Annotated in this window: 56 protein-coding genes and 2 pseudogenes (1 of these 58 only partly in view); 31 read left to right on the plus strand and 27 right to left on the minus strand. The window is 41.3% G+C overall.

Annotation, left to right across the window (positions count from 1 at the left end; genetic code table 11):
- Positions 1–263, minus strand: the 5' portion of a protein-coding gene (locus RMX98_RS04860) for an iron-sulfur cluster assembly accessory protein (RefSeq protein WP_322676755.1). The gene continues 94 nt to the left of window position 1, outside the view; 263 of the gene's 357 nt are visible here — the first part of the coding sequence; its start codon is at positions 261–263; its stop codon lies off the left edge, out of view.
- Positions 264–953: 690 nt separating this feature from the next.
- Between RMX98_RS04860 and RMX98_RS04865 the strand changes: the two genes are divergently transcribed.
- From RMX98_RS04865 to RMX98_RS04880, 4 genes are all read left to right on the plus strand, one after another.
- Positions 954–2,570 (plus strand): DUF6930 domain-containing protein, encoded by a 1,617-nt coding sequence (locus RMX98_RS04865; protein WP_322676756.1) that lies wholly within the window; start codon positions 954–956, stop codon positions 2,568–2,570.
- Between the two features lie 1,714 nt (positions 2,571–4,284).
- Positions 4,285–4,461, plus strand: a complete 177-nt coding sequence (locus RMX98_RS04870) for a CopG family transcriptional regulator (RefSeq protein ID WP_322676757.1) — start codon at positions 4,285–4,287, stop codon at positions 4,459–4,461.
- Positions 4,462–4,736: 275 nt separating this feature from the next.
- Positions 4,737–6,176 carry a 9,9'-di-cis-zeta-carotene desaturase gene (gene zds, locus RMX98_RS04875; RefSeq protein WP_322676758.1) on the plus strand — a complete coding sequence of 480 codons (1,440 nt, stop codon included), beginning with the start codon at positions 4,737–4,739 and terminating at the stop codon, positions 6,174–6,176.
- A 42-nt stretch (positions 6,177–6,218) separates the two neighbouring features.
- Entirely contained in the window at positions 6,219–6,662 is a 444-nt protein-coding gene (locus tag RMX98_RS04880) for an SRPBCC family protein (RefSeq protein WP_322676759.1), read from the plus strand.
- Positions 6,663–6,779: 117 nt separating this feature from the next.
- Here RMX98_RS04880 and RMX98_RS04885 read toward each other — a convergent pair whose 3' ends face one another.
- The 5 genes from RMX98_RS04885 to RMX98_RS04905 all read right to left on the minus strand — a co-directional run bounded on the left by RMX98_RS04885 (position 6,780) and on the right by RMX98_RS04905 (position 9,987).
- On the minus strand, positions 6,780–7,091 hold the full coding sequence (locus RMX98_RS04885; protein WP_322676760.1) for a HigA family addiction module antitoxin: 312 nt from the start codon (positions 7,089–7,091) through the stop codon (positions 6,780–6,782).
- An 11-nt stretch (positions 7,092–7,102) separates the two neighbouring features.
- The gene (locus RMX98_RS04890; protein ID WP_322676761.1) at positions 7,103–7,405 is read right to left on the minus strand and encodes a type II toxin-antitoxin system RelE/ParE family toxin; all 303 of its coding nucleotides are present in this window, start codon (positions 7,403–7,405) and stop codon (positions 7,103–7,105) included.
- Between the two features lie 112 nt (positions 7,406–7,517).
- Complete coding sequence (locus RMX98_RS04895; protein WP_069073076.1) at positions 7,518–7,754, minus strand: 2Fe-2S iron-sulfur cluster-binding protein; 237 nt, start codon at positions 7,752–7,754, stop codon at positions 7,518–7,520.
- Between the two features lie 82 nt (positions 7,755–7,836).
- On the minus strand, positions 7,837–9,321 hold the full coding sequence (gene cobQ / locus RMX98_RS04900; protein ID WP_322676762.1) for a cobyric acid synthase CobQ: 1,485 nt from the start codon (positions 9,319–9,321) through the stop codon (positions 7,837–7,839).
- A 261-nt stretch (positions 9,322–9,582) separates the two neighbouring features.
- Complete coding sequence (locus RMX98_RS04905; protein WP_322676763.1) at positions 9,583–9,987, minus strand: Npun_F0494 family protein; 405 nt, start codon at positions 9,985–9,987, stop codon at positions 9,583–9,585.
- A 194-nt stretch (positions 9,988–10,181) separates the two neighbouring features.
- Here RMX98_RS04905 and RMX98_RS04910 point away from each other — a divergent pair, with 194 nt between their 5' ends.
- Positions 10,182–10,619, plus strand: coding sequence for a peroxiredoxin (locus RMX98_RS04910; protein ID WP_322676764.1), 438 nt, complete (start codon positions 10,182–10,184; stop codon positions 10,617–10,619).
- A 79-nt stretch (positions 10,620–10,698) separates the two neighbouring features.
- On the opposite strand, the gene RMX98_RS04915 is transcribed toward RMX98_RS04910, so the two are convergent.
- The 5 genes from RMX98_RS04915 to RMX98_RS04935 form a co-directional block, all read right to left on the minus strand.
- Positions 10,699–11,100, minus strand: a complete 402-nt coding sequence (locus tag RMX98_RS04915; RefSeq protein ID WP_322676765.1) for a hypothetical protein — start codon at positions 11,098–11,100, stop codon at positions 10,699–10,701.
- Positions 11,101–11,140: 40 nt separating this feature from the next.
- Positions 11,141–12,028, minus strand: a complete 888-nt coding sequence (locus tag RMX98_RS04920) for an ABC transporter permease (RefSeq protein WP_322676766.1) — start codon at positions 12,026–12,028, stop codon at positions 11,141–11,143.
- 144 nt (positions 12,029–12,172) lie between these two features.
- Positions 12,173–13,192 (minus strand): ABC transporter ATP-binding protein, encoded by a 1,020-nt coding sequence (locus tag RMX98_RS04925; protein ID WP_322676767.1) that lies wholly within the window; start codon positions 13,190–13,192, stop codon positions 12,173–12,175.
- A gap of 344 nt (positions 13,193–13,536) precedes the next feature.
- Positions 13,537–14,034: a DUF2059 domain-containing protein gene (locus tag RMX98_RS04930; RefSeq protein WP_322676768.1), complete on the minus strand. Its 498-nt coding sequence runs from the start codon at positions 14,032–14,034 to the stop codon at positions 13,537–13,539.
- 330 nt (positions 14,035–14,364) lie between these two features.
- Positions 14,365–15,834, minus strand: coding sequence for an aminotransferase class I/II-fold pyridoxal phosphate-dependent enzyme (locus RMX98_RS04935; RefSeq protein ID WP_322676769.1), 1,470 nt, complete (start codon positions 15,832–15,834; stop codon positions 14,365–14,367).
- A gap of 148 nt (positions 15,835–15,982) precedes the next feature.
- Between RMX98_RS04935 and RMX98_RS04940 the strand changes: the two genes are divergently transcribed.
- Positions 15,983–16,690 carry a M15 family metallopeptidase gene (locus RMX98_RS04940; protein ID WP_322676770.1) on the plus strand — a complete coding sequence of 236 codons (708 nt, stop codon included), beginning with the start codon at positions 15,983–15,985 and terminating at the stop codon, positions 16,688–16,690.
- 612 nt (positions 16,691–17,302) lie between these two features.
- Here RMX98_RS04940 and RMX98_RS04945 read toward each other — a convergent pair.
- Positions 17,303–17,632, minus strand: coding sequence for a hypothetical protein (locus tag RMX98_RS04945; protein WP_322676771.1), 330 nt, complete (start codon positions 17,630–17,632; stop codon positions 17,303–17,305).
- Between the two features lie 559 nt (positions 17,633–18,191).
- Here RMX98_RS04945 and RMX98_RS04950 point away from each other — a divergent pair.
- Positions 18,192–18,455 (plus strand): hypothetical protein, encoded by a 264-nt coding sequence (locus RMX98_RS04950; RefSeq protein WP_322676772.1) that lies wholly within the window; start codon positions 18,192–18,194, stop codon positions 18,453–18,455.
- A 55-nt stretch (positions 18,456–18,510) separates the two neighbouring features.
- Here the strand turns inward: RMX98_RS04950 and ggt are convergent, their stop codons facing one another.
- On the minus strand, positions 18,511–20,322 hold the full coding sequence (gene ggt / locus RMX98_RS04955; protein WP_322676773.1) for a gamma-glutamyltransferase: 1,812 nt from the start codon (positions 20,320–20,322) through the stop codon (positions 18,511–18,513).
- A gap of 150 nt (positions 20,323–20,472) precedes the next feature.
- Between ggt and RMX98_RS04960 the strand changes: the two genes are divergently transcribed.
- The 3 genes from RMX98_RS04960 (at position 20,473) to RMX98_RS04970 (ending at position 22,055) form a co-directional block, all read left to right on the plus strand.
- Positions 20,473–20,838: a DUF1778 domain-containing protein gene (locus RMX98_RS04960; protein WP_322676774.1), complete on the plus strand. Its 366-nt coding sequence runs from the start codon at positions 20,473–20,475 to the stop codon at positions 20,836–20,838.
- Positions 20,839–21,354, plus strand: a complete 516-nt coding sequence (locus tag RMX98_RS04965; protein ID WP_322676775.1) for a GNAT family N-acetyltransferase — start codon at positions 20,839–20,841, stop codon at positions 21,352–21,354.
- Between the two features lie 71 nt (positions 21,355–21,425).
- Positions 21,426–22,055, plus strand: coding sequence for a Uma2 family endonuclease (locus tag RMX98_RS04970; RefSeq protein WP_322676776.1), 630 nt, complete (start codon positions 21,426–21,428; stop codon positions 22,053–22,055).
- A gap of 36 nt (positions 22,056–22,091) precedes the next feature.
- On the opposite strand, the gene RMX98_RS04975 is transcribed toward RMX98_RS04970, so the two are convergent.
- The 3 genes from RMX98_RS04975 to RMX98_RS04985 are packed head-to-tail and all read right to left on the minus strand — an operon-like array spanning position 22,092 to position 24,378.
- Positions 22,092–22,991 carry a glycine betaine ABC transporter substrate-binding protein gene (locus tag RMX98_RS04975; protein WP_322676777.1) on the minus strand — a complete coding sequence of 300 codons (900 nt, stop codon included), beginning with the start codon at positions 22,989–22,991 and terminating at the stop codon, positions 22,092–22,094.
- Positions 22,991–23,623, minus strand: a complete 633-nt coding sequence (locus tag RMX98_RS04980) for an ABC transporter permease (protein ID WP_322676778.1) — start codon at positions 23,621–23,623, stop codon at positions 22,991–22,993. Before RMX98_RS04980 ends, RMX98_RS04975 begins: the two co-directional genes overlap by 1 nt.
- Complete coding sequence (locus RMX98_RS04985) at positions 23,620–24,378, minus strand: ATP-binding cassette domain-containing protein (protein ID WP_322676779.1); 759 nt, start codon at positions 24,376–24,378, stop codon at positions 23,620–23,622. Before RMX98_RS04985 ends, RMX98_RS04980 begins: the two co-directional genes overlap by 4 nt.
- 550 nt (positions 24,379–24,928) lie before the next feature.
- Between RMX98_RS04985 and RMX98_RS04990 the strand changes: the two genes are divergently transcribed.
- Both RMX98_RS04990 and RMX98_RS04995 read left to right on the plus strand, forming a co-directional pair.
- Positions 24,929–25,096, plus strand: coding sequence for a CopG family transcriptional regulator (locus RMX98_RS04990; protein ID WP_409880773.1), 168 nt, complete (start codon positions 24,929–24,931; stop codon positions 25,094–25,096).
- Between the two features lie 363 nt (positions 25,097–25,459).
- Positions 25,460–27,262, plus strand: coding sequence for a ShlB/FhaC/HecB family hemolysin secretion/activation protein (locus RMX98_RS04995; protein ID WP_322676780.1), 1,803 nt, complete (start codon positions 25,460–25,462; stop codon positions 27,260–27,262).
- Positions 27,263–27,321: 59 nt separating this feature from the next.
- On the opposite strand, the gene RMX98_RS05000 is transcribed toward RMX98_RS04995, so the two are convergent.
- Positions 27,322–27,852, minus strand: a complete 531-nt coding sequence (locus RMX98_RS05000; protein WP_322676781.1) for a pentapeptide repeat-containing protein — start codon at positions 27,850–27,852, stop codon at positions 27,322–27,324.
- Positions 27,853–28,477: 625 nt separating this feature from the next.
- A complete protein-coding gene (locus RMX98_RS05005; RefSeq protein WP_322676782.1) occupies positions 28,478–28,972 on the minus strand; it encodes a DUF4363 domain-containing protein in 495 nt (164 codons plus the stop codon).
- Positions 28,973–29,400: 428 nt separating this feature from the next.
- Between RMX98_RS05005 and RMX98_RS05010 the strand changes: the two genes are divergently transcribed.
- On the plus strand, positions 29,401–29,685 hold the full coding sequence (locus RMX98_RS05010) for a peptidase (protein WP_174708855.1): 285 nt from the start codon (positions 29,401–29,403) through the stop codon (positions 29,683–29,685).
- 73 nt (positions 29,686–29,758) lie between these two features.
- Here RMX98_RS05010 and RMX98_RS05015 read toward each other — a convergent pair whose 3' ends face one another.
- The 3 genes from RMX98_RS05015 to RMX98_RS05025 form a co-directional block, all read right to left on the minus strand.
- The gene (locus RMX98_RS05015; RefSeq protein ID WP_322676783.1) at positions 29,759–31,687 is read right to left on the minus strand and encodes an ABC-F family ATP-binding cassette domain-containing protein; all 1,929 of its coding nucleotides are present in this window, start codon (positions 31,685–31,687) and stop codon (positions 29,759–29,761) included.
- A gap of 73 nt (positions 31,688–31,760) precedes the next feature.
- Complete coding sequence (locus tag RMX98_RS05020) at positions 31,761–32,177, minus strand: DUF1824 family protein (protein WP_322675311.1); 417 nt, start codon at positions 32,175–32,177, stop codon at positions 31,761–31,763.
- Between the two features lie 179 nt (positions 32,178–32,356).
- Positions 32,357–33,205, minus strand: coding sequence for a prohibitin family protein (locus RMX98_RS05025; protein ID WP_322676784.1), 849 nt, complete (start codon positions 33,203–33,205; stop codon positions 32,357–32,359).
- 226 nt (positions 33,206–33,431) lie between these two features.
- Here RMX98_RS05025 and RMX98_RS05030 point away from each other — a divergent pair, with 226 nt between their 5' ends.
- From RMX98_RS05030 to RMX98_RS05045, 4 genes are all read left to right on the plus strand, one after another.
- Positions 33,432–35,240, plus strand: a complete 1,809-nt coding sequence (locus RMX98_RS05030) for an ABC transporter ATP-binding protein (RefSeq protein WP_322676785.1) — start codon at positions 33,432–33,434, stop codon at positions 35,238–35,240.
- 38 nt (positions 35,241–35,278) lie between these two features.
- On the plus strand, positions 35,279–35,707 hold the full coding sequence (locus RMX98_RS05035; RefSeq protein ID WP_322676786.1) for a hypothetical protein: 429 nt from the start codon (positions 35,279–35,281) through the stop codon (positions 35,705–35,707).
- A gap of 122 nt (positions 35,708–35,829) precedes the next feature.
- Complete coding sequence (locus tag RMX98_RS05040; RefSeq protein ID WP_069069158.1) at positions 35,830–36,075, plus strand: AbrB/MazE/SpoVT family DNA-binding domain-containing protein; 246 nt, start codon at positions 35,830–35,832, stop codon at positions 36,073–36,075.
- Positions 36,062–36,451, plus strand: coding sequence for a type II toxin-antitoxin system VapC family toxin (locus tag RMX98_RS05045; RefSeq protein ID WP_322676787.1), 390 nt, complete (start codon positions 36,062–36,064; stop codon positions 36,449–36,451). Before RMX98_RS05040 ends, RMX98_RS05045 begins: the two co-directional genes overlap by 14 nt.
- Before the next feature lie 121 nt (positions 36,452–36,572).
- Here the strand turns inward: RMX98_RS05045 and RMX98_RS05050 are convergent, their stop codons facing one another.
- On the minus strand, positions 36,573–36,827 hold the full coding sequence (locus RMX98_RS05050) for a hypothetical protein (protein WP_322676788.1): 255 nt from the start codon (positions 36,825–36,827) through the stop codon (positions 36,573–36,575).
- 224 nt (positions 36,828–37,051) lie between these two features.
- Here RMX98_RS05050 and RMX98_RS05055 point away from each other — a divergent pair, with 224 nt between their 5' ends.
- Positions 37,052–37,222 carry a hypothetical protein gene (locus tag RMX98_RS05055; protein ID WP_322676789.1) on the plus strand — a complete coding sequence of 57 codons (171 nt, stop codon included), beginning with the start codon at positions 37,052–37,054 and terminating at the stop codon, positions 37,220–37,222.
- A gap of 35 nt (positions 37,223–37,257) precedes the next feature.
- Here RMX98_RS05055 and RMX98_RS05060 read toward each other — a convergent pair whose 3' ends face one another.
- Positions 37,258–39,903 (minus strand): tetratricopeptide repeat protein, encoded by a 2,646-nt coding sequence (locus tag RMX98_RS05060; protein WP_322676790.1) that lies wholly within the window; start codon positions 39,901–39,903, stop codon positions 37,258–37,260.
- 169 nt (positions 39,904–40,072) lie between these two features.
- Here RMX98_RS05060 and RMX98_RS05065 point away from each other — a divergent pair, with 169 nt between their 5' ends.
- The 3 genes from RMX98_RS05065 (at position 40,073) to RMX98_RS05075 (ending at position 41,598) form a co-directional block, all read left to right on the plus strand.
- Positions 40,073–40,246 carry a hypothetical protein gene (locus tag RMX98_RS05065; RefSeq protein WP_322676791.1) on the plus strand — a complete coding sequence of 58 codons (174 nt, stop codon included), beginning with the start codon at positions 40,073–40,075 and terminating at the stop codon, positions 40,244–40,246.
- A 152-nt stretch (positions 40,247–40,398) separates the two neighbouring features.
- Positions 40,399–40,602 carry a hypothetical protein gene (locus tag RMX98_RS05070; RefSeq protein WP_322676792.1) on the plus strand — a complete coding sequence of 68 codons (204 nt, stop codon included), beginning with the start codon at positions 40,399–40,401 and terminating at the stop codon, positions 40,600–40,602.
- A gap of 372 nt (positions 40,603–40,974) precedes the next feature.
- A complete protein-coding gene (locus tag RMX98_RS05075; RefSeq protein WP_322676793.1) occupies positions 40,975–41,598 on the plus strand; it encodes an acyltransferase in 624 nt (207 codons plus the stop codon).
- 92 nt (positions 41,599–41,690) lie between these two features.
- Here the strand turns inward: RMX98_RS05075 and RMX98_RS05080 are convergent, their stop codons facing one another.
- On the minus strand, positions 41,691–43,070 hold the full coding sequence (locus RMX98_RS05080; RefSeq protein ID WP_322676794.1) for a cytochrome P450: 1,380 nt from the start codon (positions 43,068–43,070) through the stop codon (positions 41,691–41,693).
- A gap of 263 nt (positions 43,071–43,333) precedes the next feature.
- On the opposite strand from RMX98_RS05080, the gene RMX98_RS05085 reads away from it, so the two are divergent.
- The 3 genes from RMX98_RS05085 to RMX98_RS05095 are packed head-to-tail and all read left to right on the plus strand — an operon-like array spanning position 43,334 to position 45,025.
- Positions 43,334–43,966, plus strand: coding sequence for a ParA family protein (locus tag RMX98_RS05085; RefSeq protein WP_099102086.1), 633 nt, complete (start codon positions 43,334–43,336; stop codon positions 43,964–43,966).
- A 2-nt stretch (positions 43,967–43,968) separates the two neighbouring features.
- Complete coding sequence (locus tag RMX98_RS05090; RefSeq protein WP_322676795.1) at positions 43,969–44,607, plus strand: hypothetical protein; 639 nt, start codon at positions 43,969–43,971, stop codon at positions 44,605–44,607.
- Positions 44,608–44,635: 28 nt separating this feature from the next.
- The gene (locus RMX98_RS05095) at positions 44,636–45,025 is read left to right on the plus strand and encodes a tautomerase family protein (RefSeq protein WP_322676796.1); all 390 of its coding nucleotides are present in this window, start codon (positions 44,636–44,638) and stop codon (positions 45,023–45,025) included.
- Positions 45,026–45,280: 255 nt separating this feature from the next.
- On the opposite strand, the gene RMX98_RS05100 is transcribed toward RMX98_RS05095, so the two are convergent.
- The gene (locus RMX98_RS05100) at positions 45,281–46,174 is read right to left on the minus strand and encodes an alpha/beta hydrolase (RefSeq protein ID WP_322676797.1); all 894 of its coding nucleotides are present in this window, start codon (positions 46,172–46,174) and stop codon (positions 45,281–45,283) included.
- 274 nt (positions 46,175–46,448) lie between these two features.
- On the opposite strand from RMX98_RS05100, the gene RMX98_RS05105 reads away from it, so the two are divergent.
- The 6 genes and pseudogenes from RMX98_RS05105 to RMX98_RS05130 all read left to right on the plus strand — a co-directional run bounded on the left by RMX98_RS05105 (position 46,449) and on the right by RMX98_RS05130 (position 53,592).
- Positions 46,449–46,760, plus strand: coding sequence for a BMC domain-containing protein (locus RMX98_RS05105; RefSeq protein ID WP_322676798.1), 312 nt, complete (start codon positions 46,449–46,451; stop codon positions 46,758–46,760).
- Positions 46,761–46,845: 85 nt separating this feature from the next.
- Positions 46,846–47,193, plus strand: coding sequence for a carbon dioxide-concentrating mechanism protein CcmK (locus tag RMX98_RS05110; protein WP_322676799.1), 348 nt, complete (start codon positions 46,846–46,848; stop codon positions 47,191–47,193).
- Between the two features lie 840 nt (positions 47,194–48,033).
- Positions 48,034–49,221, plus strand: coding sequence for a HetZ-related protein 2 (locus tag RMX98_RS05115; RefSeq protein ID WP_322676800.1), 1,188 nt, complete (start codon positions 48,034–48,036; stop codon positions 49,219–49,221).
- A 417-nt stretch (positions 49,222–49,638) separates the two neighbouring features.
- A pseudogene (locus tag RMX98_RS05120) lies at positions 49,639–49,740 on the plus strand (hypothetical protein); the annotation flags it as partial.
- 1,219 nt (positions 49,741–50,959) lie between these two features.
- Entirely contained in the window at positions 50,960–51,643 is a 684-nt protein-coding gene (locus tag RMX98_RS05125; RefSeq protein ID WP_322676802.1) for a Crp/Fnr family transcriptional regulator, read from the plus strand.
- A 167-nt stretch (positions 51,644–51,810) separates the two neighbouring features.
- Positions 51,811–53,592, plus strand: coding sequence for a M61 family metallopeptidase (locus RMX98_RS05130; protein ID WP_322676803.1), 1,782 nt, complete (start codon positions 51,811–51,813; stop codon positions 53,590–53,592).
- A gap of 108 nt (positions 53,593–53,700) precedes the next feature.
- Here the strand turns inward: RMX98_RS05130 and pyk are convergent, their stop codons facing one another.
- Positions 53,701–55,470 carry a pyruvate kinase gene (gene pyk / locus RMX98_RS05135; RefSeq protein ID WP_322676804.1) on the minus strand — a complete coding sequence of 590 codons (1,770 nt, stop codon included), beginning with the start codon at positions 55,468–55,470 and terminating at the stop codon, positions 53,701–53,703.
- 381 nt (positions 55,471–55,851) lie between these two features.
- Between pyk and crtR the strand changes: the two genes are divergently transcribed.
- A complete protein-coding gene (gene crtR / locus RMX98_RS05140; protein WP_322676860.1) occupies positions 55,852–56,742 on the plus strand; it encodes a beta-carotene hydroxylase in 891 nt (296 codons plus the stop codon).
- A gap of 79 nt (positions 56,743–56,821) precedes the next feature.
- Here crtR and RMX98_RS05145 read toward each other — a convergent pair.
- Positions 56,822–57,157, minus strand: a pseudogene (locus RMX98_RS05145) (Uma2 family endonuclease); the annotation flags it as partial.
- Between the last annotated feature and the right edge of the window lie 514 nt (positions 57,158–57,671).

Consider the following 57,671-nt stretch of genomic DNA (forward strand, 5'->3'; position numbering starts at 1 on the left):
AGCATTAAGCCGTAGAGATATAAAAGACTCTTGCGATCGCTGACAATTTTGAAGCCATCATAGTCAAAAACTTCATCATTAGGGGTGATCTTGCTAGTGTCTTCAAAATCCATCATGTAAGACATCCCCGAACAGCCACCCTGACGTACTCCTACGCGTAAGCATAAATCTGTACCTTGCTTATCCCGGAGGGCTTTTACCTGGTGCAGTGCGGCTTCGCTCAACAGAATTCCGCGTTGTTGAGCCTGAATTGCTTGTGTCATCTGCTTTTTCAACTCCTTAATTAGTTTCAGCCTTACCCTGTATCGGCCTGTTAATGCCTGTGGGTTGCTCTTGGTGTTTTTGTATTCATTCTAGCGGCTTAGATGTCGCTAGATGCCAAATTGTAAACACTCCGTCAAAAGCAGCCAAATATTTTTATTCTAGAATTGAGAGATTAAATGTGTTTATACAGAAGGCAGGAGGCAGGGGGCAGGAGGCAGAAGACTGGAGGCAGGAGGAAATAATTATGAATGAAAACTTTAGTTCTCGGTATAAAATCCAGTTTAAAAATATGAATTGTATCGAAGCCGCATAGTGCGAAGATACTTTCGTAGCCCGTGCAGTTTTCTCCATTGGCATCTTCCCTTTCTTCTACAGGGAAGCAAGCTAGCAAGAGCGTCTGGGATGCATCCCAAGTGGATCATTTGGCATCGTCGTCCACAGCCTAAATCTCACGCTTTGAAATAAGGGTTACTTCTGCCCCCTGCCTTCTGTCTTCTGCCTTCTGCTCCCTGCCCCCTGCTCCCTGCCCCCTGCCTTCTGCCCCCTACCTCCTACAACATTCGATATTTTTGAAGTTCAAGCCTTGCGGCAGCCTGATAAGCAACCATCCTTCAGGTGCAGCCATAAAAATTTAATTCGAGGCTAGCTATTCCCCAAAGTTTACTTCCAAATTGCTTCTTTTGATCGCTATGACAAGTTTTAATCGCTCTACCAGTCGTCGGTTGAAGAAATTAACTCAAATTCCTTCTGTATGGGAGGGCGATCGCCGTCCGTTGTCATCACCAAACCAACTCTCAGACTCAGAGGCAAAGGGAGAATGCATTCTTTGGGTAGATTACTCCCAAGGTATTGTTCGAGGAATGGATGTGGTAGCTTCAGATATCGGCCCCGAAGCAATAGTTCGCACCTTAATGCAAGCAATGGAGCATCCCCAGAGTCCGGCAAGACCTGCCAGACCCCAAAGAATTGTAGTCAAAGACCGCGAAATCCAATTTTACCTGCGGGGGGTGTTACAAGATTTAGATATTGCGATTGACTACGCGCCAGAACTGCCTTTAATTGACGAACTATTTCGTGGATTTGCCGACATCCTCGATAGTCAAACGCCCGATTTACCCCCACAGTATGCACAAATCTTGCGAGAGAAAGCCTTTACCATTTGGCAAGCTGCACCTTGGGAGTTTTTGGAAGAACAGCAAATTTTATCCATCGAGATTAATAAGTGGGATGTCGGTACACTCTACGCCTCAGTCATGGGAATGCTGGGAATGGAATATGGGATTTTGTTTTATCGCTCAGAAGAGTCTTTAAAACAATTTCGTGCCGCAGTTTTAACAGATGAAGAATCTACGGAGCATTTAGAAGAAGCTTTCCTTAAGCAAGATTGCCTGTTTCTCACTTTTGAGAGTGCTGACGAAACCGATGAAGATGATTTGGCGGATCTGGCATTATCAGAAATTGACCCTACTTTCGGTAATATCCACCCCTTAGAAGGACTACGGTCTGTTTTGTATGACGAAGAAGCACTGGTAATCTTGGTTGCGATCGAAAGCCTGAGCCGCTTTATTCGCGATCACCGTCGCCAACTTCATGAAGATATCTTTCCTACCCTTAGCCGTCGCTATCGCATTTCTCTACCGCAGCCTGAAGAATCAATTAAATCTCTGCCTGTGACAGTCTCTACTATGCCGCAGCTAGCAGCAGAATTAGAGGAAATGGCAGGCTTTGAGATTGACGATCAGGAAATTGACAACCTAGATTTCCCATCATTGCAAGATGACTTGATACCAGAAGATTCCTTCCTCAGCTTAGGTGTGGTGTCCTGGGAAATGTTGGAATTCCTGCGAAAGGGGGTCAGCTACCATCAAGCTGGTGAAATCAAACAAGTGGGTGATGGTTTGCCGGTGATTTTAATTCAAACTTCCCGGCCTAAGGCGAAGACTGTAATTGAGAGAATTGAAGCAGCAGGCGGACTGAGAGCAATTTGCTTTAACCCAGGTGCCGACCCCTTCGATGGCGATCGCTACGACCTGGGTTTATTACAAACTCAAAATGGCGAATTGTTCCTATTCGGTGAATTTTTAGATAAAGATCCGATTCATGTAGAAGCCCGAAAAAAATGGAATCAACGCTGTAAAAATACTAAGGGCTACTGTGGCTTAATCATTGCCAAAGGACTAACGGGAGCCTCCCGTGGCAATCCTCAGTTAAAAGATATGATGTCTTTGTTTGAAGCGCGATCGCTTTCCCCTAAAGATTTAGGCATTGGCACTCTCCAACTGATGCCCCAACTTAAATTTGAATAGTTGCACTAATTCCCATAATTTTCAATCTCAAATTGTGGGTATGAAAAATTAAGCCATCTGGATTTAATTTGCATATTGACTGAAATTGCATTTGGAAGGGGAAAAGGGGAAGACTTTACCTTTTCCCCTCTTTTCTTTACCAACTAAACGTTGAGCGAAGTAATCCATTCAGCCTTCTTCATCCGCGTACCTCTGATACCATTTCACGAAATTATTGATACAAATCATTTTTCCTGCTCTCCCTGCCTCCCCTGCAAGAATCTGTATCAACCTTAAGGTGAAACAGTATGAGGCGGGGAACAGGGTTGTCAAACTCACGTTAACTTTACCTCAATTTCATGAAGTACCTGTATTTTCATAGTTTTACAGTCATTTTATCGGAAAATATTTAGTATAAATAACGACAAAAGTACTGAAAGTTTGTCTGCAAAGTTTAGTTTAGTCAAACCTCGCTAACGCACTTAAATATCGGAATTTTTTGTGAACAATTTTTTGAGTTTAGCGTCTTGTTGTATATCAATATCATTAAGCAAAAGTTCAGATGTATATCTTTTCCTTTGTAATTTTTTTATAAAACATAAAGTTGAGCTTATTTAATGTGTAAATGAAGATTATTTAAAGTGCATAAATAATAGCTATAATGAATACACGAAATCTAAAATTGAAATATATAGTTATTTTTATAGGTATACTTACCAAGTAATAAATAGTTATAAATCAATTTTTTTCGTCAGGAATTTATTTCTTAGTTGAAATCTGAGAAGAAGATTTACGGACAATTTTATAGCAGCACAATTGGCTAAAAATGATTTAGATATCTAAATCTCTATAAATAGAGAAAATGTAAAAAAAATGCAGGCTTGAAAGCAAGCTATATCGCTAGAGAGAAGATAAAAAATATGCAAAATTCCATCATAATATTTACGGAAATTTAGTGTAAAACGTGTGAAGCAAAACTGAAATATTATGCTTGGCAACAGTCAACTGACATCACATATATTCTGGGTTAATTCATCTGTGTAAAATTACAGATAATGCTGTAAAAATTTACCAAATTAATTAGTTTTTTACACCTGTAGTGTCTACTCTGGCTAGTATATTAGCCCTGAAAAGCAATCACTTGATTAAGGTAAGCCAAAATTTATAACTGTTCAAGTAGCTATTAACTTTTTGGTTACAGTAATGGGTGCATCTGAGTGTTTGTTCTAAAGCGATCGCTTATTTGCCTACTTTCTAACTGACTATTGATGTTATATATATACCACTCTAACCCGCCTCTAAGTCAGCATTTCAGCATGATAATGATTCTGAAGCTTTACTTTTTGGTGTTTTAGCGGATGTTCTCTCCAAGCGGGTTTAGCGAACTTAGTTAAGAGAGAAGGTCAAATGCTTTCAATGGAGAATAACCTTGGAAATGTTCATAGAGTCAACAGGAGGTGTCTCGAATTCATTTATAAAATTTCATTGTCAGGCTTTACTCATGCTGTTAGTAGGGTTATTATCTTCAAAAGCAACTATGTGCGTTTTAGACTGTCACAATAGTAACAAATAAAGTGTAGTATTTTGATTTTTTTAGAAAATGATGAATCCTTTGACAAAACGAACATTTTTAATATTAATGGTATTACTTGTTTCCTGAGACAAACTCTGATAATCTTATCGGTTCCCTCTTTAATTTGGACTCTTTCGACCATCTAAATATACAGCAGATAGCATGATAATGACAAATAAAAAATGGGCCGTTAAACGCATAACAGTCAATCTCGCAACACAGGAAGCGGAAAAGCTAGAAAAATATTGCCAACAAACAGGTAGACCCGCAACTGACGTGATTCGTGAACTGATTAGAAGTTTGCCTGTCTCCGACGACAACAAAGATGCAAATAAGTAAGAAGTTACTTTCACAACTTATCCAGATACTGCTTTGCCACCAGAAAAATATCTATGATACTTTTGAGAGTTCGCTGCTATGGACAAGAGTTTGTCTAGATGATACAGACGCGTTTTTCTTGCGTCTGGTCATTTGTCGGGGCTAAAAGAAGTGATCAAAGAGGTTTTAGTATCGACATTGCCATACCTTAATATGTTGGTGGAGTTGATATTAAGTAGCAAATTCCGACACCAAGCCAGTTACAATCTGTAAAGAAACTGAAAAGGAACGACGGAATGCGCGTTGCAATCGTAGGTGCGGGACTGGCTGGGCTAGCAACCGCAGTAGATCTAGCTGATGCTGGTTGTGAAGTAGAGATTTTTGAATCTCGTCCGTTTGTGGGCGGTAAAGTTGGCAGTTGGGTTGATGGAGATGGCAACCATCTAGAAATGGGGTTGCATGTATTTTTTGGGTGCTACTACCAACTATTTGATTTGATGAAAAAAGTGGGGGTGTTAGAAAACTTACGCCTCAAGGAACATACCCACACTTTTATTAATAAAGGGGGGCGCACTGGTGCTTTGGATTTTCGCTTTCTTACAGGTGCGCCTTTCAATGGCTTAAAGGCATTTTTCACTACTTCCCAACTATCGTTGCAGGATAAATTGCAAAATGCGATCGCTTTGGGTACTAGTCCGATAGTTCGCGGATTGGTAGACTTTGATGGGGCGATGAAAACTATCCGCAATTTAGATAAAGTTAGCTTTGCCGATTGGTTTCGCAGTCATGGTGGAAGTAATGGCAGCATCAAGCGGATGTGGAACCCGATTGCTTACGCATTGGGATTTATTGATTGCGAAAATATGTCTGCCCGTTGTATGTTAACCATATTCCAGCTATTTGCTGTTAGAACTGAAGCTTCAGTTTTGCGAATGCTGGAAGGTTCTCCAGCTAAATATTTACACAAGCCGATTCTGGAATATCTGGAAGCTAGAGGCACCAAAGTTTACACGCGCCGACAAGTTCGGGAAATTCAGTTTACTGAGTCAGGCGAACAAACCCACGTTACTGGTATAGTAGTTGCCCAAGGTGATGCAGTAGAAACGATCGCTGCTGATGCTTACGTTTTTGCCTGTGATGTTCCAGGAATTCAACGCATCCTACCCCAGGAGTGGCGTAAGTGGTCAGAATTTGACAATATTTACAAACTGGATCCAGTACCAGTGGCTACAGTGCAGTTACGCTTTGATGGTTGGGTAACAGAACTGAAAGATGGAGAGCAACGTAAACAGCTAAACCATGCGGCTGGAATCGATAATTTACTTTACACAGCCGATGCTGACTTTTCTTGTTTTGCCGATTTAGCGTTGACTAGCCCTGCTGATTATTATCGCCCAGGACAGGGATCTTTGTTACAGCTAGTGCTGACACCAGGAGATCCGTTTATTGCCCAAAGTAATGAAGCGATCGCACAACATGTTCTCAAGCAAGTCCATGAACTGTTTCCCTCGTCGCGGGAGCTAAATATGACTTGGTACAGTGTTGTAAAGCTTGCTCAGTCTCTCTACCGAGAAGCGCCAGGGATGGATGCGTACCGTCCCAACCAAAAAACACCAGTAGATAATTTCTTCCTTGCCGGCAGTTATACTCAGCAAGACTACATCGACAGCATGGAAGGTGCTACTATTTCTGGACGACGTGCGGCAAAAGTGATTTTGGAAAGTTTGAAGAAATAACGAACCGCGAAGGGCGCAAAGGGCGCAAAGGAAGAGTAGAGAATGTCAGACTGGTTAGAGCATACTGTGCAGGTAGAAGTAGAGGCTCCCATAGATTTAGTATGGAGCCTCTGGTCTGATTTAGAGCAAATGCCCCGGTGGATGAAGTGGATTGATTCAGTGAAAATTCCGCCAGATAATCCAGATATATCTCTTTGGAAATTAAAAACTGGCAGTCTAGAATTTAATTGGCAATCCCGGATTCTCAAAGTTGTTCCTAACCAAATTATCCAATGGGAATCTGTTGATGGTTTGCCGAATCAGGGAGCGATTCGCTTTTACGATCGCCACAATAGTAGCATTGTGAAAATGACTATTTCCTACGCCATCCCCGGCATTCTTGGCAAAATTATGGATAACTTGTTTTTGGGACGGATAGTTGAATCAACGATTCAAGCTGATTTGGAAAGGTTTAAAGAATACGCGCTGAATGTTAAAGCTAATTGATATATTGATGAAGAACCCAGGTTCGAGTTTCTGGAATATTGAAGAAGCGTCTAGTTTTACTGTTAGTCAAGCAGTGGGAAGTTGCTATCTATCCAAAAAATTGAATCTTCGATTTTTTTATGCCTTGACTTGTTTTAACTCAGGTAAGATCCGGGGAGAAATAGTTGCCTGAATTTCTTCACCCATTTTTTCTTCAGCTAGTCTAAGCTCATAATTCTTCTGTAAATTCATCCATAACTCAGCACCAGTACCAAACCATTGCCCTAATCGTAATGCCGTGTCAGCAGTAATTGCCCGTTCACCATTAATTATTTCAGTAATCCGGTTTGTTGGTACATGAAGAATACGTGCTAACTCACTTGCGCTCATTTGCAATTCATGAAGCTCATCAGCAAGAATTTTTCCAGGATGGATAGGTGGCCGTGCCATTTTTCTCTCCTTTAAGAATGATAGTCTGTAATTTCTATGTTGAAAGGTTTAGATTCTTCATCTGCCCAATTGAAACAAATTCGCCATTGCTTATTTATCCGAATGCTATATTGACCTTTTCGATCGCCCTCTAAAGACTCAAAATGGTTGCTCGGTAGTTTCATAAGAGATTCTTTGCTAGTAGCGGCTTCTAATATATCAAGTCGTTTATATGCTTGATCTGTAAAAGCCTGAAACTCTTTTACCCTCTCACCTAAAGCAAACCGCTCCGTCCTTTTATCTTTAAACTTAGGATATTTGTCTGACGGAGACATAAATTACTAATGCTATATGTTATGCGTTACGTAACTCATAATTGAATATATTAACGATAGCACAATTAATATCCGCATAGCATATCAGTCCTTCTCAATAACAGGGGCGACACTACCAAGTAGGATCGCTAAATAAATTAATTGTCAATTCCTCACGTGGCGGTACTGCGGTGATACAAGCGCGGATGATCTCTCCATCCTCTAATTCGACGGTGCAAGCGTGACAAGACCCCATCAGACAACCGGTGGGAATAAATACCCCAGCCCGGTCTGCTACATCCAATAGGGCTTCTCCCACTTCGGCATCTACTGTGACATCATCTGGTAAAAAGCGGACACGAACAATCATTAGTGATTAGTTATTGGTCATTGGTCATTAGCGACTAATGACACTTTAATCTAAAAAATGTGCGATTTTTATGCATTTTAGTTTAAGACAAAAACGGATTTAAGTCTAAATGGCTTTCAACTTCGGTGGCTAGGGAGTCCAAAATCTGCTCTCGTTGTTCGCGATAGTTGGCAACACCTGTGGGCAAAGATTTTAAACCGCGTTGTTGACGGAGGCGATTTAACCAAGCGCGTCGCCAAGGGCCGTTGTCAAAAAGTCCGTGCAGGTAACTTCCCCATACCGATTGACAACTATCCACTAACCCTAAATTAATATCGTCAAATAAGGCGTGATAAGACTGAGGATCTATACCTTGCTGTTCAATGCGCGATCGCCCTTGGTGGATTTCAAAGCCATTTACTGGTAAGCCCTGTTGTGGATAATTTGAGCTAACTTGGCGCTGGCGGGCGATTTTTTGCCCTGTAATTACAGTTCTGATTGGTAAAAGATTTAACCCTTGAAATCTGCCAGCTTGTCCTTCTATCCCTTCTGGGTCGGCGATGATTTGACCAAGCATTTGATAGCCGCCGCAGATACCTAAAACCGTTCCACCAGAAGCAGCATAGTGTTGGATAGCTTCTGCCATACCGCTTTTTTGAAGCAGTAGCAAATCAGCAATTGTGGTCTTTGTACCGGGGATAATCACGGCATCAGGATGTCCTAAATCTTGCTTAGGACTTAAATATTTAACTGAAACTGTACTTTCTGATTCCAGTGGGTCAAAGTCGGTGAAATTGGCAATTCTTGGTAAGCGGATGACAGCAATATTGAGGTCAGTTTGGGGTTTATTCGACGAAGATTGACGTTCTAGTAAGTCTAGGGAATCCTCTGCGGAAAACACTTCTTGTAAGTAGGGTATAACACCGACAACGGGGATACCTGTGCGTTCTTCTAACCATTTTATCCCCGAATCTAAGAGCGATCGCTGCCCTCGAAACTTATTAATTACTATGCCTTTAATTAAGGCGCGTTCATCTGGTTCCAATAACTCTAAGGTTCCCACGACATGGGCAAAAGCACCACCCCGGTCAATGTCAACTACTAACATGGTTGGCGCATTTAAATATTTTGCCACTCGCATATTAGTTAAGTCACGGTGCTTGAGGTTAATTTCCGCAGGGCTACCGGCACCTTCACAAACCACCATGTCAAATTCTGTTCCTAAATGCTGTAGCGATTCTTCAATTGTCCGCCACCCCAGTTCAAAATATTGCTCGTAGTAATCTGAGGCACTCACTTTGCCTACAGACCTACCTTTAATAATTACTTGAGAAGTCATATCCCCTTGGGGTTTGAGTAAAATTGGGTTCATTTCTACCCAAGGTATGACTCCCGCAGCCCAAGCTTGCACTGCTTGGGCGTAGCCAATTTCTCCACCACTGGCAGTGACATAAGCATTTAAAGCCATATTTTGACCTTTAAAGGGAGCCACTCGCCAACCACGCCGCGACAGAATGCGACAAATAGCTGTAGTTAAAAGTGATTTCCCTGCATGGGATGTTGTCCCCACTACCATAATTGATTTCATAGTTGCTTATCACTTAGTTTTTCAAGATACAGGGTGAGTTTTTAGGAGCAAACAACAGGGAAGCAGGGAGAGATGAGGGAGATGAGGAAGCGGGCAAAGAAGAACTAATACATCATGCCCAGTGCCCCATGCCCCAATGCCTACTATAAGCATCACAAATTTCAATTAGATGGTTATGGTAAAGACTTCATGAATAGATGTGATGTTTCCGTATATATTGTTCCCTTTGATTCCCTAATCCTAACTCTTGAGTTTTTTATTCTAGAAAGGTATCCGCAACCAACGAATCACAGCATCGTATAAACGATCGCGCCATGAAGGAGTACGCCAATTTTTTCCTTGGTACTGTTCTACTAACTGACGACCCAAGGGAGTGAGACGAAAACTATCTGTAATTCCCTGGCCATCGACTTCTCGCCGTAATACACCCACTTTAATCAGCCAGCCCAAGGCGTTATCACAGGCTAATTCTGATAAAGGGCGTTTAGTATAGCCCTGCTTGAGTCCATTTTCCAGAGCGATCGCAGTTACTGATACACTTTGGTGCCCCATCACTTCAAATAAAGATACATTAAAGGGTGAACACACTAGCGATCGCTCGGCTCTTTCTACTGTGCTTTGAGGATAGACAAAAATATTTGGGTTTTGGGAATCAACAGCAGCCATTGTCTATGGGTATAAATTTTTCTTCTAATAAAGATTAATTGAATAATCTATTTTTTCTTGTACCAAATACCCCATTAAACCAAAATTAGTTATCTAAAATATACTTATGCGATTTTTTAATAATTATATTTAATCATTATAAATTAATGTAAAATTTCAAGTGCATCAACAATCTGAAACAGGAAAGGTTAATTATGCCTCTAGCAGTTGGTACGGATGCACCTGCATTTACCGCCAAAGATACAAACGGCAACACAGTTTCGTTATCTGATTTGAGGGGAAAGACAGTTGTTTTATACTTTTACCCCAAAGATGACACGCCAGGCTGCACCAAACAAGCCTGTAGTTTTCGGGATGCCCAGTCTGAATATCAAGGTAAAGATATTGTCATCTTGGGAGTCAGTGCAGATGATGAAGTCTCCCATCAAGCATTCACCCAAAAATATAATTTGAATTTTCCCCTACTGGCTGACACCGACAAATCCCTCATCAAAGCTTTCGATGTGGATGGCGGCGGTTATGCTAAACGCGTCACCTACGTAATTGACCCCAGCGGTAAAATTACCCATGTTGACGCTAATGTAAATACCAGCAACCATGCTAGCGATATTTTAGCTGCGCTTGGACTGTAGTTTTTTACCTGATAATTCAGGATTTTTTTTAAATAGTTTCAGCCCCAAGCCTCTAAGACTTGGGGTTCTTTGTTTGAATTCAGTTACCTGATGGTGATGTAACCGATGGCTGCGTAACTGAGGGTAGTGTAACCGTTGGCAAACTGGGGGTTGCTTGCTGTTGTTGACGACCTTGAATTAATTTTTGTTGTCTTGCTTTAAAAGCTGCTGCTGCTGAGTTTAATTCTTCGTTCTGTTGGTTAGAATCCCAGTTGAGAGTCCCGAAATTTGCCCGATGAATCAGATCAAACATATTGAAATTGTCTGAGTTTGAGCGGGAGAAAGGATCGGTATTTTGGTCTGTGGTACTATTACTGGGGAAAGCATCTGCTGGACTGCTGATTTGAGCGGAGCTCGGTTGAGCCATGAGCAAGGAAGCAAAGCTGATTCCTACCGCACTGGCTACAAAGAGTCTAGGAATTTGTAAAAATGGTTTTTTCATGGGATTTTTACCCTACCTAAAATTTATCTATTTTATCTCTTTAAGCAAGAGTCCGCCGCAGTTGGGGTTGAATGCTCAATAAGGCGACTAGGGCAAAGCCAAACAACACCACCAACGCTCCTCCAAAGGTAACATTACCCCAAGGAGCCTGCATCACTACACTACCTAATTCCCAATCACTATGGAAATAGAGATAGCGAATTGGTTCGATCGCATAGCTAAGAGGATTCAGGGTAGCCACAACCTGTAACCACTGAGGCATGAAAGATAGAGGTGCTAAAGCAGTACTAGCAAACAATAATGGTAGGTTAGTAACGAAAATCACTGCAATCAATTCAATGTGTCCGGGTAAAGCAAAAGCTAAACCGAGGGAGATGGCTGTTACACCCAAAGCTAAGAGTAAGACAATTAGAGCGATCGCACTTAAACCTGCTATATTTGGTAGTCCCGCGCCCAAGAACGCTGCTGCTGCAACAATTACGGCAGCTTGCAGCAAACTTTGGCTGATGATGAAAATTGCTGAGGCAAAGACAATAGAAAACCGCGATGCTAAGGGTGCTACCAGCAAACGATTCAAAAAGCCGAATTCGCGGTCAAACATTACCGGTAAACCAGCATTCAGCGCCCCAGCAAAAGCTGTAAACACAATGATGCCAGCAGCCAAAAATTGACCGTAATTTGTTGTATTGCCAAATATACCTTTGGGAGCATTTTGGAACAAAGCACCAAATAGCACTAACCACATTACTGGCTGAATAATTCCAGCAATTAAAGATGAGGGACGGCGTTGCAATTGAATAAACAAGCGACGAGTTAAAGCCAACGTCTCTTGTACCAATTCACCGAAAAAGTTAGGTGCAGTATTAACATCTGCTTGTGGCGATGCTAGCGGCTGCCAATTGATATCAGATTTAGGAGTAACACTCATAGCAATTTTGGATTTTAGATTTTGGATTTTAGATTGGGCACAAGAGGCAGAGGTACGGAGAGGAAAAACTTACTGCTACTTCTCCCCTGCTCCCGGTCACTGAGCGTAACCGAAGTGCTGCTCCTCTGCTCCCCTGCTCTCTAGCTATCTCATATTTTGCTTTTTCTCAGCTTTAGGATCGCGAGTGGCAACGGCTGCCAGTTCTGCATCCATCAGTGTGCGTCCTGTGGCGGCAAGATAAACGTCATCGAGGCTGGGGCGAGATTGGGCGATGCCAAATATGGGCAAGCCCGAAGTATTCAGCGCTTGCTGTATGTTAATCAAAACATCATTCTGAGGTGTCACCACCAAGTTGAGGGAATTCCCTTGAGCGCTGTTGATAATCACTTCTTGGACAAAGGGTAAAGATTTTAAGAGGTTTTTAGCTTTTTCAGCTTCCTCAGTGGGGGAAAACTCGCGGATTCGCAAGGTGATGCGATCGCCCCCTACTTGATCTTTTAATTGCGAGGGTGTACCACTGGCAATTACAACGCCGCGATCTATAATTGCCACGCGATCGGCTAAAGCGTCAATTTCTTCTAAGTAATGGCTGGTAATTACTACCGTTGTCCCAGAGGCGCGTAATTTTCGCAGGAAATCCCACACCACAAAACGGGTTTCTATGTCAAGTCCTACAGTTGGCTCATCCAATACCAAAACATCCGGTGCATGGAGCAATCCAGCAGCCAAGTCTAGGCGCTTGCGTAAACCGCCAGAGTAGGTTCCTGTCTTTTTATTGGCGTATTCTTGCAAACCGAGTAAATCTAATACCGTTTCAATACGCTGTTTGGCTACTGCGCCTGGGAGGTGATAAAGTGCTGCTTGCAATTGCAGCAGTTCTCTTCCAGTCAACACCTTATCTATAGCGACTTCTTGAGCTACATAGCCTAATCGTTGTCTTGCCACTCTGGGATGATCTAATACAGAGATGCCAGATACTTCGATAATGCCTGCATCCGGTGTGGTCAGCGTACACAAGGCACGCAAGGTAGTAGTTTTCCCAGCACCGTTGGGGCCTAGTAAACCAAAGATTTCTCCTGATTCTACCTGAAAGGAAACATCTTGGACGGCAACCACTGTGCCGTAGCGCTTTTGCAAATTTTGAATGAAAACGGCGGGAGCCATGACAGCCGATCCCCAACTATACAAATCTCAATAAAGTCTATCTTTATTGTAGAAGGTAGAGAGCAAAGTTGATCTCAATACTGCTCGGGTTTTGGATTTTTAACTCGGAGTTGGGTTTAGGGAAAAGGTTAAAGGTTTTTTCTTTCCCCTTTTCCCCAAAACCCGACAAGTATTGAAGTTGATCTAGGTTTCAAGTTGCTTTATCAAGCAAGTTAAAATAAGCACAACGGGAGTCGTAGAGCAAAAAGAATTTTTCTCCTTTGCTTCTTATTAACAGGATTAGTAATTGAGCAGAACCTAAAAATTACCCATTTATAAATTCAAGTTAACATCTATACAATGCTTTATTTAGTAGGGCGGATATATCCTTCTGCTTCTAATTTTTTTAAGGCTCTTTGAGCTGCTGCTATTCCATATCTTTTCCCAACATCATAAGATTCCTGATAAATTTGGGGAATAACGGTAATTGCTTTTTGCCCTAAAGGTGTCTGATAAAATGTAATAAGTTGTTTAATTTCTTCATTAGTAAAATATTTATTATAAATAGGAACAATCTCATCTACAACATCATCTGATTTGAATTCAGTAGCAAACTTATCCCAAAATTTTTGAGGTACTTGAGGGTAATTGGACTTGAAATCATTTAATAATTGAGTCAAAATCTGTCGAGAAATATTTTTTACACCAGTCAAATCGAACAATTTCTTGATATTATTAGCTTTTTCGATTTCTTGAGCGTTACTACTTGGTGAAATATTAGTTTGACTTTGAGCAAATGTAGCTCGATTATAGGTTGTTACCAGAGACAGTACAACTGCTACTACCCAAAAATTTATCTTCATTGATTTAAATTTATTCTTAATAAAGTATTATTTAGCTAAATTTGACAAATGGGCAAATAATACCAATTCAAAATTCAAAATTCAAAATTAGGGAAGCGAGACAGAACAAAAGTTTGGGAATATGTATCTGTCGCATTATTTTTTTAAATTGGTATAACTATAAAAGTCATATTTGATTTCTGAAAAAAATCAGTACAACTCAAAGAGGCTTCTTGATTGTTGCAAGAGTGCCTCTTGCCTCCTATGCCAATAACTTCAGAAATTAAATCGGATTGCGATATTGTGAAAAATGTATTCAAATTATTATCCTTAAATTTACCATGTAAGTCATTATTTTACTACCTTTATGGTGCGTAAACTAATATCACCACAACCGCTAATAAATCCCCCCATCGCCTGGATTTGTTGCAGATAGTCAAGAACGGGTTTGGTGATGATTTCTCCCGGCATTAACAAGGGAATTCCTGGGGGATAGGGACAGACGATTTCGGCACAGATGCGTTTACTAGCCTGTATCAAAGGTAATATTTCACTGACAGCAAAAAAGGCTTCACGAGGAGAAAAATGTAAAGCATGAGATTGTGTAGTGAAAATATCCTGCCAAAGATCGCTTTTAACAGTTAAGTTGGTTCGGCGATATTCTTTGGCAAGAGTAGTAAAACTTTGTACCAGTTGCTCAATATCGGTTGGGGTATTACCCAAACTAATGATGAAGGTGAGATGTTGCAGTGAGGCAAATTCAGCAGTGACAGCGAATTTTTCATCGAGAATTTCATCTGCTTCAAATCCGGTTAAACCTAAACCAGAAACAGTAACAGTTAGTCGCGTTTCGTCTAAAGTCACAAAGCCGGGAGATCCCTCTAACCGAGGCATTTTCAAAATTGATAATCCCGGAATTTGACTGATTCTCGTTCTAGCTTCCTCAGCAAGTTGCAAAGTGCGAGACATTAGCATTTTTCCGTGGAGTGCCATTTGCTGACGCGCTGCATCTAAAGAAGCTAAAAGTAAATAACTAGGACTGGTAGACTGTACGAGTTGCAATGCTTTACTGATGCGATCGCCATCTATCCTGTTACCTCGAACGTGCAGCATCGATGCTTGTGTCATTGCACCGAGTACCTTGTGGATGGATTGTACAGTTAAATCTGCACCTGCGGCTAAAGCTGGAGTGGGTAATTCGGGATGAAAACCAAAGTGTGCGCCGTGTGCCTCGTCTACGAGTAGAGGGATATTATATTGATGTGTGATGTTGGCGATCGCACTCAAATCTCCACAAACACCGTGATATGTTGGATAAACTATCAGTACTGCTTTAGCATCTGGATGTTGTTGGAGTACAGATTCTACAGCATTGGGTGTAATGCTATGGACAATATCTAAAACTAGATCATATTCAGGATTGAGAAAAATTGGTATTGCACCAGAGAGAATTAAACCTGCGATCGCAGATGAATGTACATTGCGAGGCAGAATAATTTTATCGCCTGTCCCACAGGTAGCGAGAATTGCCGCTTCAATCCCACAAGTAGAACCATTGACAAGGAACCATGTTTGCGAAGCACCAAACGCCTCAGCTGCCAGTTGTTGTGCTTCTTGAATAACGCCTTGGGGTGCAAAGAGATTATCTAAATCTGCTAATTCGGTTAAATCAGCGCGAAAGACGGCTTTACCCAGTAAGTCAGCCAAAGGTTGAGAAATTCCCTCACCTAGTTTATGTCCTGGAGTGTAAAAAGGCGCATGAGGTCTTGCTGAATTGGCTTTTAAGGCATCTAACAGAGGTGTTTGGTTTTGATTGAGCATTTAATGATTCGTAATTGAAGGTACAAGAAAGGTAAATTTATTAGTGTACAGAAATAAATTATTCCTGATGCACAGCATGAGGTAATAATTACGAATTACGAACTTGTACTGAGCGAAGTCGAAGTATTACGAATTACGAATTATTCACATGAGACCTTATCATCAAATCCCAATTTTTGAGTGTGGTGAACCGCTAATCAAGATTCCTTTAGAATTGTTTGCAGTGGAATCTCCCCATCCTTATGAAAAGTTAGGTGCGCCTTATGGCGATCGCTCCCCCTATTATCTCCGCCAAAGCGTTATCGAAAATTTGCTCCAAGCGCAAAATTATCTTCAACTGTTGCATCCTAACTGGCATATCCAAATTTTTGATGCCTATCGCCCAGTAGCAGTTCAGCAGTTTATGGTAGATTACAGCTTCGCCCAAGCAGTGCGGGATAGGGGATTAACTAACGTGGAGTTATCACCAAACCAACGCCAAGAGATTTGGGAAGCGGTTTATGCAATTTGGGCTGCACCTAGTTTGGATGAAAAAACTCCGCCTCCTCACAGTACTGGTGGGGCGGTAGATGTGACGCTGGTAGATGATGTAGGGCAAATAGTGAATATGGGTTCGCCAATTGACGAAATGTCAGAGCGATCGCATCCAGATTATTATGCCAATAGCGATCGCTCAGAAACGCAAAAGTATCATGCTCATCGTCAACTATTGCGAGATGTAATGTTAAAAGCAGGTTTTCAACGCAATCCTAGAGAGTGGTGGCATTTTTCTATTGGTGATCAAATGTGGGCTTGGCTGAATAATCAATCTAATCCAGCTAATCCTGTTACAGCACGTTATGGAAGGCTTGTATAGAAAAAGAATTCAGGAGTCAGAATTCAGAATTCAGAATTGAATTGGAGTCTGATATCATGTCCCGATAATCTTAAGAAAGATGCGATTACGTCACAAAACATAATTACAAACTTGTACTGAGCGTAGCCGAAGTATTACGAGTTATTTTAATAAGTAATCAAGCGGATATAATATAAAGCCGAAATTTTATATAGGGGCGCATCTGCGATCGCTAACTGTGAAAAATTTCTAGCGCTCAATTACGGGTCGCAATTGCAGTCAATAAAGAATTCTCTTTCATGAGGATTGTTTAACGTGAAAGCTATAGGACTCATATTTGATTTTTGAAAAAGCTCAGTAGAACTAGGAAGTCTTCTTTCGCCTTGCCTATTGCCTATTGCCTATTGCCTATTGCCTATTGCCTATTGCCTATTACGCTACGCTGCCCGAACAGAAATCAAAGCGAATTCCTATATACTAGCTAACCATTATACTCGTTTTTAATTTGTTGTTTAAATCCTGTTAATAGACTAACTTCACCAAAGAAAACGCGATCGGCAGGATATACAAAAAAGCAGAGAAGTTATTAAATACTTTCTCTGCTTCTTTGCATCTTCATTTAATAATAAAGAACTACCAAATTCGATTTCCATTTTCGTCAACTCGTGCTTGTCGAATTACATCGGAAATCTCTTCAGCATCTTTAACGTGATGGAGTGCCTTTTTTTCGCCATCGGGTTCATCAACAACGAAGTAAGTCGGGACTGTGATTCTATCGCCTGTAATGTCTGGTACATCTTCGATAGCTGCCTGTTTAGCCTTCTCTTCAACTGATTGATGCTCATCAGCAATTCTATCTCCAGGATTCGCGGTTAAGTTTCTTTCGTTTACATCTGGCCCACGAGAATCCCGATCTTCACTTACTGGTTGATTAATTTGATTTTCTTGATTTTTATCACTCATGGTACTTTCAACTGTTAAAACTTTTGACTTGACTAAGAACAGCTTAAAAAATCATAAGCATAAAGAGGTCTTTCTCTGGAGAGAGTTTGAGAATATCATTTTGAAGAGATTTTGTAAGGAAGATATCTGAGGTTATAGCCTAGCTCTAAGCCTTATAAATAACCTCTTACTCTAGAAATAACTAGCTAAACATGATTAATTATAAAACGCTCAATTATAAATAATTTCCAAAATCTGCGCTTATGTATGTAAGCAGAAAAACAAATAGTCTGATTGCGAAACTCAACTAAAACAGTAGTTATTGTTACACACGATCGCAAAAAACGCGGATAACATGAGAAAAATCTCATCAGATAAGGTGAGGGAAAGCTGTTTATCTTTGTGTTCTACTATGTATGCAGCCATCTTCAAGGGTAGAAATTCTTAAGTAATTACCCATAAGTGTAGTGTATAAAAATCAATTACACTTCAGCTGCAAAAAAGTAATCCACAGGGTGATAATTTTCTTGACAAAAGTCTGCTATTATGCATTATTAGCTTAAAAGCAAAGGAGTTTGCAATGCATCGACAAATGTGCTGGTTATCTAAATCTGGTGGCGACGGAGAAAAAATTTTGTATTTGCAGACAGAACCCAATCAACCTTGGCGTCCCTACACAGCTTTTGGACATTTTGCAGTCCCAGATTATCAAATACCAGGTGGTTCTAAAGGTTGGGCAACTTATCAAAAACTTCTCAAAGCAGGTTGGACACTAGTGCCTAGCGCACGGGCAAACGAGTTTGGCGGCAGCAGCTTTGCAGAGTCAACAATCCAAAATCAATAGTCACTACTCAGTTGCTATTCTCCGCCTCTGTACGTCTTCCCAGTTCCTCATTCGCTCAGAAACCTCTGGGGGAACCTTCACCGCGAGGATCAGCCGCTCCTTCTAAAGTTCCATCAGATGTAACAGCGATCGCGTTACCATTACCCCAAGGAGTAGTTTCCTTAATTTTGTGACCCCGACGGCGTAAGTCTTGCATAGTTAGAGCATCCAAACTCCAGGGTTCCACGCGTAACTCATCTGGAAGCCATTGATGATGTATGCGTGGAACAGAAACAGCTGCACCAACATCCATGTTGTATTCCAGTACATTCAAGATTACTTGCAAAACCTGAGTGATGATGGTGCTACCACCAGGCGCACCCACTGCCATCCGAAAATGACCATTTTCGGTGATAATTGTGGGAGTCATGCTCGATAGGGGAGTTTTACGGGGTGCAATGCTGTTGGCATCATTACCAACCAAACCAAAGGCATTAGGCACACCTATTGCAGAAGCAAAATCATCCATCTCATTGTTGAGAACAATTCCAGTTCCCGGTGTCACAACACCAGCACCAAAACCGAGATTAATCGTGAAAGTCAGACTAACGGCATTGCGTTCTTCATCCACAACAGTAAGATGAGTGGTTTCGGGAGATTCATGCCGACTTGTGTTCGTTTGTAGAGATTGAAGGGATGATGGAATGATATTTTCTTTCGATTTCTGAATATTAGTTTGACTAAAACGTTGTAGCGTCTCTTTATCTACTGGCTTGATCTCGGTCGATGGTCTAGCCACTTGCATATTAATTTCTTGACGGCGCTTTTTAGCGTAAGCTGGACTGAGCAATTCTTGTACAGGGACTTTGACAAAATCAGGATCGCCTAAATATTGTGAGCGATCAGCATAAGCAATCTTCATTGCTTCTACCATTAAATGTATCGCGTCGGGATGATGCCATCCTAAAGATTTTAAATCAGTGTCACCGATAATATTTAAAATCTGCAATAAATGAACGCCTCCTGATGATGGTGGTGGCATTGAGCAAATTTTAGCTTTCCGAAAGTTTCCACAAACGGGAGTGCGCCAGATTGGTTTGTAAGTTTTGAGGTCTTCTAGAGTAATTAAACCACCATTTTTCACCATATCAGAAGCGATCGCCCTAGCTATACTTCCGGTGTAAAAACTTTGCGGGTTTTGGGCAATTGCTGTTAAAGTGCGTGCCAAATCACGCTGCACTAGCTTCTCCCCTGGTTGGTAAAATTCACCATTGCGAGTGAAAATTTCTCGCGCTGCTGGATTCTTGAGAATGACTTCCTTGCGGTACTCGTTAGCTTGCAGAGAACGCCAAGTTACCAGATTGCTAATAATAAAGCCATCTTTAGCGAGTGCGATCGCAGGTTTCATTACTTCTTGCCAAGAAAGCTTGCCATAGCGGCGATGCACTTCATAAAGTCCCGCTACCGTTCCTGGTGTCCCCACTGCCAAATAACCATTAATACTTGCATTCGGACGTACCTTTCCTTCTGCGTCAAGATACATATTTTTTGTGGCTTTCAGGGGTGCGCGTTCGCGGAAATCTAACGCTTTTATCTCGCCAGTTTTCTCAGAGTGCATCAGCAAAAATCCGCCGCCGCCAATTCCCGCCGAAAAAGGCTCAACTACAGAAATTGCAAAGGTTGTAGCCACAGCTGCATCTACTGCATTACCACCTTTGCGTAACATCAAAATTCCCGCTTCACTTGCTAGAGGATTGGCCGAAACCACCATTCCCTTCTTGCTGCGTAGGGGTAAAGTCAAGGCGGCGGATGCAACTTGGCTGTAAAGTAAAACAGTGAAGGAAAAGATTGCGATCGCAGCTTGTTTTGATTTAGCAACAGTAAGCATTTTTATGCCATTTTGTTTGATATTTCTTAGCCTACCGTTAAGGTGTGCATTTTATACGCTGCTTGCTTGTTGATTGGCCAATTGCAGAGCGATCGCTAAATCTTGTTCAAATTTCTATTTATGTTTGTTACTATGAATTTGTAAGGACAAATGCCGTACATTTTATTTTTTGGTAAACATTATTCTTATCATGTAGAGGCTATGATGGCTAATACTCCGGCTCGAAGCCGCAAAGCAAATTTAAAGCCCTCCAGAGATGAACGCCTGGAAGCTCGTATCAGTAAAGAACAAAAAGAAATTTTCCAGCGTGCTGCTGAGATTCAAGGTCGAACATTAACAGATTTTGTGATTAGCAGCGTTATGAACGTTGCCAAACAGATTATCCAGGAAAATGAAATGATGATCTTAAGTAGACAAGACCAAGAAGTTTTTGTAGAAGCACTGCTCAATCCACCAGAACCAAGTGCAAAATTAAAGGCGGCAGCTCAACGCTATAAACAAAACATGGGTGTGTAAGTGGCGTTACCTGATACTTTTGATGATTATTTAATAGAGCCGCTAGGAAAGCAAGACCGGGCGGCTTTTTCTTGTGATGTTGAGAAACTTGATATTTATTTAAAACAGCAAGCAGGACAAGATGCCCGCAAGCGGATGGCTGCTCCTTTTGTTTTAATTGAAAAAAGTTCTGGAATCGTTGCCGGGTATTACACACTATCATCAACAAGTCTTAAATTTGATGAATTGCCAACTGAGATCACAAAGAAGCTCCCAAAATATCCAAATGTTCCTGCAACTCTTTTAGGTCGATTAGCAGTTGATAAAAATCATCGAAAAAAAGGGCTGGGGGAAATGCTGTTAATGGATGCCCTATATCGCACTCTACAAAGCGAAATTGCCACAATAGCTGTAGTGGTTGATGCCAAAGACGACAAAGCGCGTTCTTTTTATGAGCATTATAATTTTATTCAATTTCCTAATTTTCCTTATCGGTTGTTTCTAATGATGCAAACAATTGAAAAAATGTTTACATAACTAATTAAAAATAACTTTTTAATGTAATATTGGAATCGACTGGCTAACTTAAATTAGTGAAATAGCCGAAAATGAATACTGTAATTACACCAGAAAGAATCGAGTTACCACCTGGCGCGGTGTTAAAGCTTTTGGGAGACTGGAAAGACTATCAAATATTGAGTCAGCAATTAGGCGATCGCTCCTCGCCTCGCATTAAATATCGAAGAGGAGAAATTTTACTGATGGCACCGCTACCAGAGCATGGAAGGGATGCGAGTTCGCTGGCAGATATTGCTAAGGTTTTGCTGGATGATTTAAACCGTATGTACGAGTCATTTACGCCCATTACCATGAGCTTGCCAGAAATTAGTGGTATTGAACCAGACTTTTGCTTTTACATTGAAAATTGTAGAGCAGTAGTAGGCAAAAAAAGAATTGATTGGGAGTCAGATCCACCACCAGATTTAGCAATTGAAATAGATGTGACAAGCTACACCGATATTAATGATTTCTTGCCTTATAGAGTACCAGAAGTCTGGATATTAAAAAGTAATCGGCTATTAATTTATAGATTGCAGGGAGAAAGTTATGTGCTTACAGAAAGCAGCTACTTTCCTAACGTCAGAGAAATTGTACAGCAATGTCTCCAAATGGCCAATGAGCAAACAACTAGTGAAGTCATGAGGTGGTTAAGGAACTTTTTGCGCGAACAGCAGTAGGATGTGTTACGGTAACGCACAATTAGGAATTACAAATCATTTCAATCCCTTTGATTTGCGAAACTCTTGGACAACATCTTTAATATCGCGTAATTCCCCCTCAACTAAATAGTTTAACCGCCGCATTTCATCTGCCGAAATCTTTCCGGCGAGTGAAGCGATCGCAGTTCTTAATTGGGGATATTTTTTTAATATTTCTTGTCGGACAATCGGCACAGTTTCGTAAGGTGGAAAATAGTGTTTATCATCTTTTAGTACAACTAAACCCAAACGAGAAATCTGTCCATCAGTGGAATTACCCGCTACCATATCCACCTGTTTTTGAATCAAAGCCCGATATATTAAACCCAAGTCCATAATTTGCGGTGGTTTAGAAAAACGTAAATCATAAGTTTTAGCTAATCCGGGAAAACCATCTTCCCGTTCTAAAAATTCGTAGCCGAAACCGCCACGCCACTGCGGTGTATATTGAGTGGCTTGTGAGAGAGTTTGAATATTGTTGCGTTTGGCATCTTCACCCCGGATAATCATCGCAAAAGTGTTTTCAAAACCCAAACTTGGCATCACTTCTAAATTAAACTGCTGAGAATATGCTTGTTTTAATCTTTCATAAACTTCTTTGGGGTCATTAACTGCTTTTTGCTTTAAAATTCCAGTAAAAGCTGTACCTGTGTACTCAATATAAGCATCAATTTTACCGGAAGTAATAGCACTATGACAAACAAACGAACCACCCAAACGAGGGCGACGAGCTACTTTTAAATTAGTCGTGGCTTCGATTTGCTGTGCTAACAGTTCCCCTAAAATATCTTGTTCGGTAAAATCTTTGGAAGCAACGATAATATTACCACCGTTACTACTGTTTAAATTCGGCATACAGCCAGCGATTACTAGTAACACAAAAATTAAAAAGCAAAGTGTGAAAAATCTTTTCATTAATTTTTAATTTTTAATTTATTCTCCAACCAGCCAATTGCAAAGTCAGCCAGCAATGCAATTACTGCCGCCGGAACTGCACCAGCTAAAATTAACTGATCGTTCACTACTGATATACCGCGAAAAATAAATACTCCCAAACCACCAGCACCAATTGCTGCTGCAATAGTTGCAATACCTATGGCAATTACCGTTGCTACTCGCACTCCTGCTAAAATTACTCCCATTGCCAAGGGAATTTCGACTTGTAACAATAATTGCCTATCTGTCATTCCCATGCCTCTCCCAGCTTCCCGAATCGCTGGATCTACGCCAGTAATACCTGTATAAGTGTTACGAATTATCGGCAGTAAAGAATATACAGTCAGGGCAAAAATTGCTGGTACTGTACCAATTCCGCCAATTATAGGAATAGGAATGAGTAAGCCAAACAGTGCCAAACTAGGAATAGTTTGGAGAATATTTGCTATGCCGAGAATGGGTTGGCGAAGATAAGTTTTACGTGTAATTAAAATACCTAATGGAATGCCTACAAGTATGGCAATTCCGATAGCAATGCCTACTAAAAATAGGTGTTCTAGAGTATGCTGAAGAATTTCTGAGGCATACTTAACCAGGAAGAAATTTTTCATAAGGTATCTTGCAGAGAACGCAGACATTGAAGAAAAGCGAGGCTTTCTGGGTGTTGCGATCGCATAAATTCATCTTTTGTCCCCAATACTACCAATTCTCCGCCATACATTAAACCAATTCTCGATGCCAAAACCAAGGCTTCTTGAATATCATGGGTGACGAAAACAACTGTCTTGCCTAATTCTTGCTGCAAATGCCGAAACTCTTGTTGAAGTTCTAGCCGTGTAATCGGATCGAGTGCCCCAAAAGGTTCATCCATCAACAACACTGGCGGATCTGCTGCTAAAGCCCTAGCCACACCGACTCTTTGCCTTTGCCCTCCCGAAAGTTCCTGCGGATAACGCCCAGCGAATTGTGCTGGTTCTAAGCCTACTAATTGCAACAATTCATAAACCCGCGTTTTTATTTGTTTCGGTTGCCAACCTTCCAAAGCCGGGACTAAACCCACATTGCGTTCGACAGTAAAATGGGGAAATAAACCAATTTCTTGAATGACGTAACCAATTTTTCGCCGCAGTTTAATTTCATCCCATTGAATTGTGGGAATGCCATCAAATAAAACTTCGCCTTGTGTAGGTGTAAATAGGCGATTAATTAGCTTCATGGTTGTAGTCTTGCCGCTACCACTGCGTCCGAGTAATACCAGTGCTTCTCCTTGGTGGATGCTGAAATTGAGATTTGACACTAATGGGCGATGATTGCGGCTAAAGGTGACATTGTGGAATTCGATGGCGGTTTGGTTTTTTTGCGGCATGAGTGGCTTGTTACTTGTTATATGTATTATGTGCTGATTTTTCTAGCCAGCTAATCCCCGGTTTGCCTTTCTTAATTGGCTGATACCATTTTGAATTTTAGATTTTGGTTTGTAAAAATGTTGATAAATATACAGCAGTTAGAAGTTTTATGAACCAGATGTAAAGACGTTACATGGAACGTCTCTACAGGGTTTTGGGTTTTTGGGATGTTTGGTTTGACTCTTTTTTCATTCACTAATAATTTCATAGAATTCGTCAGGGCTATTCGCCGCAAAAGTTTTCTGGATTATTGTCCTCAACTATTATGTGAGAATACTTGTTTTCGGTTGATATCCCATAATATTTTTTATGCTCTATTTATAATTACTGCCCAAAAAGTAGCTAAACTTTATACTCTAGAATATATTAGACATCTTAACTATTGCTCAAAAAAATCTCCTATCCAACTTCATCATTACTTAAATCAAATGTCGTTAGTTATACCATTGTATTAGCAGCCTACATGATTGATATTAGAGAAGTAGTTTAAATATATAGCTTGTCTAATACATGAATAAAAAATGGGCTGCTAAACGACTTACAATCAATCTCACCTCAAGCGAGGCACAGAAGCTGGAACAATACTGTTCAATAACGGGGAGACCTGCAACTGATGTAATTCGGGAGTTAATTCGCTCTCTTTCTCCTAAAGAGGAAAAAGCCTCTGAAGCCTCGTAAATCACACTGTGCAAAAAATAAAACTACGGTAAGTACATATCCATTTGTGGGTGAAATATAGTGCTTAATAGTTATCAGCTAATAGTTAATCCCCATAACTAAAGCTAGGCGTTGCGTGAGCGTCAGCCCAACGGGGATTTAAATAAGGACACTCTATTAGAAAGTTTAGAGCGGAGACTTCCTCTGCTCTAACTTTTGCTTTGGGGCTTGTGTAATCATCTTGATACAGTTGCATAAGTAATAATATCAGAATAAATAGTAATATTACTGATTTTATCCCGCAGAATTTAGGTTAGATATAGTACCTGCCGTATACGTACTTATAATTTCCAAGTATTTCTGTAATTTATTTAATTACAAATAATGATTAGAAAAACCTTGGTTAAAGTTCAGCCACAGGTCTTCAATTTCGTGGGCAAACTGAGGATCTTTGCTGAATTTCTAACACTTAACTTTGCGATCGCAGTAGTATTGTGCAACTATCAAGATGCGATGTCTACCACGGGCGTAGCTGCGGCCCAGACTCCCAATCCTCAGACAGTACCGCCAGGTCGGTTAGAGGATGTTCCTGACACTCAGTTACCGTCGGATGTGCTGCCCAAACCACCTGACGAAAATCAATTGCTTCCATCCCCAAACCTACCGAATCAGCCGATTCTGGAGGAAAATGACCCTAATGCTAAATTTCGGGTTAACCGCATTGAAGTTATTGGTAGTACAGTTTTCAAAGCAGAACAGTTTGCCGCGATCACAGATCCTTTTGTGGGACGGGAACTAACTTTTGCAGAGTTGTTGCAAGTTAGAGATGCGATCGCGAAGCTTTACACTGATAAAGGTTATGTTACTACAGGCGCATTGATTACACCGCAGACAGTAGAAGCTGGGGTAATCAAAATTCAAGTCATTGAAGGCAGTATACAAGAAATCAAGATTATTGGTAATAGGCGATTGCAAAGTCAATACATTCGCGATCGCATCCAACTTGGTGCTGGTAGACCTTTAAATATACCACACTTACTGGAAAAACTGCAATTACTTCGCCTCGATCCACGGATTAAAAACTTGTCAGCAGAGTTGCAGACAGGCGTGCATCCAGGAACCAATGTCTTGCAAGTTGAGGTTGAAGAAGCAGAAACTTTTAAGTTGACAGCAAGTCTAGATAATGGGCGATCGCCTAGCGTCGGCAGTTTTCGCCGAGGAGTGGATCTGCAAGAAGCCAATTTATTGGGCTTGGGTGATACCCTGAGCGTGGGATATGCGAATACTGATGGTAGTAATACAATCAATGTCAATTACACGCTACCGATTAATGCCCATAATGGCACTGTCTCTTTTGGTTTTAGTCAGGGGTGGAATCGCGTAATTGAAAAACCATTCAGCGTTCTTGATATTCAGTCAAATACCCGATCCTACGAATTAGGCTATCGGCAACCACTGGTGCAAAAACCAACCCAAGAGTTAGCGATTGGGCTGTCATTCTCGCGCCAGGAAAGCCAAACTGAGTTGGGTATTGATAACATTGGGCCGTTTCGACTTTCCCCTGGTGCAGATGCAAATGGAAAAACCAATATTTCTGCCCTGCGCTTTTTTCAAGAATATACCCAGCGAAATAACCGGTATGTATTTGCAGCGCGATCGCAATTGAGTTTTGGTGTAGATTGGTTCGATGCTAATGTCAGTGAAAATGAACCAGATAGTCGCTTTTTTGCGTGGCGCGGACAGGCGCAGTGGGTGCGGCAATTAGCACCGGACACTCTCTTTTTGGCTAGAGGCGATTTCCAATTGTCAGCAGATTCCTTAGTGCCTCTGGAGCAATTTGGTCTTGGTGGACAGCTAAGTGTACGAGGCTATCGCCAAGACGCATTACTCACAGATAATGGCCTGTTATTTTCAACAGAATTGCGAGTACCCATTGTCCGCGCTAACAAGATAAACGGGGTGCTGCAACTGACACCCTTCATTGATGTTGGTAAAGGCTGGAATGTCAAGGGCGAAAATCCATCACAGAGTACACTTCTTAGCACTGGATTGGGTTTGTTGTGGAAACAGGGTGATGACTTTTTAGCGCGCCTAGATTGGGGTATTCCCCTGATCTCGGTGGATGGTGAAAAGCGATCGCTTCAAGAAAATGGGCTGTATTTTTCGGTGCGCTATTCGCCGTTTTGATGAAGGCGATGCTCAAGTATTCTCTTGATATTTCACCTCATCTGCAAAACTCTGTGACTTTAGACATTTTCATCTAGGATTGTTCCTTCTATATTGGCTCCATCCAAATTTGCTCCGTTCAAATTTGTTTGGTTCAAATCTGCTTGAGTGAGATTTGCCTGCGATAAGTCGGCTACGGTTAAATCTGCACCACTTAAATCAGCTCCATCTAGATTCGCCGCGATCAAGCTTGCTTCCTGCAAATCTGCCTCGCTTAAGTTAGTTTCAATCAGTTTCGCAACCGTCAAATCAGCATGGCTCAGATTAGCTCCTTCCATTGCGGCTCCATCTAAGATAGCTCCATCCAAAATAGCTCCGCTTAAGTTACTACCACTGAGATCGGCATTGCTTAAATCTGCTCCATTTAAGTCTGTGTCAATCAAACTGGCGTAAGCTAAATTAGCGTGACTCAGATTGGCTCCATCTAAAATTGCTTTATCTAAAATTACGCCACTGAGATTAGCTTCCCTTAGATTGGCCTCGCTCAAGTTGACACCAGTAAAGTCTCTGACACCTGCGGCATAGTTTTTCAGGAGTTCGTCTGCTTTCATATCTGTCGCTGTGCTAAGGAACATTTAATTGAGGCTATCCAGACAGCCAACAAATTCCCAGTACGCGCCACTGAGAATTGGTGTATTAAGTCAACTTTATCTAGATTAGCCATCCTTAAATATTAGTGCTACTACCTACAGTTATGAGTTAATTTCATCCTTGAGAGAGATGTTGAAGGATTTAAAAAATTTTTGGCGTTGCTGATTGCTGTATGAAAAATAATTTTGCGTTATTTCAAAATCCTTGTAGAGACGTTGCAATGCAACGTCTCTACATCCAAATTCATACCTCGATTCAGCAACATCAAATTTTGTATTAGTGCAAAGCGATCGCCCTACGGCGGTAAACTACGCAGTTGATGAGAGATAGTAGCGTGTTGTGGAAGTGCGATCGCATTTTTCACCAGATGCGTGAGTTTTTAAATTCGATACCTACTTGATAGTTGAGTAGCTGCAAACAGACGATGCCAGTGTTTAAGTTAATCTTGAAGGTTTGTAGTAAGCACTTTAGTGCTTAAAATAATCAGGACTAAAATCCTTACTACAAACTTGCTTATCCGTCAATTTCAACTTGACGTACTACTAGCAAACTAGCCAACAAATACTCAGTCTATGTATTTGGCTCTTAAGGCTTGGCTACACTAGTGACATCCTTGTTAAGAACCCCTAAAGCGGTTGACAATTTCGGTTTATTTGGTGCAGAGGCTTTTAGTCCTGCCTTAATCTCATCAGCTTTATCTTCAATTTCTTTGTAGGTAGTGGGAGATTTAGCTTTGACTCCATCCTCAACCTTTGACCAGAAATCTTCAAATTTATCAAATTCCCCTTTAGCTTTGGTAAAATTTCCCGTCTCAACTGCGGCCTTAGTATTGGTAACAACACCTTGTAGACTTTGAAATTCGGTTGTTGTAGCGGGAGTGGCTGCTGCACCAGGGGAGGTTGTCGCAGCAGGAGTGGCTGCTGCACCAGGGCTAGTTGTCGCAGCAGGAGTGGCTGCTGTATCAGAGATAGAACTCCCAGCAGGTGGCGTCTGTGCAGTAGGTTCGTCAGCCTTATTGCATCCAACCAAAGTCATTAGGCTAATTGCAGCAACTATCAGTACTGGATTAAAACGATTCATTCTCAACTCCTCATCAAAACTCGTTTGTGTAGATTAGTACCGCAAGGCGGAAATCAAAATTCAAAAGTCACTCATGCTTTAATTTTGGGCTTTATAGCGGTAATGAAATAGTAAGTTTGTTTCCGCCGACTTGTACTAGCGTTCATATTTTACGCTGACTATGAACAAAAATATTAGGTAATATTTTTGTCATTTAAATATTAATGCTATCAAGGTAAAAAACTCGGAAAGAGAAAATATTGGTTCTTTCCGAGTTTTTTACTTGCTGTGCTTTACCTTAAGAACGGAGTCTATCAAGACTCCTCACACCAATTACTGACTTCGAGTCTTGTCTGAAAAGACTCGATTTTTCTCATTTCATTTGCATTTCAGGTGATATTGAGCCTACATTGTATTGGGAAAAAGTTTCTACTGACCGGAAAAATACCATGAAACGTTCATTTCGTAAGTATCATCGTATCCTTGGCATCATCCTATCTGTGCCACTTATGTTAACTGTGCTGACTGGGATATTAACAACCTTTGTCCGCGAGTGGTCTATTGGTATAGGAGTTCCAGCTAGCTTCTTGTTAAGTATCCATACAGGCGAAATCTTTCATCTGCAAGGAATCTACCCAATTTTGAATGGATTAGGACTTCTGGGATTGTTGGTGACAGGATTAAATATGTCTGGTTTATTTGGTAAAAAAACTCGGCAAAACCCTAATAATTAGGACTGAGAAGAAGGAATAAAGGTGTACTGAGTTTTTTTCACGCAATCAAATATGAGTCCTATAGCTAGTAATTTCAAGATTCCATCTCTGCTAATTCTAACCAGCGTTCAGTCGCCACATCGATCGCGTGCTTGAGCTTTTCCACCTGATTATAGAGTTTTTGCACTTCGCTATAATTCCCCGGTGAGACATTCGCTAGTGTTTTCTCGGTTTCCGCCTTCTCAGCTTCTAACTCGGCAATTTTACCTTCCAACTGCTCAAATTCTTTTTTCTCCCAATTCGATAATCTCCGCCGCTTGGTATTCTCTACCTGTTTGGGTGAAGCCGCACCATTTTGGACTTCGGCATTTTTGGGCTTCTCTTTAGCATTCGCAGCTTGTTGCTGTGCTTCTTCAGCCTTTTTATAGTCTAGATAAATCGAGTAATTACCTGGATATTGCCGCAGATTACCGCCTTCTTCAAAGGAAAATACTGTGTCGATGGTGCGATCTAAAAAGTAGCGATCGTGAGAAACTACAATTACACACCCGGCAAAATCTTCTAAATAATCCTCTAATACTGCCAATGTCTGAACATCTAAATCATTTGTCGGTTCATCTAAAATTAAGACATTAGGCGCACTCATCAAAACCCGCAACAGAAATAAACGGCGTTTTTCCCCACCCGAAAGTTTACTAATTGGGGCATACTGCTGATTCCCAGGAAACAAAAACCGTTCCAACATTTGCGAAGCGGTAATTTGAGTACCATCGGTAATTTTGACAAATTCTCCTTCTTCTTTGATGTAGTCAATCACGCGCTGATTTTCGTTTAAGGCTGTGAGCAATTCTTCCGAATGCTGGTCAAAATAACCGATGTGAACGGTAGTACCAATTTCGGCAATGCCGGAATCTGGCTTAACCCGTCCAGTAATGATGTCCATTAAAGTGGATTTACCAGCACCGTTAGCGCCAATAATGCCGATGCGGTCTTCTGGACTAAATTCGTAGGTGAAATTATTAATCAGAGTGCGTCCATTGTATGCCTTAGAAATGTTATCTAACTCAATAACCTTTTTCCCAATGCGACGACCAACTGTGGAAATATCAACTTTACCCTGAACTTGTTTAAATTCAGTATCCCGTAGAGCGTGAGCGCGGTCAATTCGAGCTTTTTGTTTAGTGCTTCTGGCTTTTGGGCCTTTTTTGAGCCATTCCAACTCGCGGCGCAATAAGCCTTGGTGTTTGCGTTGACTGCTGACGGCAGATTCTTCAGCTAAAGCTTTCTTTTCGAGGTAATATGAGTAGTTACCTGAATAGGTGTAAATGTCGCCTCGGTCGATTTCAATAATCCGGTTGGTAACGCGATCTAGAAAGTAGCGATCGTGGGTAATTAGAAACAATGCGCCGCGATAGCGATTTAAATAACTTTGTAACCATTCCACAGAAAGAGCATCAAGATGGTTTGTCGGTTCATCCATGAGCAAAGCATCTGGTTCTGATAGCAAGGCTGATGCTAAAGCAATGCGCTTGCGATAGCCTCCAGATAAAGTACTTATCTTGGCATCAAAGTCAGAAATTCCTAATTTTGTCAGAATGATTTTGGCATTAGTTTCTAATTCCCAAGCACCAGTCGTATCCATCTGTTGCATCACCATAGAAAGGCGAGACATCAGTTGGCTATCATCTGGATAATGAACCAATTTATCAGAAAGTTCTTCATACTCGCGTACTAAAGCCATGTGTTCGCCACTGTCAGCGAAAACTTGCTCTAAAACTGTGTGATTTTCATCTAAATCTGGTTGCTGCGGTAAGTAGATAATTTTAGAACCAGAATTAATTAAAATTTGACCGCTATCAATAGATTCTAACCCAGCGATCATTTTTAATAAAGTTGATTTCCCTGAACCGTTAGTACCAATTAATCCAACTTTATCGGTAGCATCAAGGCTAAAGCTAGCATCTTTTAAAACTTCCTTGATCCCAAAGTCTTTTTTTACTGATTGTAGTGTAATAATACTCATAAGATTGAAGTCATTAATTATTTTTCATTAGTAAGTAGGTAAGGCAAATACCTTACCTACATTCGCAACAACTCTATACAAATAAGTCCAAGGGAAGGTGTCCATACATTTCGTTGATTCCATCTTCGTCATAAGACTGGCAAGATACTAATACACCACGATGATGTCCATCATAGGAATCAAGATAACACAAGCCGTTTTTGCCATTTAATTTGATATAAACTGGCCCTTCGGGTGTAAGTAAATTGTTTGGCGGTTCATAACCCAAAGCCAGAGAATAGGTTTTCATTGCCAATATTCCTTCTTCTGCCGTATCAGCACAAATTCCTAAAATTTGGTAATCAGTAAGCTTGGTGAGCAAAATTAAGGCATTACGAATTACTACTTTTTCTGATGAATTGAGGATAGGGGCAATGTCTAGACAGTTGAATTTGTTCAGTAATTTTTTGGCTTCTTCGGCAGTGAGATTTTGAGGATTGGAGGTTGACATAGACTTCGATTATTATCTGGTTAGCTTTTCTGTGGTGTTTGAGTTGGGACTAACCCAACTTATACCATTTTGGATTTTAGGTTTTGAATTGGAAATAGTCCAATGTATTGGAGAATTTGTCTGAGGTCAGAGCAAATTCCATAAATTTTAGACCTTGCGATCTCATGCCCACTTCCCTTTTACGGTTGATTTTGGACATTTCCAAGGTTGAATATAAAGGGTACGCCATTTTTTGAGTCATTACCCATAACCAGGACTTTTGGCATCTGAGCGCCGCCAGTCTTCCAAGCTTCAATTGCTTCTTTTTGCAGAACTAACTGCCCTCCTTGGGCTTTGAGTGTCTCTGCTAAAAGTCTTTGAGCTTCTGCCCTACCTTTGGCGCGATTCACGTCTGCTTGCGCTTCTTGTTCGGCTTCCCGTGCTACATAAACGGCTCTTTGCGCTCGTTGTTCAGCAATTTGTTTTTCTTCGACTGCTCTGGCAAATTCTGGTGAGAATGCTAAATCAACGACGCTAGTATCTAATACAATTATCCCATATTTGTCTAAGCGATCGCCTAACGCATTATCGAAGTCTTCTTTTAACTCACTTCGTTTGGTAATCGCTTCTTCTACTGTTCTTCTAGCTGCGGCAATTTTAAATGCTTCTTGTGTTTGGGGTGCAATGATTTTTGAGACAATATTCTCTAATGTTCCTTGTTTTCTTCTAACTTCAACTACCTTTATCGGGTCGAGGCGAAAGTTAATTGCAAATCTTGCAGATAAATTTTGCAAATCTTTAGTGGAACTCTCTGCTGGTACTTCAAATTTTTGCACCGTTAAATCATACACATCTATCACGGTGATAAAAGGCGGTTTTAGGTGAATACCTTCTAATAAAGCGCCATCTCTGGCTTTACCCAAGATGCTGATTACTCCCGCTTGTCCAGGGTTAATAATGATAAAGGAATTTAGCCCAATAATCACCAGTATTGCTAACACAATTCCCAAAACTGTGGTTTGCCAATTACCAAATTGCTGATTTTTCAAATTCCTTTCTCCAATATTTAGTTAGTCATTGGTCATTTGTCATTAGTTATTCTCCCCATGTCCCCCGGTCACTGAGCGTAGCCGAAGTGCTGCCCCCTAGCTAGCTCTTGAATAAACTCAGTTACTAGTTTCTCATTAGTCCGTCTGAATCAATCTTCAGACTCAGGACTTAGGACTCAAGACTTTGTTCCGTGGTAATATCAGTCACACGAAATCGCAAAAAGCCGTGGCTACTGTATTAAAATCTCATCGGGCATCAAGAAGGCGTAAACATTCAACGTATCCTCTTCAGCGTTTGCTGGAGTATGGACACCAGTATCGTAAACAAATTTGGTTAGCGACTACTTATTCTATCCTCAATAAGTTTTTTGATTTAGCACCACCCGGCTTAATTGGCGTGGCGGTGGATGTGGTAGTTAAGCAACAGGATTCTATAATTGCACAGTTAGGGGTGCGGGATGTCTTTGGACAATTTTTGATTATTTCCTTCCTGACTGTGGTCATTTGGATACTAGAATCGGTTTTTGAGTACGCCTACGCTCGACTTTGGCGGAATTTGGCTCAGAATATTCAGCATGACTTGCGTTTGGATGCATACAAACATTTGCAAGAGTTGGAATTGGCTTATTTTGAAGAACGCAGCACTGGCGGTTTAATGTCTGTCCTCAGTGATGATATTAACCAATTAGAGCGGTTTTTGGATGGAGGAGCAAATGATATTATCCAAGTTTCTGCAACGGTTCTAATTATTGGCGCTGCTTTCTTTATTCTGGCTCCTAGTGTAGCGTGGATGGCTTTGTCACCGATGCCATTCATTCTTTGGGGTTCTTTTGCCTATCAACGACTGCTTGCACCTCGCTACGCTGATGTCCGCGAAAAGGTCGGTTTTCTCAATTCGCGGTTGTCAAACAATATTAGCGGAATTACTACTATTAAAAGCTTCACATCTGAAGCTTATGAAGCTTATCGTTTGGAATTAGATAGTGATGCTTATCGCCATAGTAACTCTAAGGCAATTACTCTTTCTGCTGCTTTTGTGCCGTTAATTCGGATGCTGATTTTGGTGGGATTCACGGCATTACTTTTATATGGTGGAATGGCAGCAGTTTCTGGAGCAATGTCTGTAGGTACTTACAGCGTATTAGTGTTTTTAATTCAACGATTGCTGTGGCCTTTAACTAGATTAGGCGAAACATTTGACCAATATCAAAGGGCAATGGCTTCTACTAATCGAGTCATGAATTTATTGGATACTCCTATCGCCATTCATACAGGTGATGTGGCGTTACCTGTGAATGAAGTACGCGGGGAAGTGCAATTTAACAATGTTTATTTTGCCTATAAAGATAGATTTCCAGTGATTAAAAATCTATCTTTGAAGATTCCGGCGGGAAAAACTATTGCAATTGTCGGTTCTACTGGTTCTGGTAAAAGCACTTTAGTCAAACTCTTGTTGCGGTTATATGAAGTGCAAGCTGGAAACATTACTGTTGATGGTATTGACTTGCAAAATTTGAATTTGCAAGATTTACGTCGCTGTATTGGTTTGGTGAGTCAAGATGTCTTTCTATTTCATGGCACTGTAGCGGAGAATATTGCTTATGGTAGCTTTGAGACTACAGAGCAAGAAATCATCACGGCGGCAAAGATAGCCGAGGCGCACGAATTTATTGTTGAATTGCCCCAAGGTTATGAGACAATTGTCGGGGAAAGAGGACAAAAGTTATCTGGTGGACAAAGACAACGAATTGCGATCGCCCGTGCAGTTCTCAAAAATCCCCCCATTCTAGTTTTAGATGAAGCTACCTCGGCAGTGGATAATGAGACAGAAGCAGCAATCCAGCGATCGCTAGAACGGATTACAGTCGATAGAACTACAATTGCGATCGCTCATCGTCTTTCCACCATCCGCAATGCTGATTGCATTTATGTCATGGAACATGGGAAATTAGTAGAGTCGGGAACCCACGAGCAATTGCTAGAGAAAGACGGTATTTATTCCGGCCTCTGGCGCGTACAGTCGGGTTTGAGATAAGTTTCGCCTATTGTCTGTGTCTTCATTACGAATTATTTATGTTTTTTGGTAATAGTCAACCAGAATCAGGTGATACTAAGTGGCGTCGCCAGTTGGATAAATTTGTCAAAGCAAATCAGCAGGAATTGGCGGCGCTGTTTTGGGGATTGTGGTTAGCAAATGGTGACAGTCAGGGGACTGTTGGTATTGATTTGCAACCAACGCCGCATTTTGTTTATTGTCCGAAAGAGCAGATAGAGAATTTAAATAATAAGGTTGATAATCGGCTTCAGGAAATTTTGGGAATTGTCGAGAATCACAAGCCGGAAATGGAAGTTGTGATGATTGGGATTGGGAAGGGGGAAATTAAGTTAATTCAGTTTGCACCGGAACCAGCACCACCAATTTGTTTTGAGCAAGCTGGGAAGGATGTGGATGGATTGTTGGATGTGTTGGAGGAGAGAATGAGGGAGGAGATTGTTTTTTAACGCAGAGGGACGCGGAGGGAAGCGCAGAGAAACGCAGAGAAAAGACTCTATTTATACCGCTTGCAGTGTTGAGCTGCCAAGAAACGTTATATTTAAGTAAATAATTTATGTCAGAAAACGTAATGGCTAGCGTCACCATCACCACCAAAGGAGAAGTAATTATTCCTAAAGAAATTCGGGATTATCTTAATCTTGATATAGGTAGTAAGGTTGATTTTGTCATTGATGAAAATGGGACAGTTAAACTAATTCCACTCAATGTTCCTGTTCAAACCCTGTCCGGCATTTTACATCGTCCGGCGATGAAAAGTGCAACTTTAGAAGAAATGGAAGCAGCAATCCAAGAAGGCGCAAGTGATTGGAGTTGATACGAATATTTTAGTGCGCTACCTCACAAAAGATGATGAAAAGCAGTGGAAACAAGCTGCTGAAATTATCGAAGCAGGAGAGCAATGTTTTGTAGCAAATATAGTTCTTTGTGAGTTGGTTTGGGTTTTACGGGGAAAGCCATATCAATTTAGTAAGGAAGAAATTAGCAACACTATAGAGTTAATGTTGCAATGTTCAGTGTTTGAGTTAGAAAATCGCTCTTTAGTTTATCAAGCATTACAGCGATTTAAGCAGGGAAAGGCAGATTTATCCGACTATTTGATCGGCGCGATTGCTCAACATAATAGTTGTAGTTCAATAGTAACTTTTGACAGAAAGTTAAGAAGCGAACAGGGATTTAATTTACTTGAATAATGCTTATTTTGTAATCGGCGTAGGCGTAGCCCGTCGCAGACATCGCTCTCCATTATCAACGAACACATAAAAACGATCGCTCACGATTTCAGCACCTCATCTAGAATCACAACTGGCAGAATTAGTTGTGCCATGCATCTCGTTCTGCTTGGAGGTCTTGATTGATTTCTTCTACACTTCTGCCAACAGGACGCTGTTTGTGGATTTCTTCAAGCAGGTGGATAATCGATTGTCCTTCTAGTGTCGTTTTTTGTGGTATCAGGACAATTACCTCAATAGTTTGTCCTACAGAGGTTGAGAGTGTATCGTCAGGCAAAGTGATTTCAATTTTGTTGCCTGGTAACACTTTAGTTTCAATGCGTAATGCTGATTGCATCAAGCCTTCTCCTGATTTGGTTTCTTTTTAGCTATTGTTTCTTCTATGGACTCCCTATCGTTCTATCCATTGTGGCTCAAAAAGCGATCGCGATCGCAATTATCTCTCAACTATCAAAGGCGATCGCACCTCATTCTACAATTTAGGTAGAGCGATGTCTTTGACGGGCTACGCCTACGCCCTCAGAACACCATCATTCCACCTCAAAACAAGAACATTCTCGTTTGAAACAGGAACGTTCTCACTTGGAACAAGAATATTCTCGTTTGAAACAGGAACGTTCTCATTTGGAACAAGAATATTCTCGTTTGAAACAGGAACGTTCTCACTTGGAACAGAAACGTTCTTGTTTAAAACATGAAACTTTGAGTTCAGAACAGGAAACTTGGAGATAAAAGCTTGATTGATGAGGTTGGGAACTTGAATTTTGCTATTGTGAGGAGAGGCGATCGCGCAAATCTGCTAAATTTTTACGTACAGTTACAGTATTAGAATGATCTATCCCTAATCTTTGCTCAAAAATCTCCAAAGCTTGGATGAACAATGGTTCAGCTTCGCTGTATCTGCCTTGGGAACAGTAGAGTTGTGCAACTTTGTTGAGGCTAAATGCAACATCTGGATGCCCCTCTTCCAGACTGTTTTGCCTGAGTTTTAAAGCTTGCAGGTAAAGGGGTTCAGCTTCGCTGTATCTTGTTTGGGAATAGTAGCTAAACGCTAAGTTGTTGAGGCTTAATGCCACATTGGGATGATCCTCTCCTAGTAGACTTCGCCATAGTTCTAAAGCTTTCTTTAACAGAGGTTTGGCTTCATCATATCTTCCTTGGGAGTTGTACAAGAACGCTAGGTTGTTAAGGCTTAATGCAACATCTGGATGTTCCTCACCTAGCAGACGTTGCCTGAGTGTCAACGCTTGTAAGTACAATAGTTCGGCTTTGCTGTCTTTTCCTTGGGAGTTGTAGAGTGATGCTAGGTTATTAAGGTTTAATGCCACATAAGGATGTTCCTCTCCTAGCAGACTTCGCCATAGTTCTAAAGCTTGCTCTAACAGAGGTTCGGCTTCGCTGTATCTTTCTTGGGAAATATAGACTGCTGCTAAGTTGTTGAGGCTCAGTGCAACATCGGTATGTTCTTCTCCTAATAGCCGTCGCCTCAGTTGCAAAGCTTGCAAAAATAAGGGTTCGGCTTCATCATATCTTCCTTGGGAGTTGTAAAGTGCTGCCAAGTTGTTAAGGCCTTTTGCAACACCTAAATGTTCCTCTCCGAGTAGGTGTCGCCATAATGTCAAAGCTTCGATGAACAAAGGTTCGGCTTCGCTGTATCTGACTTGGGAACGGTAGAGTAACGCTAGGTTATTAAGGCTTTCTGCAACATCAGGATGTTCTTCTCCCAAACGTTTTTTGCTGGTTTCTAGACACTGCTGATACCAAGGTAAAGCTTGGTCGTATGACCCTTGACCTTCGTAAAATCGAGCGTGACCGATGAATACTGAAGTTAAATCTTCATCGCTGACGTATTGAATGAGATGGTTCGCTACTTCTGCTAAGTGAGGTATTGCAGGGGTGACATCCTTGATTTGCTGAAGTGTGGGAGTTTCAGGGATATCTTTAGCAACTGCCACCATTACCTTGCAAAAACTTTGCTTTAATTCCTCTGCCTGTTCCAAACCTGTAAGCTTATATTGGAAAAACTCGCGCAATAGTGGATGCAATTGGTAAACTCCCTCATCTTTGCGCTGGAGTAAATGCAAATTCAATAACTTATCATCCCGAATTTCCTCTAACTCTTCTTCGTCTTCTTCTGGTAAACACTGTTCCACAAAATTCCAAGGTATAGGCGCGGGTGCAAATAAACTCAATAAACAGCCCAATTGCTTATCATCGTCTTTTAATTCTTGCCAACTCAACTCAAAAGCTGCTAACACACCCCGTTGTGCTGTCATATCGCCTTCTGGTTTATCCAAGGCGGGTTGTTCTAGTCGCTTTTTCTCCAACCGTTGCAACATTTCTGTTAAAGAAACATCTACTTTCCGCTTGAGATATCGCCCCACTAATTCCAAACCCAAAGGCAAATATCCCAACCACTCACACAACTGATTTGCAACAGCTAATTCTTGCTCAATTCGCTGTGGTGTTTCTTTCAAAAACGACTTTAATAACTCCAGCGCCGCTTCTGGTTGCAATACATCCAGGGATAATTGCTTAATAGATGCTCCCAAGTATTGACGCGTGGTAATCAACACTTTAAACCGGGAAGATGACGAGGGTAAATAAGGCTTAACCTGCTGATATTCCCCAACATCGTCTAACACTAGCAGCACATCGCCCTCACACCAATGCCGCCAGCAGTATTGCACTTGTGCCAAGACATCCAAACCTTCTGGTAAGTTTAAATCAAGCACAATTCTGGCAAACTGCACAATTTGAATGCCCACATCACCAACTTTTGCCAATAACCAGCAAATTCCACCCTTGTAACTTTTGCGGTGATTCCTTGCATATTGTAGGGCAAGTTCGGTTTTACCAACTCCACCCATTCCTGCAACAGCAGCTATTACCACTTGTTCGTTTTCCTGCAAAAGCTGGTGGAGGTTTTCGAGGTCTTTTTCACGTCCAACAAACTGCACCACCCCACTTAAGGGAATATTTTCGTAAAACGTAGCCTTGGGTTTAGCTTTTCTCGCTTCAACACGCTGCACACCAGGTAATTCTTCTCTACGGCTTTGCCATTCTTCATCAAATTTCTTTAAATTCCCTTCTTTGTGCTTTTTCTCGCACCAAAGCGTCAGCTTAAAGTGCCAGTCCTCCGAACCTCGTTTGTGTTCGCGCAAATCTTCCAGAATACTCAAAAACTCAGCAAGTGCTTTGAGTGCTTCTCGAACTTGTTCTTTTTCTAAACCACCAAGTTCCGCCAAAATCCTTAGCTGTGTCCTCACAACTAATTGCTTTGGTGTTTGCCAATTAAAGTCAATTTTAAAACGCTCAGGGTTTTCTATCTCATCATTGGCATAAGCCAACAACCTTTCTAACAGCTGCCTTACCCGCGCTTTAACATCATCGCCATAGCTAACACGCGCCATCGGTTACTTTTGCTCAAATTTGGATAAAGTTTGGGGAATCCCCAAACTTAATCTAGCATCCCCAAACTCAAATCTCCGGGTATTCACCCATTACAGCCAACAAACAACCGCATTTGCTTTCACTGACTACCCCAAATCTACCGTTGCTTCAGTATTCCAGGTGAAACAAATGCAAAAAGCAACGAAATCTATCAATATTAAAAAGCTGGTGACAATTTTACTATTTGTAATTCCCTTAATTGCAGACTGGTTAATTCCAGGTTCAGGTATTTTCATAGAAATTGCCTTTCTAATTTGGGAATTGCTGGAATCAGAGGAAACAGAGGGGGATAATTTGAAGTAAAAGTGACATTTGGCAGTGTTACAAACTCTTATCTTCAGCCCTATTCCTTAGAATGGAATAGGGTTTTATTCACTTCCCTGCAACAGGAAATCACAAAACTAACATAAAAATCAAAAATAGATGCAATTTGATACACCAAAATCACAATCGAAATGAAAGTTGATAAATACCCTTTTGTTCAAGAACTGATTACTGATATAGAAGGTAATATCCGCAAAGTAATCATAGATTTTGATGATTATTTACACTTGCTAGAAGTTATTGAAAATGAAGGACTTATCTTAGCAATGAAGACAGTAGAACATGAAATACCTCTGAATATAGAGGAAGCATTAGCACAATTAAAACAAGAGTGATTACGCAAAATTTTGCTTGTGTGCAAGGTAAACCGCGATTTCTAAGAGGATGTTTGACAAGTCATAATTGACGTATCAAATATTTTTTACCCCTCCCTAACCCTCCCCTTATAAAGGGGAGTCAGCAGCGATTAAAGATTACTGGCAGCAATGGGAAAAAAGAGTCGCCGAATATTGGGAACGCAGAAGTGTTTGGAGTTGATGAGTGGGATTCTGGTTCATTGTCTAGTCAGATTTTTAATAAAGGCTATTCACACGAGAGAAAATACTCTCATTGGGGAAACATAATAAATGTGAAGGGTGCTAAAGTACCCGCGTCGTTTTCTCTTCCTGGTTGAAAGCCAGAGGATTCCTAAACTTCTATGAGGTTTTATGAAAGAGATCAAAAATAAAATTACGAATAAATTAGAGCGACTATTGGAACAATGGCTAGTACCTCGCCTGGTACGATGGGGAGAATATCTAGAAACCAAAATCAGGCGCTACAAGCATCAAGAACTGAAGAGTCAATTAAAATTTTGTGGCTCAGGTCTACGATTTAAGCGAGATATTAAAATTGACCATCCACAAAATATATCTCTGGGAAATAAAGTCTACATTGGCCCGGATGTCATATTAGATGGCCGTGGTGGGATCACAATTGGCGACAACACCACACTTGGATTTAATGTGGTTATCCTCTCTGCAAACCATGACTATCAAAGTAATGATTTGCCCTATGAACATAACGTCTACATTCATAAACCTGTTGTCATCGGCCGCAATGTTTGGATTGGCGGAAATGTCCTTATTGTTCCAGGAGTTTCCATTGGAGATGGTGCAATTGTGGCGGCTGGTACGGTTGTAACTACTAATGTTGAACCTTTAGCAATTGTTGGGAATCAACCGATGAGAATAATTAAATACCGCGACAAAGAACATTATGAACAACTCGCCAATAAACAACAGATTAAACCTGAAATATCAGTTAATTCTGACACTGAACAGCATAACTGATTAACCAAACTTGGAGAACCCCACCCTTTAATTTTCTCTTTGCAGAGGGGTGGGATTCCTGGGGTTTAATAAATAATCAAGTGGACACGATATTACACCAACACTGGTGTATTTGCACGCTTAACTTGAGGTGTTGCAATCATCCGCATTCCGGCGGGTGCGGCTAAAGTTAACCCACGGCGCACAGGACGCACAGGACGGTTATTCATTCGCGATACTTGAAATTCTGACAAAACAGTTGCCAAGACAATTTTCATTTCATATTGGGCAAATGCCATGCCAATACAGCGACGATTACCGCCACCAAAGGGTAAATATTCATAAGGTGAATATTGTCTTTCTAAAAAGCGTTCTGGTTTGAACTGTTTGGATTGTGGGTAAACTTCTTCGCGATGATGCGCTAAATAAATACTGGGAACTATTACCATCCCCTCTCGCAGTTCGTAACCCATAATTGTAATTGGGGTCTTTACAATCCGTGGGAAAGCAGTCATGACAATTGGATAAATTCGCAATGTTTCTTGGCAAACAGCTGTCAAATAAGGCAATTTAGCCACACTACTCAAATCGTGGTTTCCAATGGTGTTGAGTTCCTTTTGCAACTTCTCACGCACCTCTGGTAAACGATCAATCCAGTAAAAAGCCCATGTCAATGCTGAAGCGGTAGTTTCATGCCCTGCAACTAGCAGTGTCATTAACTCGTCGTGTAATTCTTCATCTGACATCCCTTGACCATCGTCGTAACGAGCCGCCATCATCAAACTTAGGATATCTTGGCGATTTTGATCTAGTTCAGCCCGACGTTCTCGAAGTAAAGCATAAATAAGTTGATCGATTTTTTGCCGTTGTTGCAGAACCCAGCCCCACGGACTCCACGCACCGAAATCTTTTTGCATGAACTGGAAAAAGAAGGCGCTGGACATTATGGGCGAAGTGATGAAGTCTAATAAGTCACTTAGCGATCGCCTCAGTTCCTCAAATAGCTGTCCATCATTCAAACCAAATACAACCCGTAAAATAACACGCAAGGTGATTTCTTGCATCGACTCACGGATCTTAAAAGGCTTGCCAATTTGCCATTCATAAGTCACCTGTCGGGTGATTTCCCGAATTTCCTCACCGTAAGCCCGCATTCTTTCGCCATGAAAGGGAGGAGCTAATAGTTGCCGTTGCCTCTGGTGGCGATCGCCATCCGCTAACATAAAGGAGCGATCGCCAAGTAAAAATCTTAGTCCTGTGTTCCCCCTCCCAACCTCAAAATGCCTAGAATCAGCAGTAAAAATCTGCTCAAGGGCTTGGGGTTGACTAAAATACACAAGATGGTTATCAGAGCTACTACTCCTGATCGTGAAAGTGTCACCGTAGATTTTGGCAAAATCATCCACATATTTCACTGGCTGAGTAATAAACTTGATCATCCTCAGCCAGCGCGGCATTTGAGGCCCATCAGGCAAATTGTAAGTAGTTGTCATAGAATTTTGTGGAGTTGTTGGCTTCTGAATTTTATTGTTACGACTTTTCATGTTACTTAGGGTTACAGAAAGCGGTATATTCATGATTGGGGACTGGAGACTGGAGACTGAGAACTGAAAAGAAGACAAAGAGGGTAATAATAACTCTTGTACAGACAAGGGTTAATCGCGTCTCTACTCTTAACTCAGCACTCAGCACTCCTAACTCAGCACGGGCTAAACGCCCCGCTACCGCTAACAAAAGGCAGCATCGGAAGCAAGCAGTGCCAAAAATCATCGCTATTCTCAACGGTAAAGGAGGAGTCGGGAAAACGACTACCGCAGTCAATCTGGCTGCAAACTTTGCGAAGAAAAAAAAGGTGCTGCTGATTGATGCAGATATTCAAGGTTCTGCCAGTTGGTGGTTTGGGCGCAGTCAGCAGGGAATGGGATTTGATTTATCTCAAGAAACCGATCCCGCACTTTTAAGTGATTTAGCAAAGATAACAGGTTACGATTTAGTAGTGGTGGATACACCTCCCGCCCTGCGCTCTGAAGCATTAGTGGCGGTAGTTGCGATCGCAGATTATCTAGTTTTGCCTACACCCCCATCTGCAATGGATTTAGCAATCCTCGTGGAAACAGTCAAAGAAGCCGTCATCCCCTTGGGAACCCCCCATCGGGTATTGCTCACCAAAGTCGATACGCGCAGTCTGGGGGAAGCACAAGAAGCAAAAAACACTCTGACTCGCTTAGGTATTCCTACTTGTAATACCTTTATCCGTGCCTATAAAGCTCATGAACGAGCAGCATTGGAAGGTGTAGCGATTACTCAATGGCGAGGAGGAAATGCACGGGAGGCGGAATTAGACTACCGCCGTGCAGCTGATGAATTACAGCGTGATTGGAGAAAATAATAATGGCTAGGAAACAAAGTCTCTCTGACTTACTACAAGAAGAGGCGCAAAAATTTACACCCCCAGAAGGTGAATCTGCGATCGAAGTTACAGCAGAAAAAATTGTTGAAGAACAGGCTTCATCTGATGAGGAATCGTTAGGACAACCACTTGAGCCAACTTCTACTAAACGCAGTCCTACTAAGGCTGATTTAGAAGCAACTGTCAAAGAGTTGACAAGTAATCTAGAAACAAGCCACAAAAAAGAGGCATCTCTTGGACAAGAAATTACTGATTTGCAATCAAAATTATCTCAACAAAAAACCTTTGCATCAGAACAAAAATCATTACTAGAACAGCTAACAAAAGAACTTGATGAAACCAAAAAAACAGCACTGCAACTTGCAGAAGCAAATTCCCAGCTTATAGAAGAAATTAATTCTTTAAAACAAAAAGCCGAACAAAAAGCAGTACAAAAAGTAGAAGAGAAATCTAAACTTGTTGTCAAAGAAACTAGCGCGATCAAACCAGTAAAAGACCACTACAATCCACTTAACTACAAAAAATCACATCGCTCATCGGAAACACTGGCTCAAAATCAACCACAAAATCAGCCGAATGAGTATCCTGATAGTTCTAATGAGATGTGGTTACTTGATTAGAGTTAATTAATCAGTCAGTTAAAGGTTAATGGTACAAATCAAAATCTATGGCACTGCTTCATTTATCCGTCATTCTCGCAGTGCCATTTCTGACGCAATTCATTCTTGTGTTGTTGAAGCTCTAGTATATCCTCAAGACAAGCGTGCCCATCGGTTCTTTCCTCTCGAACCCGATGATTTCATCTACCCTTTAGGACGTTCAGAGAAATACATCATCATTGAGATTAGTATGTTTGAGGGACGCACTATTGAAACGAAAAAGAAATTAATTAGGTTGTTATTTCTTCGCTTATCTGAACAAGTTGCAATTGCACCTATAGATGTAGAAATCACGATTACAGAAACCCCAAAACACAACTGGGGTATCCGGGGAACAACAGGAGATGAATTAAACCTAAATTACCAAGTGCAAGTGTAAATAAATCTTTTGAGCTTGTAGGGTATGCATTGTAATGCCCATTTTAATCTGATTTACTCATATAAAATTCTCATATCTACCTACTAAGTAATAAACTGCTGTCTTGCAATACACGTTTGCGATCGTAGCTACTGAGTTCCCTAAAATTTTGTAAAATTAACAAGATTAAAGAGAAAAATAGTAGCTATGACAGAAGCCTTGGCAACAGATGAAAAACTTTTCAGAGGCGTTATAGAAAAATTATTGAGAGTTAGGCTATCTTTCAACTCGAAAGTCTAAAATATGCTGCGCGGTGATTTGTGGTTGTTCCAAGTGGGGGAGATGACCGCAATCTTGAATCCATGTGAGAGTACTGTGTGGAATTGCTCTTTTAAATCTCATAGCATCCTTAATACCCAAAATTTTATCAGAATCGCCCCACAAAATTAGCGTTTGTTGCACAATTTTTGATATGGTTGTGAATCTAAAAGCACTGTAACCACCACTTTTAGTGAAAGAAATTACAGCTTGATGCCAACTCGGCATTTGTAAATGTAATGCTCCACAATATAATGCATCGATAGAGGCAAGAGTTTGATTTTTATATCCAATGCGAGAAACGCGATCGCGCACTTTCATATTACTCAAAAACTGAGTTGCTAAATAATCTAATGGGGGAAACATGAATTTGCTCAATGGCGAACCACCCGCCAACCCTGCGCTATCAATCAACACCAGCTTTTTGACTGCTTCTGGATAAGCCAACGTAAAATCAATCGCCGTCGCACCACCCATCGAAGCGCCCACTAAAATTACAGGTTGGTTAATTAGGCTTTTCCAAAAATAATAAAGATGGGTTTTAATTGCAGTTGGGCTATAAGCAATTCCTGAAAGTCTATCTGTAAACCCAAAACCCAATAAATCCACTGCCCAAGTTTCATTGTCTTCAGAAAGTAATGGCAAAAGCCGCCGAAATTCTAATACAGAACTGTCAAAGCCGTGAATTAATAAAATCGGAGTTCCACCACTCCCTTGCTTGACATAAGTTGTGGTTACTGGTTGATTAGTTAAAGGAGTAGCGATCGCAGCTGTTTGAATACTCCGAGCTAGTGCGATCGAAGTAGGTTCTGTCAGTTGCCCAACTGCTGTAGGAAGAAAATTCGGAAACATAAATTTCAGTTTATCGTACTAGCTTGCTTCCAGGCATCGCTGATTTTGTTGAACAACAAAGTTACACAATCTTAAGATGCTAAAGTATTATTTGTAATATATAAAATATAAACCGGGGGCTATCAAAATATTTTAACTCCCAACAGACACGATTAATCGCGTCTCAACTGCCCCAAAAAATATGGCATCAAAGAAAGTTTTCCAAAATGTCAAAATTGGGACTAAAGCCACGTACAATTAAAATCGCTTATCCCTTAATCCAGGAGCTAATGCCATGCCAATGGCGGTTGGCGTAATTGAAACTTTAGGTTTTCCTAGTGTCTTAGCAGCAGCAGATGCAATGGTCAAAGCTGCCGCAGTCACAATTGTGTATTATGGTCAAGCGGAAAGTGCTCGCTTGTTAGTCGCCGTCCGGGGACAGGTTTCTGAAGTAAATAGAGCTGTTGAAGCCGGAATCGTAGCGGGTGAGGAAGTAAAAGCTGGTACAGTAATTACCTACTACATCGTTCCTAATCCCCCGGAAAATGTGGAAACCATATTACCAATCCATTTCACTGAAGAATCAGAACCTTTCCGCATGTTCTAAGCAATTTTGCTATCAAAATCTGTAGCGAAGCTTCGTACAATTAACTTGTAGCCCCCATATCGTTTATTCATACAGGAGATTAGTAATGTCATTACAGGCAGTTGGAGCACTTGAAACGAAAGGTTTTCCTGCGGTGCTAGCAGCAGCAGATGCGATGGTAAAAGCTGGTCGAGTTACCCTTGTTGGTTATATCAGGGTAGGTAGCGCTCGCTTTACAGTTAATATTCGTGGGGATGTTTCTGAAGTAAAAGCCGCTATGGCTGCCGGTGTTGAAGCCGCAGAAAATGTTTATGGCGGTACCCTAGAATCTTGGGTAATTATTCCTCGTCCCCATGAAAACGTTGAAGCTGTTCTGCCAATTGGTTACACAGAACAAGTCCAAGGGTATCGAGAATCTGTAGAAAATCCCATTGTTAGATCGAACAATCGATAGATTCAACCTCCTGTGGGGGAATTCAAAACAAAAATTCCCATAAATAAATTTAAAGAGAAGTGTATTGTCAAGCTTCTGACCATCAAAACTTTATTAGGTTGCATTGTTTCTGTTTTTAAATTTTGCATAAGTTAAATTTTGAAGTAGAAGGAAAGCAACAGTCAAAGTCAATAGTCAAAACCAATATTGACTGTTGACTATTCATTTTTAAGAATATAAAAGTTTTAAGAAAAACTTACTAATATTAAAGACGTAATTGTAACTGAAGCTAGTTTTAAAAAGATAAATTTGCCTATCAATCCCTACTATTCAGAATAGCGAGTTGGGGAATCTTGCAAGGTGAAATCTCATACAGGCGGCGAAATCTAAGACACATTTCCAGCTACAAGCTGTAATCTGATTGTAGCGCTGGGTATCTTACTAACACCAAGCATATTGAGATTTAACTAAGTATTCTACTACGTAAGAGATTGTAGAGAGTTGAAAGTTATACGGATAAAATAACGTCTGACATTGAGTTAAATTAGATTAGTTGTTCGCATTTGTTACAAAATGTCAGATTTAACCGATCCATCTCATCAAAAGGTGTATCCTCAACACTTTAGGTAGATTTCTGTTCTCAGTTAAAGAACATAACTTTACAAAAAGTTTAAATTGAGAAAATTAAACTAAGTGCTTGGTAGGCATAGGTTTTAGGCATTTTGAAGTCAAAGAAAAACATCAATGTAGAAAATTCTGCATAATTTTAGTGAATTAAGACGTAATAAAAGTAGAATCACTGAGCTATTTTCATGAAACTCATGAAGGGGCAGCTGCCGGTTAAACAATTAGGCGGAACGAATGGGGGTTGTGATGCAAACTTCAAAATTGAGTTTCGAGGAATGCAATCTCACTATGACAACGGATGTGGAAACACTTGCTGTAGATTGGCAAAAGCGCTTGGCTGTAGAATGTCCAGACCAAAATGAAGCCGCTAGGCAAAGCATTATTCTCTGGCTATTGGGATCTGACTCAAAACGGTTTGATTTGTTTAATCCTAAAGAACTCGATATCGCCAAGCAAGCGATGGAATATCGCTGGAGGATTTTACGTCAACGCTACTTAGGCTTGGGGCGAGAACGTGCTTATCGTAACTTGATAACACGATTGGGGAGTTTAGTAACATTACGGAATAAAATTCAGACATGGGTTTCCCTCAGCCGCGATCGCCAGCGCAGTGTGATGGATGTGTTACAAGAAGTACTCCAAGAATTACTCCAAAGCGATAGCCAGATGCAACAGCAAATGGCTGATATTGCCAAATATACAACCGATCGACGATTAGGGGATGCTCTGCTATTTGCCAGTGTAGAAGAATATTGTTTGCGGCCAGTCCGCAATCAACCCCTATTAGCTTACCGTTTTGTGAATTATTTGCGTCGTACTCAGCGCGGTGGTTTAACCCAAGTGCCTGGTAGTGACTTGATTAGACTAGTGTCAGAAGAAGTTCTTACAGACGACAGTGACAATCGAGTTAACTTAGTCGATAGTCTGGCGATCGCAGAATATCAAGAAGCACAACAACTAGAGGAACAACAGGTGCTGCGCCAGTCAGTACAAAAAGAATTTGAAAATTATTTACAACAAAATTTGGGAACAGATGCAGTGGAATGGCTACGACTCTATCTGCAAGGGAAGTCACAGGAAGAGATCGCCCAGAAACTGAATAAGCAGACCAAAGAAGTCTACCGACTGCGAGAAAAAATTAGTTACCATGCTGTACGTGTTTTTGCCCTCAAAGGTAAACCAGAACTCGTAGACAGTTGGCTCTCAATTTCCTTGCAAGAACATAATTTAGGATTAACGCAAAACCAATGGCAACAACTTAATGAAAAATTGACTCCACTAGGACAGCAGATTCTAGATTTGCGGAAAGCGGGTAATTCAATAGAAGCAATAGCCGAACACTTAAAACTCAAAACCCATCAAGTGCTAGGCGAATGGACAAAAGTCTATCTTGCAGCTCAAGCTTTAAGAACCCAAGAGTAGCCTGGAGTGGGAAATGGAGACTGGGGAGTGGGGAGCATACTTCGACTGCGCGGTAGTTGAGCGTAGTCGAAACTCAGTGCAAGTCGCTCGATTACCGCGTAGTCGAAGTGTCGAAACTCAGTACAAGTGCCCAATTCCCAATTCCCAATTCTCAGTAATATCCACAGTCTATAATCTAAAATTCATCTTTTACTTACGTAAACTTAAGTATATATAACTGAAATTTTAACAATTAAACAAAGTATCTTTATTAACTACTTATTGAATTAGAGGCAAAATATAAATAAACACCAACGAATCAAATCTATGTTGTCTTCAGAGGGCGAACGAAACGATACCGCAGCAAATAGACAGCAAATGTTAACTGCGGCTCAAACTAGGTGGGAAGAAGGAGGCGATCGCGAGCAAATATTCCAGATGATTGATAGTCTTTTGTCCTTTGAAGCTTGCCTCTACCACCAGATTTTGCCTTTTAGATTAGAAGGTAAAACCCTCTTGCTAGGTATGGTTCATCCCCAAGATAGCGAAGCCCTAGACTATGTTGGTCGCATTTTATCTTCTATCAATTGCACAATGGTGATTGAGGCGATCGCAGCCGACGCTCACCGTAGAATATTGTCAGCCTACCTCAACTATAAAAATACATACCAGCTAGATGCAAAAGTGCATCAGCCAACACCAGACTCTCCTCCAAGCAATAACATAGTTAGCACTGCTGAAACACCTGCTTCCTCCCTAGATGCTGACTCAGAACCAGTATTGATGGTATTTCAGACACAAAAGCGTCAACATTCTGGGCAACGCATAGACTTGCCTCCTATCCCACTAGACCAATCACCTCAAACTCCGACGCTCTTGCCCTCTATTTCCATAACTGAACAGGAAGAGACTTCCGAAGCAGCAAATAATTTACCTATTTTACCCACACAAGTTGCCGAACTACTGAGTCCAACTGAGTCGCTAACAACACTGCCATCGAAGAAATTACTAGAAGAATTACTGGGGCGAATCTTGGCTGGGGGAATTGGTCGCCTGTACTTAGAAAGACAAGCTTACGAAGGCAGGATACTGTGGAGTGACAATGGAGTTTTACAGTCTGTATTAGATAAACTGCCGCTCTCGATTTTCCAAGGAGTACTGAATGAATTAAAGCGGTTTGTTTGCCTGCCTGTTACAACGGTTGCAGAACCAAAACAGGTAGAAAAGGAATACGTATATCAAAAAAACCGCTTATTATTACGCTTACGAGTCATGCCGGGAATCTACGGCGAAGAGGCAACACTCCAAGTATTGCGGGGAGCAGCATTAAAATTTTATCAACAACAACAATTAACGCGTCTGGGGCGCGATGCTTTAGGAATTTCTCAGCAACTAAGCTTTAAGTTACATGAACTACAAGAAAGGCTTTTATTAAATCCCAGCCATGATTCTCAGCAATTAGAGGCTTTAGTTACCCTAAATCAATTAGTAAAAAATTTAGACCAACAAATCAAAATACTGGCACTAGATAGCAATCCACCAACAAACAGTAAATCATCGGTATGTAAGTGAAAACGCTGATTTCGATCGCATACATAATTGTTATGTTGTAATGGAACCCTAGACCGATAAAGCTTAGAGGTTCATCTCAGATAAATACAAATTTTGCGATCGTATTCTAAGTAAGATTACGGTTTAAACAAACTTATAGTAGCAAAGTTAGTTTCCCGCTCTTGAATCCCATTGTTGCAAATATTTCATGCTAACTGAGGTTTTTAGTGAACTTTTTCCCTTAATGAGTACAGCCAATCCACAGACTTTGGAATGGCTACTCAACGTTGCAATTGAACATGAATACCCATCTGGGCGAGCCGTTGTGATGGAAGATGCCTGGGGTAACGCCGTTTACTTCGTGGTTTCTGGTTGGGTCAAAGTCCGGCGTACCGTCGGGGACGATTCAGTAGCTTTGGCAATTTTTGGGCGTGGCGATTTTTTTGGAGAAATGGCAATTTTGGATGAATCTCCACGCTCAACCGATGTCATTGCCCTTTCACCAGTGAAGTTACTTAGTATCTCCAGAGAGCGTTTTATTCAAATATTGTTTAAAGACCCGCAGTTACATCACCGGATGTTGCAACTGATGGTGCGGCGATTGCGGCAAATTAACCAGCGCCTACAAATGCGGTCTTCACCACCAGCAGTTAAACTCGCCCATACTCTAGTGACTTTGGGTGAAAGCTATGGTCAGGAATCAGACTTAGGAAGAGAAATTTTTAACGTTCCCTTTAAAGATTTAGCAGAGGTGACAGAAATCGGGGTTGAAGAAACAACCAAAATCATGGAAAAGCTGAATGAAAAAGGGTGGATAAAAATTGATAGTGCCAACAACATCACTTATCTTGTGAACTTCAAACAGTTGATGAATTTGGCTGGCAAAGTGTAATTGCTTTATCCGATTCTCTACAAGACGCTCTGCGTAGGTTGCTTTTTGTAGATTTAACGCCAAAGATTTTGGATAATGACGAATGAAAGGCTGTTTGTGTGCGATGTTAAAAGCAAATTTGTCATGATGGGGAAAATTACCCATTGATTATTAACTCAGTACACAAAATGACTAAAGCAACCGCAACTCGTCCCAATACCTACGTTGAGGAAACTGGGCCAACGATTCATTACCTGGTAGCAATGCCACAACCAGAAACCCATCTGTTTGAGGTGACTTTACAGCTTGTCGATTATTCCTCACCGATTCTCGATTTAAAACTGCCAGTGTGGACACCCGGTTCCTATTTAGTCCGGGAATACGCGAAAAATTTACAGGATTTTGAGGCTTTTGCAGAGAATAAGCCTTTAACTTGGCGGAAGATCGGTAAAAATCACTGGCAGGTAGACAAAATAGGTATTTCAGAATTAACTGTACGTTACCGGATTTTTGCCAATGAGCTATCGGTACGGACAAATCATTTAGATACTACCCACGGTTATTTTAACGGTGCGGCACTATTTTTTAGAATATCTGGCTGGGATAAGCAACCTATTCGCGTCACCATAGTACCACCACAGCCGGAATGGCAGGTAACTACCGCCTTATCACACGTTAGTGAAGAAACGAATACTTTCTTAGCTGGCGATTTTGATACTTTGGTGGATACTCCCTTTGAGATTGGTTCCCACCAATTGTATAAATTTGAGGTATTAGGAAAACCTCATGAATTGGCAATCTGGGGACAAGGTAATTACCAAGTTCAGCAGATGATTGCTGATATCCAAAAAATTATCCAGGTAGAAGCGCAGATGTTTGGCGGTTTGCCATATCAACGATATGTGTTTCTGCTACATTTATTTAGCCAAGCTTTTGGCGGTTTGGAGCATAAAGACTCTTGCTCCTTAATTTATCAGCGTTTTGGATTTCGCGCTCAGGAAAAATACGATCGCTTTATGCAATTAGTTGCACACGAATTCTTTCACTTGTGGAATGTCAAGCGAATTCGTCCAAAAGCATTAGAGGTTTTTGATTACGATCAAGAAAACTACACACCATCACTATGGTTTTGTGAGGGCACTACTAGTTACTACGACTTGTTAATTCCTTTGCGGGCGGGAATTTATGATGTTAAGTCGTATTTGAATAACTTGGGCAAGGAAATTACTAAGTATCAAATGACACCTGGACGCAAAGTACAACCTGTTTCTGAGTCGAGCTTTGATGCCTGGATAAAACTTTATCGCCCAGATGCCAATAGCGGTAATTCTCAAATTTCTTACTATTTAAAAGGAGAAATGGTATCGTTGCTGCTAGATTTGCTGATTCGCTCTACTCACAAGAATCAGCGCTCCCTCGATGACGTGATGCTAAAAATGTGGCAGCAATTTGGGCAAGATGAAATTGGCTATACCCCAGAACAGTTACAGGAAGTTATCGAATCTGTTGCCGGAATCGATTTGACTGATTTCTTTAAACGCTACATTGATAGTACTGATGATTTGCCTTTCAATCAGTATTTAGAACCCTTTGGCTTGCAGTTGCTAGGTGAACAGCAGGAAGAACCTTACTTAGGCGTGAGAATAAATACAGAAAATGGGCGGGAGATGGTTAAGTTTGTGGAGACTGGTTCACCTGCACAGGTAGGGGGAATTGATGCAGGTGATGAGTTGTTAGCAATTGATGGGATTAAGATAACAGCAGGTGGCTTAAGCGATCGCCTGAAAGATTATCAACCAAACGATACCATCCAAGTCGCAGTTTTCCACCAAGACGAACTGCGTACCTATTCCATCACCCTAGCCTCGCCACATCCGATTCGATATCAGGTAAAGCCTGTTGACCATCCTAACTCCACACAGCAGCAAAACTTTGCTGGGTGGCTTGGGGCTGCGATCGCAACTGTTTGATTTAGGGAATTGCTAATTGCTAATTGCTAATTGCTAATTGGGTATGGGTTCTTCTGATTGTCTCCCTCATCCTCCCTATTAGCCATTAGCCATTAGCCATTAGCATCCTTAAGCCGTTCTCACTGCCCCAGAGTAAATCAAACCCCGTTGCAGATCCAGCGTTATAATCGCTCCATCCCGAATTGCCTGCGTTGCCTGCTTCACGCCGACAATTACTGGCACACCAAGACGCAACCCAATCACTGCTGCGTGACTTGTAAGACTTTCATCTTCAGTAATAATCCCGGCAGCTTTCCTAATTGCCTCGACAAAATCGGCACTAGTGCGGGGTGCAACCAATATGTCTCCAGGATTAAAGTTACTCACATCCATACCAGTATTGGCCACCCGTGCGCGACCACTTACTGAACCTTGTCCTAGTCCAATTCCCTGACCTAGTACTGCCGTTACCACCTCTACCTTAATCAAATCTGTAGAGCCAGAAATACCCTGGAGTGTGCCGGCGGTCATCACTACTAAATCTCCCTGCGACAGTAACTGAAGTTCCTGAGCCACGTTAATCGCAGCTTGAAATGTCTGACCAGTGGAAGGTAATCCTAGCACCAACAACGGTTTGACTCCCCACACCATTTGTAGCTGCCGCGCCACATTTACATGGGGTGTCACTGCCAAAATCGGTGTTTGGGGACGGAACTTAGAGACATTGCGAGCTGTTGCCCCAGTTTGCGTTAAGGTCATGATTGCAGATGCGCCTAATTGTTCGGCAATTTGACCTACAGCTTGACTAATCGCATTGGGAATGGAGCGCCGGGAATCTTTTAAAGAACGTAAGTTTAAGTGTTGGGCTTGTTCTTGCTCCATCCGCTCGGCAATTCGTGCCATCGTCGCCACTGCTTCTACAGGGAAGCTACCCACGGCGGTTTCATTGGAGAGCATTACCGCGTCTGTGCCGTCTAAAATCGCGTTTGCCACATCCGAAACTTCAGCGCGAGTGGGACGGGGATTGCTCACCATGCTATCTAACATTTGAGTAGCGGTGATGATGGGAATGCCCAAGCGATTTGCAGTCGCAATTAGCCGTTTTTGGAGTACCGGAACATCTTCTGCTGGCAATTCCACCCCTAAGTCGCCTCTGGCAACCATCACGCCATCACACAAAGCCAGAACCGCCTCCATTTGTTCAATAGCTTCATGCTTTTCAATTTTGGCAACCACTGGCACTAACTTGCCTGTACTAGAAATTAGTTCTTTAATTTCGATCATGTCCTGGGGATTGCGGACAAAGGAAAGTGCCACCCAATCGACACCCTGATCTAGACCAAACATCAGATCCTCTCGGTCTTTGTCGGTCATTGCCTTAATTGACAGGTAAACGCCGGGAAAGTTTACGCCTTTGTTGTTAGAAAGTTTACCAGGTACGGTGACGCGACAATGCAAATCACCTTTGTCCCGATTAATTTCCTCCACCAGCATTTCTACTCGTCCATCGTCGAGGAGAATTTTTGCCCCGACTGGGACTTCTTCGGCTAAATAATCGTAGGTGACGCAACTAATTTCTTGCGTTCCTACTACTGGACGATTTGTCAAGGTGAAGCGATCGCCTTTTGCCAAAACTATAGACCCATTGTCAAACTTCCCCAAGCGAATTTTTGGGCCCTGCAAGTCTTGGAGAATAGCCACTGGCTGATTTAATTCAAAAGCGGTTTGCCGAATTAAGCGAATACTACGCTGATGGTCGGCATGAGTTCCGTGAGAGAAGTTTAGCCGTAGCGTCGTGGCTCCCGCTTCAATAATCGCCTTGAGCATTTCAGGACTGCTAGTGGCGGGGCCAATAGTAGCGACAATTTTTGTCCGGCGCAGAGAATCTCGTAATTGCATAAGGGCTGAAGTTAGGGAGCTATCTGGGAAGTCATCGTAACTGAAGTGGCATCTCCTTTTCAGTCACTGCTATATCAATCAGATATAAGCAGTTAGATGAGGGTTTATGGGAGAGTGGGGGCTGTGGGATAGACTAGATATAGTACATCAATCTTGTATCCATCCTCCTAACGAAAGAGTTTATTCCATCAACTTCTTGCCGATTGTCATACCCCACTTATCAGTAAAGACTAGGCTTCGTCTGGAATCATAGCGTTATTCATCTGCTGATATGCAAAGCTGTGGATAAATATTGCTATACAAAAATTTGCAAAACTTTATTATTCACTAATATTTATCGTATATTCGTAATGTCTGCTCAAGAAGGAGTCAATGTTAGAGATGATCGCATCGGAGGCACAAAAGCCACTGACAATCCCACCCAAGGAATTTTTAGCGCCTCCTGGTGATTTCAATCCGACGCTGCTGTTGTTTTCTGTTGCTGTATCCATGTTGGTATTATCCAACTTTGGTTACTGGCTTTGGGAATGGCCGCACTGGCTATGCTTTTGCATTAATACTATTGCCTTGCATTGTGCTGGAACAGTAATTCATGATGCTTGTCACCAATCTGCCCATCGCAATCGGGTGATAAATGCGATGTTAGGGCATGGCAGCGCTTTGATGCTAGCTTTTGCTTTTCCTGTATTTACGCGAGTGCATTTACAGCATCATGGTCATGTCAATCATCCTAAAGACGACCCGGATCATTATGTCTCTACGGGTGGGCCGTTGTGGTTGATTGCAGTGCGCTTTTTGTATCACGAAGTATTTTTCTTTCAACGGCGACTGTGGCGTAAATATGAGCTACTAGAATGGTTCATCAGCCGCTTAATTGTTGGTGTAATTGTTTATATCTCAGTGCAGTACCACTTTTTGGGTTACATTCTGAATTTTTGGTTTATACCGGCTTTTGTGGTGGGGATAGCACTGGGATTATTTTTTGACTATTTGCCTCATCGTCCTTTTGCAGAGCGCGATCGCTGGAAAAATGCTCGCGTCTATCCTAACCCGATTCTCAATATCTTGATTATGGGACAGAATTACCACTTAATTCATCATTTGTGGCCTTCTATTCCTTGGTATAATTACCAACCTGCATACTATGTGATGAAACCCCTGTTAGATGAAAAAGGATGTTATCAAACTTCAGGGTTGTTGCAGAAAAAGGACTTTTTTGAATTTGTTTATGACATCTTTTTAGGAATTAGATTTCATCATCAAAAAGAATAGAGTTATTCCATAATACTTTTGAATGCGTGAATGCGTGACTTTCGCCTTGCGATACTAGACTATTAAGAATGATTATTTTCTAACCAACATTACCCGCAGACAACACTTGTTCAACTGTAAGTGCAATTTCCGGGAAAATTGCAGACACAATTTGCTGGCTGCCGCTAAACTCTTTTTCCTCGTACAATCCTTCTGATAACAATAAAATTGTAATTTTTGACTCTATTGGATCTACAATCCAATATTCAGGAATCTCTAACGCTGCATATTCAGAACGTTTATATCGATAATCGCGTTTTACTGAATCAGGACTGACAACTTCCACTACTAATATCGGCGCAGACTGACAAACCGCAGACTCATCAAGGAATTCCATTACCTGTTCAGCCCTTACAACATAAACATCAGGCAATTTTATGCGATCGCTACGTCCGCCGCAGGCATCGCATTTACTAAACATCAAAAGAGTGATTTCTGTGTGACTTACTCTTTGTAGACATCCTGCGGGATCTTGCTACCTTTGCTTAATTCAATTGGTAAAAGAGTGCGTAGGCGCAGCCCAACCTAAGCATCGCACTTTTAGTTGGTATAAGATTAATTAATTGGATCGCTTTCCAAACAAAGCCAAATCAGTAATTTTGGTTAGTGATGGATGCAAGCGATCGCAGTAATTAAACTCTCGTTATCTTAAAAGCGGAAGCTGCTACTGGCTACGCAAAACACCGAAACGTGAAAGCGGAAGCTGCTACTGACTACGCGAAACACGGAAACGTGAAAGCGGAAGTTGCTACAGGGAAGACGGAAGCTGCTACAGGGTACGCGAAACACCGAAACGTGAAGGCGGAAGTTGCTGCAAGGAAGGCGGAAGCTACTACAGGGTGCGCGAAACACGGAAACGTGAAGGCGGAAGCTGCTGCAAGGAAGACGGA

This window comes from Nostoc sp. DedQUE02, assembly GCF_034531035.1.
In the GTDB taxonomy this organism is placed as follows: Bacteria; Cyanobacteriota; Cyanobacteriia; order Cyanobacteriales; family Nostocaceae; genus Nostoc.

Excerpts from the sequence above, each read along its gene's own strand:
- RMX98_RS04865 (WP_322676756.1), top strand. The coding sequence starts at position 954 with ATGACAAGTTTTAATCGCTCTACCAGTCGTCGGTTGAAGAAATTAACT.
- RMX98_RS04870 (WP_322676757.1), top strand. The coding sequence starts at position 4,285 with ATGATAATGACAAATAAAAAATGGGCCGTTAAACGCATAACAGTCAAT.
- zds (WP_322676758.1), top strand. The coding sequence starts at position 4,737 with ATGCGCGTTGCAATCGTAGGTGCGGGACTGGCTGGGCTAGCAACCGCA.
- RMX98_RS04880 (WP_322676759.1), top strand. The coding sequence starts at position 6,219 with ATGTCAGACTGGTTAGAGCATACTGTGCAGGTAGAAGTAGAGGCTCCC.
- RMX98_RS04885 (WP_322676760.1), bottom strand. The coding sequence starts at position 7,091 with ATGGCACGGCCACCTATCCATCCTGGAAAAATTCTTGCTGATGAGCTT.
- RMX98_RS04890 (WP_322676761.1), bottom strand. The coding sequence starts at position 7,405 with ATGTCTCCGTCAGACAAATATCCTAAGTTTAAAGATAAAAGGACGGAG.
- RMX98_RS04895 (WP_069073076.1), bottom strand. The coding sequence starts at position 7,754 with ATGATTGTTCGTGTCCGCTTTTTACCAGATGATGTCACAGTAGATGCC.
- cobQ (WP_322676762.1), bottom strand. The coding sequence starts at position 9,321 with ATGAAATCAATTATGGTAGTGGGGACAACATCCCATGCAGGGAAATCA.
- RMX98_RS04905 (WP_322676763.1), bottom strand. The coding sequence starts at position 9,987 with ATGGCTGCTGTTGATTCCCAAAACCCAAATATTTTTGTCTATCCTCAA.
- RMX98_RS04910 (WP_322676764.1), top strand. The coding sequence starts at position 10,182 with ATGCCTCTAGCAGTTGGTACGGATGCACCTGCATTTACCGCCAAAGAT.
- RMX98_RS04915 (WP_322676765.1), bottom strand. The coding sequence starts at position 11,100 with ATGAAAAAACCATTTTTACAAATTCCTAGACTCTTTGTAGCCAGTGCG.
- RMX98_RS04920 (WP_322676766.1), bottom strand. The coding sequence starts at position 12,028 with ATGAGTGTTACTCCTAAATCTGATATCAATTGGCAGCCGCTAGCATCG.
- RMX98_RS04925 (WP_322676767.1), bottom strand. The coding sequence starts at position 13,192 with ATGGCTCCCGCCGTTTTCATTCAAAATTTGCAAAAGCGCTACGGCACA.
- RMX98_RS04930 (WP_322676768.1), bottom strand. The coding sequence starts at position 14,034 with ATGAAGATAAATTTTTGGGTAGTAGCAGTTGTACTGTCTCTGGTAACA.
- RMX98_RS04935 (WP_322676769.1), bottom strand. The coding sequence starts at position 15,834 with ATGCTCAATCAAAACCAAACACCTCTGTTAGATGCCTTAAAAGCCAAT.
- RMX98_RS04940 (WP_322676770.1), top strand. The coding sequence starts at position 15,983 with ATGAGACCTTATCATCAAATCCCAATTTTTGAGTGTGGTGAACCGCTA.
- RMX98_RS04945 (WP_322676771.1), bottom strand. The coding sequence starts at position 17,632 with ATGAGTGATAAAAATCAAGAAAATCAAATTAATCAACCAGTAAGTGAA.
- RMX98_RS04950 (WP_322676772.1), top strand. The coding sequence starts at position 18,192 with ATGCATCGACAAATGTGCTGGTTATCTAAATCTGGTGGCGACGGAGAA.
- ggt (WP_322676773.1), bottom strand. The coding sequence starts at position 20,322 with ATGCTTACTGTTGCTAAATCAAAACAAGCTGCGATCGCAATCTTTTCC.
- RMX98_RS04960 (WP_322676774.1), top strand. The coding sequence starts at position 20,473 with ATGCCGTACATTTTATTTTTTGGTAAACATTATTCTTATCATGTAGAG.
- RMX98_RS04970 (WP_322676776.1), top strand. The coding sequence starts at position 21,426 with ATGAATACTGTAATTACACCAGAAAGAATCGAGTTACCACCTGGCGCG.
- RMX98_RS04975 (WP_322676777.1), bottom strand. The coding sequence starts at position 22,991 with ATGAAAAGATTTTTCACACTTTGCTTTTTAATTTTTGTGTTACTAGTA.
- RMX98_RS04980 (WP_322676778.1), bottom strand. The coding sequence starts at position 23,623 with ATGAAAAATTTCTTCCTGGTTAAGTATGCCTCAGAAATTCTTCAGCAT.
- RMX98_RS04985 (WP_322676779.1), bottom strand. The coding sequence starts at position 24,378 with ATGCCGCAAAAAAACCAAACCGCCATCGAATTCCACAATGTCACCTTT.
- RMX98_RS04990 (WP_409880773.1), top strand. The coding sequence starts at position 24,929 with ATGAATAAAAAATGGGCTGCTAAACGACTTACAATCAATCTCACCTCA.
- RMX98_RS04995 (WP_322676780.1), top strand. The coding sequence starts at position 25,460 with ATGATTAGAAAAACCTTGGTTAAAGTTCAGCCACAGGTCTTCAATTTC.
- RMX98_RS05000 (WP_322676781.1), bottom strand. The coding sequence starts at position 27,852 with ATGAAAGCAGACGAACTCCTGAAAAACTATGCCGCAGGTGTCAGAGAC.
- RMX98_RS05005 (WP_322676782.1), bottom strand. The coding sequence starts at position 28,972 with ATGAATCGTTTTAATCCAGTACTGATAGTTGCTGCAATTAGCCTAATG.
- RMX98_RS05010 (WP_174708855.1), top strand. The coding sequence starts at position 29,401 with ATGAAACGTTCATTTCGTAAGTATCATCGTATCCTTGGCATCATCCTA.
- RMX98_RS05015 (WP_322676783.1), bottom strand. The coding sequence starts at position 31,687 with ATGAGTATTATTACACTACAATCAGTAAAAAAAGACTTTGGGATCAAG.
- RMX98_RS05020 (WP_322675311.1), bottom strand. The coding sequence starts at position 32,177 with ATGTCAACCTCCAATCCTCAAAATCTCACTGCCGAAGAAGCCAAAAAA.
- RMX98_RS05035 (WP_322676786.1), top strand. The coding sequence starts at position 35,279 with ATGTTTTTTGGTAATAGTCAACCAGAATCAGGTGATACTAAGTGGCGT.
- RMX98_RS05040 (WP_069069158.1), top strand. The coding sequence starts at position 35,830 with ATGGCTAGCGTCACCATCACCACCAAAGGAGAAGTAATTATTCCTAAA.
- RMX98_RS05050 (WP_322676788.1), bottom strand. The coding sequence starts at position 36,827 with ATGCAATCAGCATTACGCATTGAAACTAAAGTGTTACCAGGCAACAAA.
- RMX98_RS05060 (WP_322676790.1), bottom strand. The coding sequence starts at position 39,903 with ATGGCGCGTGTTAGCTATGGCGATGATGTTAAAGCGCGGGTAAGGCAG.
- RMX98_RS05065 (WP_322676791.1), top strand. The coding sequence starts at position 40,073 with ATGCAAAAAGCAACGAAATCTATCAATATTAAAAAGCTGGTGACAATT.
- RMX98_RS05070 (WP_322676792.1), top strand. The coding sequence starts at position 40,399 with ATGAAAGTTGATAAATACCCTTTTGTTCAAGAACTGATTACTGATATA.
- RMX98_RS05075 (WP_322676793.1), top strand. The coding sequence starts at position 40,975 with ATGAAAGAGATCAAAAATAAAATTACGAATAAATTAGAGCGACTATTG.
- RMX98_RS05080 (WP_322676794.1), bottom strand. The coding sequence starts at position 43,070 with ATGACAACTACTTACAATTTGCCTGATGGGCCTCAAATGCCGCGCTGG.
- RMX98_RS05090 (WP_322676795.1), top strand. The coding sequence starts at position 43,969 with ATGGCTAGGAAACAAAGTCTCTCTGACTTACTACAAGAAGAGGCGCAA.
- RMX98_RS05095 (WP_322676796.1), top strand. The coding sequence starts at position 44,636 with ATGGTACAAATCAAAATCTATGGCACTGCTTCATTTATCCGTCATTCT.
- RMX98_RS05100 (WP_322676797.1), bottom strand. The coding sequence starts at position 46,174 with ATGTTTCCGAATTTTCTTCCTACAGCAGTTGGGCAACTGACAGAACCT.
- RMX98_RS05105 (WP_322676798.1), top strand. The coding sequence starts at position 46,449 with ATGCCAATGGCGGTTGGCGTAATTGAAACTTTAGGTTTTCCTAGTGTC.
- RMX98_RS05110 (WP_322676799.1), top strand. The coding sequence starts at position 46,846 with ATGTCATTACAGGCAGTTGGAGCACTTGAAACGAAAGGTTTTCCTGCG.
- RMX98_RS05115 (WP_322676800.1), top strand. The coding sequence starts at position 48,034 with ATGGGGGTTGTGATGCAAACTTCAAAATTGAGTTTCGAGGAATGCAAT.
- RMX98_RS05125 (WP_322676802.1), top strand. The coding sequence starts at position 50,960 with ATGCTAACTGAGGTTTTTAGTGAACTTTTTCCCTTAATGAGTACAGCC.
- RMX98_RS05130 (WP_322676803.1), top strand. The coding sequence starts at position 51,811 with ATGACTAAAGCAACCGCAACTCGTCCCAATACCTACGTTGAGGAAACT.
- pyk (WP_322676804.1), bottom strand. The coding sequence starts at position 55,470 with ATGCAATTACGAGATTCTCTGCGCCGGACAAAAATTGTCGCTACTATT.
- crtR (WP_322676860.1), top strand. The coding sequence starts at position 55,852 with ATGATCGCATCGGAGGCACAAAAGCCACTGACAATCCCACCCAAGGAA.